This is a genomic window from Jeotgalicoccus aerolatus, assembly GCF_014635205.1.
Classification (GTDB): Bacteria; Bacillota; Bacilli; order Staphylococcales; family Salinicoccaceae; genus Jeotgalicoccus; species Jeotgalicoccus aerolatus.
In genome coordinates this window covers 1-57237 of sequence record NZ_BMCN01000004.1, presented here as the reverse complement: position 1 = coordinate 57237, position 57237 = coordinate 1, and the positions used below count along the sequence as shown (strand labels likewise).

The following is a 57237-nucleotide window of genomic DNA, read 5'->3' as shown; positions in this document are numbered from 1 at the left end:
TACAACGATAGCTGTAATCAGAAAGACAAAAAATATTGGCAATGACCATTTTTGTAATTTATCGAGCTGTTTAATTCCGAACCAGTTAAGTGGAATAACAAGAGATCCAAATACGACTATGAGCAGCCATACAGGAATAAAAGGGAAGAATTCATTTACTGCGTATACGAGGATCATACCTTCAAGTGCGCAGTACATAATAAAGTTAGAAGCATATATTAAAGACGTCAGTGATGCACCTATGTAGCCGAAGCCTCCGCCTCTGGACATTAAGTTTACGTTCATTCCAGACCTTGCGGAAAGGTAGACGATAACTGTCCCCATGACGCCTGCAACGATGATTGCGTATGCAGCTGATATCAATGCATTAATTGCACCGAATTGCAGTGCCATAACACTGCCGATTTGAAAATAGAATATTGCTGTTGCTATACCAAAAGTAATGTTGGTAATACTCAGCCAGCCCATTTTGCGTTCGTTATATGGGACTTTAGATAATGAGTGATCACTCTCGGTCGTTTCAATCTGTTGATCTGCTGTTTGCTCAGACCTCATAAATATCCTCTCCAATCTTATGAAATTTTATATTAAGACGACTTTTACACTATACACGATTATCACCCACAAATCAAATCCTTAGGTATATTTTTACACTATAAAGTCAACATAATATGTATATTAACAATTTTTATGAAAGTATACTTATCTATTTACTATGAAATTTTATTTCAAAATGCATAATATTAATGAAATAATGTGAAAAAATGCAAATGGGAAATAGATACGAAAACCCCTGCCTTCACTGATGTTTCCGGCAGGGATTTTCTAATGAAACTTATTAATATTCTGTACCTTCTGAATACGTATTCTGTGCATTCCATAATAAATATTCGTTTACACCATTATCTTTCAGTGCCTGAATTTGAGCTTCGACTTCTGCTGCACCGTAATTAAGATAATTTCCAGGACCTAAATACGACGCAGTAAAGTCCTGCAGCCACGGTCTCGATTTCGGCGGACTTTCCAGTGCTCCAAGCACTTCGTTTTCCACTTTCATATATTCATCTACCACGCCGTACGGTTCAGTGTCGGGCGTACTGAAATCAAAGGCCCCTGCCCCCCAGTGTGACGGGTATATCATCGACGAGATAACATCGACATTACTCGCAATTTGAGAAAAATTCTGTCCGATTCCAGGTGCCTCACGCTGAGTGGCCGCATAGCCAAAAACATCGACAGAAACGTCTACATCATAAGGTTCCAGCTGCTCATTGGCATAAGCAACAAAATCAGTGACTGCATTCACTCTCTGCTGGACTTCATCGGCTTCTGTATCCGCGTATTCACCGAAGTCATAAGTCAGCCCGGACGACAGTGTTTCAAATGATTCCGGGAACCGCACATAATCGAACTGAATTTCTTTAAAACCGAGTTTAGCAGCTTCGATTGCAATATCCACATTATAATCCCATACCTCTTTTAAGAATGGATTAACGAAACTCTCCCCGCTGCCGTTTTGCCATACCGTCCCATCGCTGTTCTGATACGATAGATCCGGTCGTTCCATGGCCAGCCTTGAATCTTTAAAGACGACAATTCTTGCAATCGGGTATATTTGATTGTCCTGAAGCGTCGTCATTAAATCTTCAGGGTTGATGTAATCATACATATAATTCTGTGCAATTTCATTATCGACATCAAGCGGCATCATAATGTCACCAATATCTTCTTTTACGTCGATGACCATCGAGTTTAAATCCGTATTATTTACGAGATCAATGAGCTCCTGCATACGTTCGCCGCCCGCAGTAAATCCGGTGACAAATATTCCTTTTACACCTTCTTCAGGGTAAGCAATGTCTACCCCGCTCTGATATTGGAATACAGGATCTGTATTTTTATCGACCGCGTATAAAGGCCCTTCATTTAAGTTTAAAGCAGCGCTTTCATTTTCTTTTGTCTCCTCTTTTGTGTCTGTTGTCTGCTCCTCTGCCGGTTCTTCTGACGATTCTTCTTTTGGGGCTTCTGCTGTTTCAGGTGTCCCCTCATTAAGCTCTGCCCGAATAGCAAAACCGAGCAGTATAAATAAAACCGCTAATATTCCGCCAGTCATAATTAAAAAGTTTCTCGTACTCATTCAGTCACCCCGCCTTCTGAACTGATCAGTGCTGGATCGATAAACGAATATCCCTTATCCTGAATGCCAGTGACGATATCCGGCAAAGCTTCAGCTGTCCAGCTGCGGTCATGCATTAACAGATTCGCTCCATCAGACAGCATTTCTGTGTTGACCATAATATCAGCCAGTGCTGAGCTTTCCTGATAGTCAGGTTCCCAGTCGAAGCCGTAAGTCCAGTTCATAACCGTCATATTTTCTTCTTCAGCAACTTTGATCGATGCTTCACTATTCACACCAAACGGTGCTCTGAAAAATCTCGGCCGTTCTCCGATTGCTTCTTCAATTAAATCACTTGTATCAGCAATTTCTAAGCGGACATCTTCCGGTGTAAGTTCCTGCATATTGAAATGATTATAAGTATGATTTCCGATTTCAAACCCCAGATCATGGATTTCTTTCAGCATACTTTGACCCTCTTCTGACTCGATAAACATCCCGTTAACGAAAAATATAGCAGGAACATCTAAATTCTTTAATGTCTTCGCCATATCCACCGCATTTTGATCTGGTGCATCATCGATAGTCAGGAGTACTGCCTTGGCATCAGTATGCTCATCCGCCGGTACAATACTCGATGTTTCACCGTCGACTATGTACGCCGTCTCCGCCTTGCTGTCTGCCCCGCTGTTTTCTGTATTAGTCTCTTCTAGAGACGCAGTTTCCCCATCCGTTTCTTCACCGAGTGCCTGCTTAACTGTATTGCCGTAACTTCGTATCTCTGCCAGCTGCTCGTTAATCTGAGCGTAATTCTGTGAAATCTGTTCATGCTGCTCATTTACGGCTGCGATACCTTCGGTCATCATAGTATAATCCGCACCGTCAGCTGCCAGTGACTCAAAAAATGAAATCTCGCTATTTTTAATGTCCTGATATCCGCTTCTGACTGCCTGCAGACTTTCAGCAAGTCCCGCCGAAGTGTCGGACAAATTAGTCAGCATTTCTTCGTTCAGCTCGCTGCTGTCATCTACATCATATGATTTAAAATCTTCTGCTGCAGATTTTAAATCCGTTTCTATTTCTTCCAGGCTGTTTGCCAGCTCAGTGCGTTCATTTAAATTATTGTAGAGTTCAGACTGGTCATTTTTAAAATTATCCAGCGACTCATCAGCAATCGATTCATTAAACAATCCGCTCTGTTCACTTTCAAAATCAATAAGATTTTGCAGCGTCTCTGTTAAGGCCGGTATCGTTTCTCTCTCAATCGTTTCTATATTAGACAACGTTTTATCTTCCGGGCTGCCGCAGGCACTTAAGACAGCTGCTGCGATGAACAGCAGCAGGCCTGTTATGTATTGACGCATCATTTATCACCCCATTATTTTAAAATCATTATAAAAAATAAAAAAAGAGTAACTCCATATTAATGGAATTACCCTATTAGTCATAAATAATGCATATTTTACAGTTTTTTCATTCCGTATCTGAATCGATGCTGACACTGCAGTAGACCCCTGCAATGAATAATATAAATACCGCCAGGTACACGATAAAATTATATTCCATCGGAATAATTTTTCCGACGCTGAACATCAGCAGTGTTGCGATTAAAAATAGTGTGATTGCTGCTTTTTTCATCTATTTGTCATCCTCTGTAATCCATACCGTTTTGTCCTCAAACGGCGTGCGTTTCGGCTCTGGATTTTTCTTCATATCCGATTCACCGATGAAGATCACACCTAAAATCTCTTCGTTATCAGTCAGCTTAAAGTACTCTTTAACTGGCTCTGCATAATATGCCGGTCCGCTTTTCCAAATGGCACCGAGCCCCATACCATGTGCTTCAAGGAGTATGTTTTGCACCGCAGCTGAAACTGCTGAGACATCTTCGATATAAATCGCTTTGTCATTATTTTCCTGCGGGCTGAGTGCAACCACAATGGCAGTCGGCGCAATCAGCGGTTTTGAACTCAGCTTGTTAATGCGTTTTTGCCCCGCTTCTGACTCCGGATCATCTACTCGGGTTTTCGCCCACTCTGCCAGCACTCTTGACAAGGGCATGCGCCCGTCACCCTGGAGTACAAAAAACTTCCAGGGTTCAGTGTGGTGATGGTTCGGCGCCATTACCGCCGCCTGCAGCAGCTGTTCCACGCTTTCCTTGCTGATCGGCGCCGTATCTTTAAATATTTTTATACTTCTTCTCGTTTGTATTGCGTCCGTAATATTCATTCTGTTTTCTCCTCTGCAGCCTTTGTCAAACGGTCTTCGATCCACTTGATCACCGTATTGAAAATCTCATTTTTCTTAGTAAATTCATTAAATATCTCATGCTCCAGTTTTGGATATATAATGAGTGCTTTATCGCTGGAAGAAATCTCATCGTGGAATTGCTCTGAATCTTTTGGTGATACGAGCCCGTCATTTTCTCCGTGAAGAATAAGTACCGGATCTTTAAAATCTCCCGCTTCAAGTTTTAAATATTCGATGCCTTTGTCCAGCGTTCTGATGAGACCGATTGAAATTTCTTTTTTGTTTAAAGCATCTTCAATGTAATGCTTCAGTACAATTTCAGTGCTGCATAGACCTTCGCCCATCTCGTTTTTAATATAATCATTGCTGTCGAGTCCTACCGGTACGTCTTTAAATAATTCATGGTTATAACGAGTTAAAGCACCCGAAGTGATATACCCGTCAATTTTTCTTGGATATTTCGTGCCGTATAAAGCAGCTGTGTAACCGCCCATGCTGTGGCCAATCACGAAAACTTGCTGTTCAGACAGCAGTTTTTTTGCATAGAGTACAATTGCATTTAAATCATCCGTAATTTCATCCACATCAGAATAAAACGTGTTCTCCCCTGAAGAATGTCCGTGGCCGCGCTGATCGTAGCGTATCACATTAAAACCGCTGCGAATTAACAGACCTGCGAAATCATCATAGCGTCCCAGATGCTCTGCGAGACCGTGCACCATAATCACCGTCGCCTTGGCAGTTTCAGGCTGTTCTGTCGTCTGCACTTTAGTATAAAGCAATGTTCCATCTTTAGACTCAATGTATTTTACAAATGACATACTTATCACTCCAATCTCTGTTACATGAAATTATAACCTTAATTACATGAAATTGCATATCTTAAAGGGTTAATATATCATTGAAAGAAATACATTTTATAAAGGTGCTTTATGTCTAAACAGAAAAAATATATACTCTCATTCGTCTGCGGTATTCTTTTATATCTCGTTATGTTTATCGCGTTAATTTACTTCAATTTTATTTACTATACGACTGGATTTTTTGCATTCGTTATTTTTGCTTTTGTCGCTTCTGTACTGTTCAGAACGCTCGCAAACAAGTTCGCCAAAGCAGACGACCGCCCAGATTTGTATTATATGATTTTTATCGGCAGCTTCGTTGTACCAACTTTAATTCACATGCTGTTCTTTATTTAAAGACGGTGAAAAACGCACTTAACTCATTTAGAGTTAAGTGCGTTTTCTCTCTTATACCAGTCAAATACTTTCCTGATCTTACGCTCTGACCTTTAACTGATTCGCAATCAGCTCTAGAACAATTGCGACTGCTAGTATAATTAAAGTAATGGCGCCGACTTCCTGCATATCGTAGTAGAAAGTGCTGGCCATGAATAATTCATAACCGATACCACCCGCGCCTGCTGCGGCCCCCATTGCAACTGCAACACCAAAGTTAATTTCAAAGCGCAGGAATGTCCATGAAATTAAGTAGCTTTTCGTCTGAGGCACGATAACCTGGAACAGTATATGAGTGTAACTCGCACCTGATGCTCTCAGCGCTTCGATTTTACCTTCATCTACTTCTTCAAATGCTTCAGAGTATGCTTTTACCAGATAAGCAATGGAATGGAAAATCATGCCGATAACTGCTGCAACTGCACCGAGTCCTGCTGCAATCGCAAAGATTAATACCCACAGCACTGTCGGTACTGCGCGCACAACGGTAATGAATGCTTTTATCGTGTTGCTGATCCACGGTTTTGATAAGTTAACCGCCGTACCGAATGCTAAGAACAGTGAAATCACTGCACCTAAAATCGTTGCCAGAAATGCAAGAGACAGTGTAATCGCTACTTGCCATAGCGCACTCGACCACGTTGTATTATTTAAGCTCGGAGATAAAAACATCTGTCCGAGATTATCAAAAGTCATTGGAATAGCCTGAGTTAAATCAAGCCCGGAGTAATCCATGATGAAGAAACCGATAACTGTGAATATTGCTGATCCGATCAGCAAGGCTTTTAATATTCTTTGCCCTCTATTCGGTTTAGAGACTTTAATGCCGCCATTTTTATTACGTTCAACGATTGCCGTCATTATAAAATCTCCCTTCTGATGATGTTTGAAATTGCTTCAATCACAAGGACTGCGATGACGATTGACAATGTAATCAGTGACACCATTTCATAGTTCAGCTGCTTATAGTAAAGATCGAATAAGTAACCGATACCTGTTCCTGTCAGAAGCCCGACTAAGGTCGCACTGCGGATATTCGTTTCAATCATGAAGAGAATCCAGCTGAACATCTGGGGCATGCTGCCAGGCAAGACTGCTTTAAAAATAGTATGCCAGTAAGTTGCGCCCGTTGCTCTTAGAGCCTCGACTGAGTCTTCACTGCCTTCGTCGATTGTTTCGACAAATGCTCTGACTAAAAACCCAAAAGAGCCGAAGAATAGTGCTAAAAATCCTGTCATAGAGTTCGTTCCGAAACTGATAACTAAAATTAAAGCCCAGGCAACCACTGGAATATTACGTGAAATCGACGCGATTACTTTAGCAGCCAGCATTAAAGGCTTATTAATGTAAGTTAATTTAGACCCCATCAGTGCAAAGACAACGGCAAATACTGCTGCTGTCGTCGTCGACACGATTGAGATTAAAATTGTTTCCCATAACAGCCTTGCAACACTGCCTAAGTTAGCCAGGGTTGAGGCAGAAAACCACATATTGCTTGCCATCCATGAGGCAGCAGCAGGTATCGATAAGACACCCTCAATATGATTATATTCCGTGATGTAGCTCGCCAGCATGATTAACCCGACAATAACTACAACTGTCAAAAGCAAATAGAGGTTTTTCTTTTGAATAATATTAATTTCATTCGCCTGTATCGTATTAGTTTTGCTCATCTTTACTCACCTACTCCGTAATTAAGTCGTCAAAATCTGTACCGTAAATCGATTGGATGACTTCTTTATCAATTTCAGATGGATGGCCGTTATAAACAATCTGTCCGCTATTCAAGCCGATAATACGGTCGGAATAGTTTTTAGCAACATCTACCTGATGGAGGTTAACGATTACTGTAATGCCTTTTTCACTGCATATTTTTCTTAAGTGCTCCATGATGACTCTTGAAGAACTTGGATCCAGTGAAGCAATCGGTTCATCACATAAGATGATTTTAGGTTTTTGAACCAGTGCACGGGCAATACCGACACGCTGCTTTTGTCCGCCAGATAATTCATCACAGCGCTTGTAAATATGATCTTGAATACCGAGCTCAGTAATGATATCGAGTGCCTCTTCTTTTTCAGATTCTGTATACATAGAGAAAATGCCCTGCAGACTATTCTTGTAGCCTAATGTTCCGTGCATGACGTTTTCAAATACAGACAGACGGTCTACCAAATTATAGTGCTGGAAAATCATGCCGATGTTCGTTCTCATTTTTCTCAGCTCTTTGCCTTTAACGCCTGTAATATCTTTGTCATCAAACGTAATTTTACCCGAAGTCGGCTCTATCATGCGGTTTATCGAACGAAGTAACGTAGACTTACCTGCACCGGATGGACCGATAATAGACAATAATTCACCCTGTTTAATATTGAAGTTAATCCCTTTAAGGACCGACTTTCCTTTTGAATATTCCTTATTAAGATTTTCAATAGACATAATTACAGGCATTTGTTTAAGTTCTTTTTTCGATGCAGTATCAATCTCATTACCTGTAACTTCTAAATCTTCATCGAAAGAGATCAGAACTTCATCCGTCTCTTTCTTATTAAAATCTGTTCTGCTCTTTACAGTTTCTTTTGTTTTATGTTCCACCGCCATGGAATGTTGCCTCCTAATTAAAAAGAGGGGAAATCCCCTCTTAGTTGAATAAATTTTATATCGTTAGATGTCAGTTAGATTTTCAATTTAGTTGCCGCTGTTCAGTTCTCTAATTGGATTAAACCACTCATCTTCAACAATTACGAAACGCTCGTCTGCTGATTTAGTAAATAATCCGCCTTCTTCTGAATCTTCAGGAACGAATATTTTTTCATTATTAGCTACTTCGTCAGAAGCTAATAATTCCTGAATTTCGTTGAATGTTTCTTCACCTAAAGTGCTGACATTACCGATAAACGGCGCGTTCAGTACCGGTGTTGCAGAGATAATTCCGAATTGTTCTCCTGCAAGGTTAGAGAATGGATCTGCTGCACCTTCAGAAACTTCGTAAATTGCACCTGGTGTATTCTCTTCACCTTCAGCAAGCTCGACGTAGTTCTCAACACAAGTGTCACAGAATGCTGCAACATCCGCTCTGTCATTTATTAAGTTCACTGCAGAACCCTGGTGAGTGTTACCGAACATTACTTGTTCAAAGAAACGGCCGCTTTCAGCTAGGTCTTCTTCAGTTAAATCTGCATATTCTTCAGTTTCTGTAAATTTGTTTAAGATCGTTGATGTCGGTACTCTGAATCCTGAAGTTGATGATGTTGATACGAATGAGAAGTTTTTGCCTGGGAATTCGTCGATAGAGTACTCGCCTTCTCCAGTTTCGTACTGCTCCATGTTGTCGACTTTAGTTGCAAACCAGCTGTAGTATAAAGCATCTTCTTCAGTACCTGATGGACCTGAAGGGACAACTAATGGTTCTATATTATCGTTGCGTTCTTTCGCTTGTATGTATCCTTCTGCACCTGTGAATGCCAGGTCAGCATTATCATTGACAATACTTTCAATTGCAATTGCATAGTCTGTAGTTAATTCATGTTCTACTTCTCTGCCTGTTGCCTCTTCTAAAATGGCACCAATTTCCTCACGGGCATCAGCAAGTTCATTACCTGATTCGTTCGGGTACCAGACAAGGTTTAATGGCTCGTCGCTGTTTGCTGCTGTTTCAGAACCTTCTTCTGTCTGCGCCTCTTCTTCTCCCCCGCATGCTGCTAAAGCTAATACAAAAGCTGAACCAAGAAAAACATTAAATAACTTTTTCATTTTCAAACTCCTTCAGTTTTATTTACATGATTAATTAAAAATGATTCTCCTATGCAAGTAAATGCACTTTACATCTATTTAACACATGTTTATATTATCTAAATAATTTTGCCGTTTCTTTTAATAATTCACTGTCTATACCCATCTCAACGTCAGCACCAAAATCTCCGTGATAGTCCGATCCGCCTGTAATAAATAATCCATATTTTTCACACAATTCGTCTACTTTTTCATAGTCTTCCGGACCGTGATCCGGATGATATTTCTCCACCCCGTCGATCAATTCATAGCTGTCATCGATCAATTCATAGCTTTGAAGCTGGCCGGGATGAGCAATAACAGCCAAACCGTTATCCTGTCTAATCGCCTTCAGTGCTTCGGTGTAGTCGATATATTCAATGTCTCCGCTCGCCGGACCGTTATTTTTAAATAACGTTCTGTACTTAGTCGTATATTTAGGACATGTGTAATGATCATCGCAAATTGCATGCATAATGTGCTGCTTGTATATAACTCCAGCTGGACCGACAGTCTTTTTGACCGCCTCCATATCGACATCTATGCCGTAATCTTCTATCTTCTTGATTTGTTCCAAAGAGTGCTGATGACGTCTCGAAAGTAAAGGTTCTGTTAACTTTTTAATGTTTGGGGCATCTAAATCATAGTTGTAACCCAAAATGTGCACTTTTCTTTTGCGCTTAAAATCATAGGCTGAAATTTCTATCCCAGGAACCAGGTCGATTCCTGTTCGTCTTGCATATTGAAGCGCTTCATTATATGTCAAATTTGTGTCGTGATCGACGAAGCTTAACATTTTAACACCGCGTGCTTTAGCCAGATCCAGCACTTTATTTACACTATCTTTACCATCGGAAAAGTTGCTGTGTACATGCAGATCTATTTTGTTCATCATACGGCACGCTCCTCGAGCGATTTCGTGTTCATGTCATAGACTTTAGTACATAAGCCGTCCATAAATTCGAGGTCGTGAAAAATGCCGATTAATGTCGTACCGTTATCGATCAGCTTTGAAATGGTTTCTCTGACTTTCAGCTTGGATTTTTCATCGAGGGATGCTGTCGGTTCATCGAGCAGCAGCAGACGCGGATTTTTAACGACTGCACAGGCGATGTTTAAACGCAGCTTTTCACCGCCGCTGAACGTATTGGGATAGTTATGCCACAGTGCTTCAGGGATATCGAAGTGTCTGAGTGTTTCTTTCGCTTTAACGGCTGCAGTGTCTTTATCGATACCCATTTCGAGCATAGAGTTGATGACTAATTCAAGCGTCGTCGTCCGCGGCATCACTTTTAAAAATTGTGAGACATAACCGATTTCTTTAGTGCGCAGCTGAATCAGCGCCCTGTCAGTAATGCTGTGCAGATCAACATCACCAAAAGATTCTGAAGCGTACGTCACAGCACCTGTTGTCGGCTTATACGTCCCGTAAATACTTTTTAATATAGTTGATTTACCGCTGCCGCTTTCGCCGACAATGCCGAGAAATTCACCTTTTTTCACATCAAATGTAACACCGCTGACCGCTTCTCTCGTCTGGTTAAGGTGATGAATCGTAAACGATTTGCTAAAATCATTGATTTTAATCATAGTAATCCTCCTAATCTATTCGGTAGTGATACTGGCTGACAATTTTTCCGTTGACGATACATTCCGTAATCGTCGGATAATCATCAAAAATTCTAATCACGTTTAAATCCGCCTTTTTCCCAGGTGCTATTGAGCCGATTTCATCATCCATCTGAACAGCCTTAGCTGGATTAAGCGTGATGAGTTTGAAACCGTCCACCAGTGAATAATTTGCCTCTTTGTGTAATTTAAAAACAGAGTGCAGCATAGCTGGCGGATAATAATCACTGCATAGAATGGAGATACAGCCTTCCATAATGGCATCTTTGGCATTTAAGTTTCCTGAATGCGAACCGCCGAGCATTATATTTGGTGCACCGGCCAGTGTGTACATCCCTTTGCCGTGGGCATATTTTGCAACTTCCATTGTGATTGGAAACTCGCTGATGGTCGTTGCCAGTGTTTCATTAAAATCAATTTTGTCCGTTGCATCATCGTCATGTGACGCGACTGCAATCCCTTTAGACCTGGCCAGTTCCGACATTTCTTCCATTTCTGACACAGACAGTCTGTCCATTTCCTTTTTATTTTCTATCTGCTTATTGATTTCTTCGTCTGAAAGATCCTGATAGCCTTTCATCGTGTGACGGTATTTCTCAATATTGCGGTACTGTCCCTGACCTGGGGTATGGTCCATAAAACTGAGAAGATGCACACGGTCGTTTTTGATATGGTCTTTTATCGTGTCGACCATGCCGAGTGAATCCAGCTCAAAGCGCGCATGCAGACGGTGTCTGATTAAATGTTTCTCAGAGTGTGTCCGGTGAATGGCATGAATTAACTTGTTAACATTGTCAGGCTGTCTGACCGGCTTATGACCGAACAGATCCTGTTTGTAAATCGATAAAGAATGGAACATCGTCGTGATGCCGTGTGAACTTAAAATTCTTTCCGACTCTTTAATGCCGATGTTAAAATCCATTACTGTCGTTGGCCTCGGTGCGATAATTCCTTCAATATAATCGGAATGTATATCGATAAAACCTGCAGTCACATAACCGCCTTTTGCATCAATCACTCTGTCATGACCTTCGGTATCTGCTGCTGTCATCGGAATAATTCCCTTGATGATATCCCCTTCGACAACGACTGCATGGTCTTTTAAAATATCCGTTTCTGTTATGACGCTGCTATTTATAATGATCAAAACCTGTCACCTCTTATAAGATTGAGTAAACTAACTGCTGGGTGTATTTATGCTGCGGATCTTCTAAAATCTGATCAGTAATACCGTGCTCAATCACCCGTCCGTCAAGCATCACCATGGTCCGGTCACACAGCATGCGGATAATCGCAAGGTCATGAGAAACGACAATCATACTGACACCCATATCACGCTGAATTTCCTTTATCAGTTCGAGCACATCTGCCTGTACTGACAAATCCAATCCTGTTGTGACTTCATCCAGCAATAGTATCGGCGGATAATTCGAGAGGGCTTTAGCAATCTGTACACGCTGCTGCATACCGCCGGAGAAATTTTTCGGCGCCTCGTATTTGCGGCTGAGTGCAATATTTACTTTCTCAAGGAAATGATCTGCACGCTTAGTCATCTGACCGACATTACGGTTGCCGCTCGCAATCAGTTTTTCTGCAATATTTGTCACAGAGGAGAAGTCCATCTTCAGCCCCTGAATCGGATTTTGATATACCATGCCCAGCTGTTCGTTTCGAATTTGTCTTTTCTTTTGGCTGGATACGTTAAATACATTGCCGTCGACTGTATCGTCTTCATGTAAAATATACTCCCCGCCAGTGGCTTCCTGATCAAAATACAAAGTTTTCATCAATGTACTTTTACCGCTGCCGCTTTCACCGACGATGCCGAGAATTTCACCTTTGTACAGATCGAGCGAGGCATTTCTCACTGCGTATACTGTATGGCATTCAGGACACATATTTTTCTGAAGTTCAGCATCCGGGTTTTGACAGTAATCACAGCCGCTGCCGAATTTTTTTGAAAAATCTCTAAGCGACAGTACTACCTCATCATTGTTTGGCATTGTTTACTGCCCCCTCATTCATCTTCTCCAACATGTAACTTGTATCATTTGTCATGTAGTAAGTCTCTCCTGTTTCTTCATCCTGAAGCTCATCCATATAGACTCCGGTTAAGCCTGATTCACGGCACACCTTATCGTCGAATTGTTCCACTTCAAACGGATAGTCTTCAAAAGCGAGTGATTCTACTTTTGTATACGGCGGCACAGCGTGAATTTTCTTCTCGCGGCCTGCACCGAGTAAAATTAAGCCGTCATTATGATTCATCTTTGGATTATCAAACCGAGGTATTGGACTCGGCGCCATTACATAGCGGTCGTTGACCATGACTGGATAATCCGCATCATCGGTAATATGACCGTATTTCATAATCTGCTCAAATAATTTTATAAATGCACCGCTGTACTCTTTATCCCCGTGAAGCATTTTTGTTTTACGCTCGCTGGCTTCAACGACCCTGAGCGGTTCCGGCTGCGGCACTTGCAGCACTAAAATTTGGAATGGTTTTAAAGGGACTTCCGGAATTCTGTGTCTAGACTGAATCAGCGTCGCTTCTCCACTGTGAATCGTTTCCTCAACACCTGTTGTACTTTGAATTAAGTTGCGGATATTTACAGCATTAACCGATTCATCTGAACCCTGGTCGATTACTTTTAACACATCTTCCTGACCGACAAGTGATAATGTCAGCTGCAGTCCGCCGGTACCCCAGCCGCGTGCAATCGGCAGCTCACGTGATGCGAACGGCACCTGGTAGCCCGGGATAACGATTGCTTTTAAAGTTTTTCTGCGGATTTCTTTTTTTGAATGTTCATCTAAAAATGCAAAGTTCTGACTCACTGTTTTTCCCCCTTGCCTTGACGCATACGGTCAAGTTTTGATTGGAAGGTGACATAGTGCGGCAGTTTCAAGTGAGAGATAAATCCTGTCGATTCAACGGAATCAATGTGATATAGCACAAACTCGTCATCACTTGTCGCCACACCCGGTACCGGATGTTCCAGACTGTAATCCAGTACACTCATAGCAATGGCCTTCGTTTCATTTTGACCAAATACCAGACCGTAGCCGATTTTTATCATCAGGTCTTTTTCACCTGCATCAGTATCATCTTCATCAAGATCCGGCATAAATCCATCGATTTCTGTGACCTCGAAATCACCGATAAAATACTCGCCGTACCCATCATCAAGATCGACATGCACCGGCTGCTGACCCACCCGGCACTCACCGATATTCGGATGAGATGCGATACCGTAACCGCGAATTTCAGCGTAGCCAAGCGACGTTACTGCACCTGTTTGACCGCGCGTTAATGCCTGCAGTCTTTGACTTCTCGTACTTGGGTACTCGATTGCTTTTTTCGTAATATCGTCCGGTTCATTATTGTCTTCCGGTTCACGGACGAAGAGCCCTTCTTCTTCTAAATAATCAATCACTTTAGGCAATTTATTAAGTGCATAATTAAACTGCACTTCTTTGTAGTCGATTGAATCAGTCGGTCCCTCTGCCATTTTATTCAGTGAATCATCTAAAAGACGATGGGTAAAATCAGAAGTCGCACCGAGGATCTGGCCGCCCGGAATATCTTTAAAACTTGCAGATACACGGCGTTCTACGAACATTTCTCTCGTGTCTGTAATTGTTGAATAATATAATCTCGGCAAAGTCGAGCGATGCGCACGCATCAGGAAAACCGCTTCCTCCATATTGCCTTCCGCCTGCTTGATGGCCAGTGCTGCAGTGTCACGGTCGTAGAAACTCGCTTCACTCATAATCTGGTTAATCAGCTGGCGCATATTTGTTTTTATATTTTCAACATCGATGTCGGCACCTGTTTCAAGTCGCCTGTTCTTATATAAAAGTACTGAATTATTAATGGCATGCGCGCCGCCTTTAACTGCAACGTAACCCATTTACAGCACCTCCACTTTCGTCGTTCTTGGAATCACAATCAAGTTGTTATTTTTATCAGTCATCATTAAATCGATGCCGAGCGGAAATTCTTTGCATACTTCATTTCTATGATTGAACCATTCCTCTGCCAGTGATAATTGAATATCCGTCGTTTCCTTAATACCGGGACCGCTTAAACGATAAGTCCGACCTTTGCCGATACTTTCAATATCGATCATCAGTGTTGCCGACTTTTCCGGGGAAATCAATACGCCCTTCAACACATTTGTAAAATATTCTTTTTTAAGACCTTCCTCTTTTAAGACGATAAAATCTGACGCTGAAAAATCTTCATCAGCAATAGCTCCAGTCAAAACCTTTAGCTCTTTTTTCATCGTTTGATCGCCTGTATAAAACGTCACTTCGTTATCAAACAGTGTCATCGCAGCCAGTAAAGCTGCATTGCTGAAATCTGTATAATTTTTAACTTCTTCAGTAATCAATTCAACATGCCCGGGACGGCTCGTTGCATTGACGAGCTGGCGGTAGACCTGCTGAGTAGTATGTACGATTGTATTCACCGTGATCCTCCTAGTCGTTCATCATTTCGAAGCTGACTTTAGTTTGTAAAATCTTTTCCGTTTTTTCTGCGATATCATTTGCTTCAACATTTTTAAGCGTATTTAAAATTTCATTTAACTCCGTAGTGAACTGCTCCATTTTTATACTCAAATCGATAAAAGCCATCGCTTGTGATAGTTCATTATCTGAACCCTTCACAAGACCAGTACCTACCACTGAGCCATGTCTTATTTTAGTTTCAGTTATGAGCACTTCACCCATATAAAATAATGTGTTCTTCGCATGCTCTCTCGTTTTCACCATCACTAGACCTTCACTCGGTCCGCTGATTATGTCGAAATCCAGTTCTTCTTTATATTTGAGGAAAAAATCTATTGCCTCTTGTCTGCCGTATTTTGCAAAAACGCGTGTCCATAGCTTTCTGTCCATGTCACGACCTCCTTATGACCTAATCCTAACTTGTTGCCAAGTCAGGTGAGTTTAAGTATTGGTAAAGGAATGTAAATATTGGATTGATAAATGTTAAACATCCTGGATGAAGAGCTTTGCTTTATAATTATTCATTCACAACGAAAAATCGCCGCTGTCTTCCACAAGACACAAAAAAAGACCACAACTTAAAAGTTATGGCCCTAATTCTCATCAGACAGCTGATGTTTAAACAAATCGCTTCTATATAATATTTTAACTCGTTCCAGACAGTCACCCGTCTCCTTATCGTACGTATCTGTTTCAAATACTAATAATGGCACCAGTTCGCTGCAGTTTAAGATGTTCATTTCTTCTACTGTAGGAAACTGAGTCGATATGACACGGTCTTTACTGCTTAACTGCTTGTGTCCGGAATTTTTGAAATAGGTATAAACAGACTGCAGATTATTTTTATCGTTATAAATATTTGGAAACAGGTCTTCTCTTATATAGGAAATATGAATGGCACACGGCACATGATTAACGATTCTTAAGCGTGTCACTTTAAATATGTTGACACCTTCCGAAAGCTCGAGCGAAGATCTGTAATATTCACTTTCCTTTTCGCCCGCATAGTCTGCACAGATCACACGGCTTTCATACGGAATATTCTGTTCCTGCATTTTATCAGAAAAACTCGTCGTTCCCGTAACGACAAATTCTATTGTCGGGAGCGGTTCATTGACGAAACGGCCGACGCCTTGTTTGCCGTATACAATTCCCATTTTCTCAAGCTGCACCAAGGCATTTCTCGCCTCAATCCGCTTCGCATCATATGCGTCTGATAATTCATTTTCACTCGGCAGCTTATCGCCGGGCTGCAGTTTTCCGTCTAATATCATTTCGTGAACTTTAGATCTGATCAACGTTTCTTTTGATACTTCTATATTGTTTAAAGACATAATTAATACTCCTTATGACACGATAAATTTATTATACACGTCCGTTCAATTTCATACTAATCATAACAATAACCGAATGTTTTTATAGTTTTACACCATATTTCAATCGAAATATGAACTTAATTCAAAAAAACTCTTGATAAGTTCGTGATTTCTGTTAATATAAATACATTCATAATCTTTCATACTAAAGGAGCTTTCGGAATGGACTTGTTAAAAAACAAAATTTTATCAGAAGGTGTTGTACTTTCGGATAACGTATTAAAGGTAGATAAATTTTTAAATCACCAGATTGATCCCGAGCTGATGGTAGAAATCGGCAAAGAATTTTACAACAGATTTAAAGACTCAGAAATCACTAAAATTCTGACACTTGAATCATCAGGCATTGCCCCTGCTGTCATGACAGCTTTGAATTTTAATGTCCAAGCCATTTTTGCCAGAAAAAGAAAATCCCTGACATTCACTGATGATCTTTTATCTGCACAAGTCTTTTCATACACTAAACAAGAAACGAATATGATTAGTGTGTCGAACCAGTTCATCCAGCCCGGCGATAATATTTTAATTATCGATGACTTTCTAGCTAACGGCGAAGCTGCCGGTGCGCTGATTAATATAGTTGAACAAGCTGGTGCCAACGTTTCAGGTGTAGGCATCGTTATTGAAAAATCATTCCAGAGCGGTGCATCTATTCTTAAAGACAAAAATTATCGTGTTGAGTCTTTAGCACGCATCTCATCTTTAGCGGATCATAAAGTAACATTCGCAGGTGACACAAAATAATGGCACAGCAATCGAACGTTAAAGACTTTTCACTCGGGCTGCAGCACGTACTGGCTATGTATGCAGGTGCAGTCATCGTTCCGCTGATTGTCGGCAACGCTATCGGCCTGACACCCGCACAGCTGACATATTTAATTTCTATCGATATTATGATGTGCGGCATCGCAACAATTCTTCAGGTCTGGAAGAATAAATTCTCCGGCATCGGTTTACCCGTCGTGCTCGGATGTACGTTTACCGCCGTCGGTCCGATCATTAACATAGCAAACACTTACAGCATTCAATCCGTTTACGGCTCTATTTTAGTATCCGGTCTAATCGTAGTTCTCATCGCATCATTTTTCAGTAAGCTGATTCGCTTTTTCCCGCCTGTTGTAACGGGCAGTGTCGTCACTACGATTGGCTTAACTTTAATTCCTGTTGCGATCAATGATCTCGCAGGGGGCCAGGGGGCTGAAGATTTTGGTTCAGCTGTCAATTTATTTTTAGGTTTTATAACACTAATTATTATTTTACTTATTTTAAAATTTGCTAAAGGTTTCTTTGGCTCCATTGCGATATTGTCGGGTATTATTCTCGGTACTGTTATCGGCGCCTTTTTCGGACGTGTTGATCTGACACCAGTTGCTGAAGCATCATGGCTCCATCTACCGCAAGTATTTTACTTCGGTACACCGGAGTTCCATCTGCTGCCGATATTAACCATGACACTTGTCGCTCTGGTCAGCCTTGTTGAATCGACAGGCGTCTATTTTGCACTTGGGGATATTACAGAGAAGAAAATTAACGGCCATGATTTAAAACGCGGCTACCGCGCTGAAGGGATGGCTATTATTTTAGGCGGTCTCGTGAATGCTTTTCCTTATACGACATTTTCTCAAAATGTCGGTTTGATTCAAATATCAGGTGTCCGCAGAAATAAAATTATTTATATTGCAGGTGTCATGTTAATCATTTTAGGTCTTGCACCTAAAATTGGGGCGGCGACACTTGCAATCCCCGGCTCTGTTCTCGGCGGTGCTATGCTTGCAATGTTCGGCATGGTAATTAGCGCCGGCATTAAAATGCTGTCGCATGTTGATTTGAACAAACAGGAAAACATGGTAATTGTCGCTATTTCACTCGGCATGGGTCTGGCTGTTACAGTCGTTCCCGACTTGTTTGCAGTGCTGCCGGAAAATCTATCTGTCATTACATCAAGCGGTATTGTTATGGGCAGCCTTACAGCTATAGTACTGAACGCAGTATTTAACTTTAAATCGATTATCAATCCAAGAAATACATGACGAAGTAACAGCGGAGACAGTATTGTGTCCGCTGTATTATTTTATCCAGTGACTGATGGTTGCCATTTATCTTCTACTTGTAATAAGATTATTACAAGTAAATAATTTAAGGAGTGTATCTTCTATGAAAGAAATGAACGTGGAAAGTTTTAACTTGGATCATACGAAAGTCGCTGCACCTTATATTCGCCTCGCTGGAACGAGCGAAGGTCAGCACGGTGACGTAATTTATAAATATGATATCCGTTTTTGCCAGCCTAACAAGGAACATATGGATATGCCGGCGCTGCATTCAATCGAACATTTAATGGCTGAAAACATTAGAAACCACCACGACCGCGTTGTTGATTTAAGTCCGATGGGCTGCCAGACCGGTTTTTATTTATCAGTACTGAATGATGACGATAAATCAGGCATTGAAGATGTTATGGAAAAAACACTGAACGATGTGCTGGAAGCGACAGAAGTTCCTGCCTGCAACGAAGTCCAATGCGGATGGGCAGCGAGCCACAGTTTAGAAGGCGCTAAAGAAATTGCACGTCAAATGCTTGAAGGCCGTGACTCATGGAGTACAGTCTTCGCATAAGCTTTAAAAGACCGCTTACGAGCGGTCTTTTTTTGTTCTTATTTTAGACACAGAAAGACGTACCAGGCAGTGTTTTATCATCATTTCAATTTACATCATCACCCTTCACGCGTAAAATAAACTGGATAATATAAATATGAAAGAGGTTTTTTGAAATGATTATGCCGGTATGGCTGATGTGGCTTATTCCGCCCGCAGTATTCATGGTAATACCATTAAAAATGCTGATCGACTGGTTTGCGATATACTTACCGCTCGATAAAAAATATAACCGCAAGGAATTGACTGTTAAAACGTCATGGAAAATCTGGCTGACAGATATTGGACTGCATCTTGCAGCCGTTGCGATTCTATACGCATCGCTGTATATTGATCCATTATTCAGAAGCAACCCTGCTTCTTTCGATGAAGTGAAAGAAATCAGTAACGGTACACCGGACTGGATCGTCGCATTTTTCGAAGGTCTGATTGCCAATCCATTCGACAGTATTTACAGTATGATTTTCATTTTAATTGTATTTATCGTTATTATTTTAATTCAATTTAAATTAACTCAAAAAATCTACATCAAATGCGGTCTTGACCCTAAACAGGTTGCTAAATCCAGCATTATTTCAACCTTACTAATGGCACCGTGGATTATTATTATCCCGACATCATTATTTTCATCAATTATTTAACATAAAAAGATCACTGCCGTTGATTCACGGCAGTGATCTTTTTAAAATTTATCTGCGCATTCTAGTTTCTACTTCTTCTATCGTCGGCATTGCTGTCTGAGCACCAAATTTTTCCACACTGATTGATGCAGCCACATTGGCGAAGTTACAGCTGTCTTCTAAATTTTCACCTCGGGCGATGCGGCTGACGAAAGCACCGTTAAAACAATCCCCAGCGCCGGTTGTATCTACCACTTCGGCCTTCATCGTCGGAACATCAACACGGTAAGCATCAACTGAATAGTAGCAGCCCTTGCTGCCGCTCGTGACGACAAACTTATCGACGTGATCTTTTAAAATCTCAGGGTGTGCCTCAGCCAGCTGGGTCAGTTCAATCTGGTTCGGTGTAATGTATGTACTGTAGTTAATAATGTTATCCGTCAGCTTTCTAGCCGGTGCCGGATTAACAACTAAATCAACATTGTGCTCTCCGCACACTTGAGCGACGTGATCCACAGTTTCAATTGGAATTTCAAGCTGTGTCACAACAACGTCGCTGTCTATAATTGCCTGACGGTGTTTATCGATAACGTCTTCAGTAACATTAGCGTTTGCACCCGGCACAACGATAATCGTATTATCCATAGGGTTCACGGTAATCATAGCAATTCCGCTTTCTACGTCATCAATCATTTCAATATGCCCGACGTTGACCCCTTCATTTTTTAAGTTCTCAATCATTTCCTTACCAAATGCATCGTTGCCAACTCTGCCGATAAACGTCACATCACAGCCGAGTCTTGCGGCAGCGACTGCCTGGTTTGCACCTTTGCCGCCGCACAGCGTCGTAAATTTTTCACCGGTCAATGTCTCGCCGATTGCCGGGTGACGTTCTGCTGTAACGACTAAATCCATATTTAAACTGCCTACAATAGTTACTTTAGGCTGATTCATGTGTTCTACCTCCAAGAATTACTATAAACTGCTCAGTTTCTCAAGCAGTATATTTTGAAATGCTGTTAAATCAATATCGTTAAGCAGAGTAACGTTTCGTCCCGCTTCAGGTGCTGTTTTACGCAGATCGCACACTGTCATTCCTCTATTAATGTCATCCGTGCAGTCAACGTCGACACTGACTTGGATCCCTTTAAAAATTTCAGGATTCGTAACGTAAATTACTGCAACCGCATCGTGAATATGCACAAGGTCGCTGTTAATATATGCCGGTGAATCGAAATAGAACTTCAGCATATCACCGAATGCCTTCTGCACTTCGTTCTGACTGGTAAACATTGCTTCAACCTGATTGCGGTCGAGGCCGCTCTTATGCGTCACATCAAGCCCGCACATAACGATTGGCAGGTCTGAATCGAAAACTATTTTCGCAGCTTCCGGATCACCCCAAATATTGAATTCAGCAGTCGGTGTTCTGTTGCCGAAAGTTCCGCCGCCCATCAATACAATTTCTTTAATCCGCGTATTCACTTCCGGGTACACTTTTAATAACAGTGCGATATTCGTCAGCGGGCCGACCGGCACAAGCGTCATCTTTTCATCTTCAGGCAGATTCATAATCGCATCTCTTATCAATTGAAATGTATTCCCTTTTTCCGCCTGTTTTCCAGTTTTTGGAAGTACGGTATTACCGAGGCCAGTTTCGCCGTGGACATGTCCTGCATCTTCTTTCGCTCGTGTTAATGGTCCTTCAGCACCGCGTACGACAGGCACATCCAGCTTTAAAAAACTGCTGAGCGCCAATGCATTATTTGTGACGCGTTCAATCGTCTGATTGCCTGCTACCGTGGAAATACCGTGAATGTGAAGTGCGTCCTGACTCGCTGCCGCTGCTGCCAGTGCAATTGCATCATCGATACCGGGATCGCAGTCGATCCATACGTTTATTTTACTCATTATCGCTGCCTCCGCTGTATGATTTTAAAATCTCCTCAAACAGACTCCAAAATGCCTCCTGGTCTACGCCCAGTGCAACATTTGTATTCGGTTCTCTGCCTGTCACTGATAAAGTATCAACAACAGTCATACCATATGAATATTCACCTTTTGTTTCAATCGTTACATTTAAATATTCCGTTTTAAACAGTTCAGGTTTTAACAAGTACATCGTTGTACACGCATCATGAATTGGGCCGCCGTTAAAGCCGAAATGATTTTTATACGTTTCACCGAAGAAAATGAGCAGTTCTTTAACAAATTCTGCTATTTTGTTATCAATATTTCCAACACGTTGAATGATATCCTGTGTCGCAATGACCTGGTGAGTGACATCAAGACCGAACATCGTCACCGGCACACCGCTCTCATAGACTACTTTTGCAGCTTCAGCGTCCACAAATATATTAAATTCAGCGGCCGGTGTCCAATTGCCGAAAGTACCGCCGCCCATCAGTACAATTTCATCTATATTTTCTATAATTCTCGGTTCTTTAATTAAAGCCATCGCAATATTTGTCAGCGGACCTGTCGGTACTAAAGTAACCGCCTCATCCGACTGCATCACCTGATCGATAATAAAATCGACGGCATGACCATCGAGTGCTGAAATTTCTGGATCTTTTAATACCGGACCATCCATGCCTGTTTCACCGTGGATTTCGGGAGCAATTTCACTCTTTTTCACTAACGGCCGTCTGGCACCCTGTACTACAGGTACATCGAGGTCCAGGAGTTCACTGATTTTAAGAGCATTCACCGTGTTTTTTTCTACTTCAACATTGCCTGCAACTGTCGTTATGCCAAGAATTTTTAAGTCGCTGACATCCGATGCAGCAATAATAATAGATATCGCATCATCATGTCCCGGGTCACAGTCTAAAATTACATTTCTCATTAAAAAACACTCCACTTCTTCCTTGTTAAATTAATTATCTCATGCACCGCTTAATTTTTATAGTAATAAACGACCAGCTGAGTTCTGTCTCTCAAATCCAGCTTAGTCAGCATTTGCGATATATAATTTCTTACCGTGCCTTCACTTAAATATAGTTTTTCAGAAATTTCCTTGTTGTTACAGCCTTCAGATACCAGCTTAATGATGTCCTGTTCTCTCGCTGTCAGATCACTCAAATCCTTATGGGCTGATGCTGCAGACATGTTCTTCACAATATTGCTGTCAAATACCATATTTCCTGACAAAACCGCTTCAATTGCCGGTATAATCCCCGACAGATTATCTTTTAGCAGGTAGCCTTTACAGCCGATATTTAACGCTTCATGGATATATTCATCGTCTTTAAATGTCGTAATTAATAATATTTTTGCTTCAGGGTGTTTATCGAGTATTGCTTTACTTGCCTGCAGCCCCGTCATGCCGCTCATTCTAATATCGGTCATTAAAAGATCTGGCCGATGCTGCTGATACAGCTGAACCGCATCAGCCCCGCCTGTTCCTGTTGCTGCGACTTCGTAATCCGAGTTTTCAACAATTGTCGTCAGTGCGGTCACTACTAAAGGATCATCATCCACGATGACTATCTTCATCTCGTTCAGCCTCCTTATAAAATATAGTATGAACGACAAAACCGTCTGCTGTAAAAGTGGTCAGCACGCCGCCGTACTTTTGGACGATTTCTCTCATCGACTGCAATCCCATACCTGTATTATAACTATCCGAAACCTTGCCGTTATCTTTAACCGTCAAAGTTAAAAACTTAGGATGTTCCTTAATAACGACTTTAAAAGCTGTGGCATTTGAGTGCTTCCTAATGTTAGTCAGCGCCTCTCTGACAATAGACAGCATATCTATTTTCTGTTCGTGAGTCATAGTGAGCTTTACGTCATATATGAATTCTTTACTATACTGTTCCATCTCGATTAAATAGCTGTCAATTCTCGCCTCTAAATCAATCGATGAATCGTACAGATTATGAATGCTGTGCCGGATATCATTCATGCCGTCTTTTAATCTTCCCTGCAGCTGTTTTAAAGACTGCTGCAGTTTATCTTGATCTTTGACGTACTGCAGCGATTCAATCAGCAGGATGCTGCTCGACAGTGAATGCCCGAGTGCATCGTGCATGTCGCGCGCAATACGGTTCCGTTCATTCAGACCGGCCATGTATATATCTTTCTCATGTGTTTTCATAATTTCATTACGCTGAGCTTTCAAGCGGAGATTGTCCTCTGTCAGCTGGTCACGCATGCGCTGAGTCAGTTCTTTTTCTCTATATAATTTAACCGACAGGCTCATGATGTAAAGAATGATCAGACTGAGTATAAGCAATTCCCATTCTTTAAAAAGCAGTATGGGGATCAGTGTCAGCAGACCCATTCTCCCATATTTTCCGTACACGGCATAAGCCAGCAGCGGAAAGAAATACAGATAAGAGATATCGATAAGTAAAAGTCCCAGCAATACTGTCAATACGATAAAAACCACGTACTTTTTCTTAAATGCATCAATCGAAAACAGTGCGATAAACGATATCAATATTACCGTGACATTAGCAGTCTCCACTGACATGAAATAATAAAGCGTCAGCACTGTAAATATCAGCAATTTCTCGTATATCTTCGACATTGTTTCACCTCATCATATGACAATTGTCACTGCAGCTCGTGACGCCGGACACTAACCGGCCACTTATTTATAGTATAAACTTAAATTAACAAATTTAGTACAGGAGGCAATAATATGATTGAAATGGACAAGGTAGTCAAACGGTACAAAGACGTTATTGCACTCGATCACTTCTCTTTCCTGGCCGGCCAAAATGAAATTATCGGCCTTTTAGGACCGAATGGCTGCGGCAAGACAACAGCCATTAATTGTATGCTGTCGCTCTTAAAGTTCGATCAGGGCACAATTAATATTTTCGGCGAGCCCGTTAATCCGAATAATAACAAAACGAAGCGCCGAATCGGCATCGTACCGCAGGAACTCGCTATATTCGAAAAATTAAATGTCGTTGAGAACATCGATTTTTACTGCGGTCTGTATGTCAATGACAGAAGAAAAAGAAAGCAGCTCGTCGATGAAGCCATCGATTTTGTCGGCCTTGAAAAATACAGAAAATTTGTTCCAAAACAACTGAGCGGCGGTTTAAAACGCAGACTGAACATCGCCTGCGGTATTGCACACAAACCGGATATACTCTTTCTGGACGAACCGACAGTAGCGGTTGACGCCCAGAGCAGAAATTTTATTCTAGAAGGCGTTAAAAAAATGAAAGCCGAAGGGACTACTGTGATTTACACTACTCATTATTTAGAAGAAGCTGAGGATTTATGCGACTCTTTCGTTATTATGGATAATGGGCGCAATATTGCACAAGGCACACTCGATGATCTGCAGAAATCAATTTCTACAACTGAGAGCATCACAGTAAAATTTATTGCTGAGGACAGTACGCTCGTCAATCGCTTAAAAGAAATACCGCACGTCAACCAGGTCATTAAAACAAAAGATAAATATAATATCCAATTCGAAAAAAATCATAATAATCTTTCGAATCTCATTCGTTTTATCGATGAAAACTCACTCACTTACTCAGAAATTAAAAGTGAACAGCCGTCATTGAGCAATATCTTCCTGGAATTGACAGGCAAGGAGCTGAGGGACTGATGAACTTTTTACGACTCATCTATTACTTACTTGTAATTAACTTTAAAGATTTTGGATTTATTTTTTGGACAATCGGCTATCCGCTCGTACTCGTCACTATATTTATGGCGACGACATCCAATCTCGCCGGTGATGATCTAGAAGAAATTAAAGTGGGGGCAACCGAAGACAGTGAGTACTTCGAAGCGCTTAAACAAGTCGAATTTATAACAGTAAATGAAATGACGGTCAGCGAAGCACGGACGAGTCTGTCTGAAGAAAATATTACAGGCTACATTAATAAAGACGGTACTTTAATCGTTGAAGAGAACGGCTTTGAAGCATCGATTTTAGAATCTGTTATCAATCAGATTCAACAGACGTATACGCTCGGTATTCCACCTGAAAACTTTAACTTTGACGTTGATTTTATCGAAACAAATGAAATGGAAACCGAACCTCAAGTGGTGATGTACTACTCCACTGTCGCGATGATTTCTCTCTATACGGTCTTTACGAGCATGGAGTTAATTTCATCAATGCGTCCCAATCTTAGTACTATGGGCGCCCGGTTTTCAGCGAGTCCCTTTAGCAAAACGAAATATATACTGGCGAGCTCCATCGCCGGACTATTTCTCGGACTGCTGTCAAATGGCCTCGTCATCGGCTATTTAATGATATTTAATGACTCAGTGCTGTTTAATCATCTGCCGGCAACTCTCGGTATAATCGTTGCCGGAAATATTGCCGGCCTTGGCCTCGGCTTTATAATCGGGCTGACACCGCGTGTAAACATCAATGTTAAATCCATCGTTCCTGTGGTTTTCATCGTCGGCCTGGCATTTCTCGCCGGACTGATGGGTCCCGGTGTGAGAACTGTTGTAAACCGCGAACTGCCGTTTATTAATCAGCTCAACCCGCTCGCACATGTGACAGATACGATTTATCGTGTGAATTTAATGGATAACTTCGATAGTTACTGGACGACAATCGCATTCTTAATCGGTATAACAGTCGTCAGTTTCTTCATCACTTTAATTGCATTAAGGAGGAAACAATATGACCATATTTAAAATAATACTCCTCCATTTCTGGAAATTTAAATGGCTAATTCTTCCGCTCGCACTTATCTTTTTCGTCATCGCAGCCTTGTTCAGCACTTTGGGCGGTTCGGATACATTTGAAAGCGAAACACTCGGGATTACAGTTGTCGATGCGTCGGAATCAGAAACATCAGCTGCACTGATTGAATATTTGAGCAGTAAACATGAAGTTGAAGTCATTGATGAACTCGATCGCACGTATTTAGAAGAAAAGGTATTTTTGATGGAAATTCACGGTGCGGTAATTATTGACAGCAATTTTGAGAATCAGGTAAAAACCGGAGAACCGGCAGTTGAAATTATTAGCGACGAACGCGCAGCAGCTTCCATACAGCTGGACAGCGAAATATCTAAATTTTTAATGTTTGCAAATGCACAATTTAATGCTGCAGGAAGTCTTAACGCGGACACCTTGCAGACTGCACTGACTGATACTGTCGATGTAGAGCTTAACGGTAAGGGGACAAGTGCTGTTGAAGAAAACTATACCAATGCAGCAAGCTACTCCAATTTCGCTGCCTACTGGCTGATGCTGTTTATCATGCTGACAGTCGGCAACCTGATGTCCGAATTTAACAAACCGGAATTGCAAAAACGAATGATTTCTGCACCAGTATCCTCAACATCCAGTGCCCTGCAGATTCTCGGTGCTCAGATATTAGTCGGTATTTTCTCTGTACTGATTATGTTCTTCGGCTTAGTCGCTCTGTACTACGACCGTTTAGAAGGCATGCCGCTTGCACATATTTTGCTGGCACTTATTCTGATTATGGCGTTCACACTGGCTATGCAGTATGCCATCAATGCGCTGACGACCAATCGTTTTATCGTGAACGGCTTGACCAACTTAATCACACTTGGCCTTGCTTTCTTATCGGGAATTTTTATTCCGATAGAACTATTCGGAAGCACGGCACAGCATATCGCAGAGTTCCTGCCGCTGTATCACTACACGCAAATATATGCTGCATCAGATATCAGCTGGAGCGAGTCTGCCTTGTCGATCTCTATACTGCTCTTGTATACACTCGCCTTCCTGATTATCGGAATTATTTTTAATAATCAGCGTAAAAGTACACAATTGTAACGAACAGTAATATACTGAAACTCAATATGTTACTGAAGGGAGGGAATAGTTCAGTGATAAAAACTAAAACAATTTCCGCCATGACAGAAAAAGGACTCGATAAAAAAATCTCAGAATTCCTTTACGAAAACCAGTATATAGAAGTCAGCGATATTCATTTCAATGTCGGCAGCGTCTTTGCCGTATTAATTGTTTACAAAGATAAGTAAAAAAAGATGGTTAAGGGGAACCCCTTAACCATCTTTTTGCTGTTAATTATCTTTAAATATTTCATCGATATATTCCACGTCTTCAGGGTCCAGCTCAATATCCGCAGCCCGCATGTTCGCTTTAATCTGCTCCCCTTTTTTCGCACCTGGAATAATTACATCGAGAGACGGTCTTGTTAAATAAAATGCCAAGACGATCTGTGCGACATCTTCATCGTATTTCTTAGCAAGCTCTTTCAGCTTATCTACTTTTTGCAAGTTATCTTTAAACTGATCTTCCTGATAAAATGGAAGATTGCTTCTTAAATCTTCAAATTTTGTATTCTCATCATATTTACCTGCAAGCAATCCCGCTGCCAGCGGGAAAAATGGAATAAAGGTAATATTATTTTCTTTAGCGTATTCCATAATCTCTTTTTCAGCTTCACGGTTTAATAAGTTATATTGATTTTGAATCACATCGACGTGATTCTCTTTATTTGCTTCTTTCAGCTGTTCCAGTGAAAAGTTTGAGACGCCAATCGCTTTAATTTTACCCTGCTCTTTTAATTTGTAAAGGGCTGCGACCGCTTCATCTTTCGGTGTCTCTTCATCCGGGAAATGAATATAAAATAAATCGATATAGTCTGTCTGCAATCTTTGAAGTGCATCTTCTACTGCTTGGCTTAAAAACTCTGGAGAATTATCCATTACAGTATCTCCATTATCAAGTTCTATGTGTGCAGCTTTTGTAGCAATGACGACATCTTCTCTTTTATATTCTTTTAAAACTTGACCAATCAATTCTTCAGAACGTTTCGGTCCATATATATATGCTGTATCCAGCAAGTTTACACCGCTGTCCAGCGCGTCTCTTACAGTTTGTTTACCTTCTTCTTCATCGACGTCACCATATAAATTATAACCGCCGACAAAGTTTGTTCCAAGGGCTATCGGATGTACTTTAATTCCTGATTTACCTAATTCAGCTAATTGTGTCAACTGGCATACCTCCTATATTTATATACCACTGTCTCTTTCCTTTTACTGCATATGTTAAACATTATCTCAGATACTGATTTGGCCTTGCAGTAAAACGTTTTTTTTAGGATACTATAAAAGAGTGGAAAACTATTTAGGGAGTGTTTTTAATGAATCAGGAGCAACTTGATAAAGTAAAACAAGGCAATGGTTTTATTGCTGCGCTGGATCAGAGCGGCGGCAGCACGCCAAAAGCTTTAAAAGCGTATGGTGTCAATGAAGATCAATATTCTAACGAAGATGAAATGTTCGACCTGGTACATGAAATGCGTACGCGCATCGTTACTTCACCTTCATTCACTTCTGATAAAGTCCTCGGCGCGATTCTTTTCGAACAAACGATGGACCGCGAAGTGGAAGGTCAGTACACAGGCGACTACCTTGCTGACAAAGGCGTCGTTCCTTTCTTAAAAGTCGATAAAGGACTTGCAGACGAAGAAAACGGCGTACAGCTGATGAAGCCGATTCCGGGTCTTGATGAATTATTGGCACGTGCAAACGAACGTAATATTTTTGGTACGAAAATGCGCTCTAATATTTTATCAGCAAACAAAGAAGGCATTACAGCAGTTGTTGAACAGCAGTTTGAAGTCGGCAAACAGATTATTGCTGCAGGACTTGTTCCAATTATCGAACCTGAGGTCAGCATCAATGCCGGTGATAAGGAAGACATTGAAGCACTGTTAAGAGATGCGATTTTAGAAGAGTTAAACGGTCTGGCAGAAAGTGAACTTGTAATGCTTAAACTGACGATCCCGACTGTACCAGACTTATACAAAGAACTGGTAGACCACCCGAATGTTATTCGTGTCGTAGCACTTTCAGGCGGATATTCGAGAACTGAAGCAAACAATTTATTAAAAGAAAATCACGGCATTATCGCAAGCTTCTCGCGCGCTTTATCGAGTGATTTAAATGCAGGCCAGTCCGATGAAGAATTTGATGCTAAACTTGCTGAAGCCATCGATTCAATTTACGATGCATCAGTCAACAAAAAATAATAAATACTAAAAAGACAATGGCATGCCATTGTCTTTTTTTAATAAGGGGTAATGAATATGAAAGCACTGATTAATATCGATTATACTTACGACTTTGTCGCTGCAGACGGAAAACTGACTGCCGGTGAACCTGCACAAAAATTGCATGACTACATTGTCAGCACGACGCGCGAATTTATCGTTAATGGGGATTACACGATATTTGCGATCGATGCACATGAAGAAAATGATCCGTATCATCCTGAGACAAAATTGTTTGTACCGCATAATATTATCGGCTCAAAAGGACGCGATTTATACGGCGAACTTGAAGCACTGTATCAGGAAAACAAAGAACAGGATCACATCTATTACACAGATAAAACGCGCTACTCCGCTTTTGTTGGAACAGATGTTGAACACCGCTTGCGTGCCCGCGGCATTACTGAAATTCACCTGGTTGGTGTCTGTACCGACATTTGTATTCTTCATACCGCCATCGATGCCTATAACAAAGGATTTGACATTGTCATTCACGAGCAAGGCGTATCGAGTTTTAATCTAAAAGCACACGACGTCGCCCTGGCGCACTTTAAAAACTCTCTGGGTGCCAAGGTGATATGATTTTTAAATAACTATTCAATTTGCGGTCCGATGACATAAAATCATCGGACCGTATTTTAATATTAAAATGTCGATAAACCGGTAAATTCCTGAACTCTGTACATTATCGTTTTAATTAACGATGCTTCTGCTTCTTCTTCATAGTCGAGCGTATACTCAGCCCCCTCGTTCGTCCATAGGCGCTCATAATATGCTGTCACTTCCTGAGCAAAGTCACTGTCCCTCGGTGCGGTCACCATCATATTGGTTTCCAGATTATAATTATCGAGATTGCGTCTTGTAAAGTTTGCAGAGCCCCCATTGAATATAAGTGATTCCTCAGTTTCCAGTGTAATAAATTTGGCATGATACTGTTCTCCGCTCGATTTGTACCATCTGATATTCGGCGGATTATTATGCTTCATCAGCTCATCTGCGACCGGCCGGTTTGGCACACCATTTTTCTCATTGCCGAATGCATCCTGATTAATATCTAAAATGATATTCAGTTCAACACCCCGGTCGAGTGCTTCTTTAAAGGCTTTAATTATATCTCTGTCGGATAAATAAAATAAACCGACATTTAAAGTCTCTTTTGCCTTAGCTTGATCAACCATCTTAAGAATATTATCCTTGATTCTTTCTTCAGTAATCAGTTTTACAGCATACTGACCTTCTGGTGTATCTGCTTGATCCTGGAGTTTATCGGAAAAATCACTAAACATCCGAGTATTTCCTCCGCTGAAATTAACAATTGCACGTTCTGATTCTAAGAGGTCATGCAGTATATCGCCGCTGAATTGCACAGCGATATTTGAGTGATGAGCACTGGCATCATGAGGATTAGCGGATGTCACCAGTCCATTTTTTTCATTGATAATCAATTTTCTATGATTGGCTTTAAAATTCAGCAGTTCTAAATATGAGCGGATATTAACTTCAGGGCCAGCCGGCCTTAAAGCATTTTTAAGCCACTGGTCTTCTGAATTGCCAAACCACTGAAAATACGATCTGTAAAAACCGGAATACAGCGGATTTGAATCCCTCAGTTTCGACAAATCTGTAAAGACGACTTCTATACCGGCATCCATAAGCGCTTGAATATGCGGAGGAGTGTATGTCCCGTAAAATGTATTGATGCCATCTGAAATGAAGACAATTTCGAGCTCTGGATTTTCTTCTTTTTTAGCAGTCAATTTATCTGTTAAGCTTTGTGACAGCTCCGGAAATTCCAGCGTTTCATGATTATAATCATCGTTAAATAAAAACATATCGAGAACGAGAAATTCCTCAGCCTCATCAATCACCTTATAAATCTCCTCAAAGATTTCCTGCTCTTGTGTCGTGTTTTCATTTTCTGTATATGTAAGGTCGTATAAAAATTCAGCATGATCCGTCTGATATTCTTCAGATTCATAGGCAACATTGTCAGGAACCGGTATAAAATACCTTACACCCGCAACAATTAAGGGTATAAGTATTAGTGCACCGATAATTATGAAGAATAAATAGCGTTTTTTCATTATCCACCTCTGTGATAAATAGTATTATTTTACACTTATGGCCATTCTATCAAAGAAACATTGTGAAAGTGATAAGATATTTAAGCTTTAGATGGTATAATATAACTTACGAATTTTAAGGAGTGGAATGTGTGAAGATTAATGTATTGTACGAAGATAACCATTTACTCATTGTCGATAAGCCGGTAAACATCCCTGTCCAGGAAGACAGTTCAGAAGATAAAGACTTATTAACTATGTTAAAGGAATATATTAAAGAGAAATACAACAAACCAGGGGCTGTGTATTTAGGCCTGGTGCATCGCCTGGATCGCCCTGTCGGCGGCGCTGTTGTGTTTGCTAAAACCTCTAAAGCAGCATCGAGATTATCCAATGAAGTGAGACTTCATAATTTTGAACGCCAGTATCACGCTGTTGTTGAAAATTATTTAGATCAGAAAAAAGGGACTTTAACGAATCATTTGTTCAAGGATCAAAAGAAAAATATTTCCAAAGTGGTTCATAAAAATCACCGCGGTTCAAAAATGGCCAAACTGGATTACGAAACAGTCGATGAAAAAAATAACTTTTCATTGGTTAAAGTGAAACTTCATACCGGACGTTCTCACCAGATTCGTGTTCAATTATCTCATTTTGGCCACCCGCTGTTCGGTGATCAGAAATATAATAAGAATGCTAAAGTCGGTCAGCAGATTGCACTTTACTCAACTTATTTAAAAATTAAACATCCTACGAAAAATGAGTACGTTGAAGTACACTGCAAGCCGCCGGAGACATTCCCGTGGAGTGATTTTAATGTGTTTAATTAATTTCAATATCGGATCGCATGAAAAATATAAACTGATCATCGCAGCCAACCGGGATGAGTTTTACTCACGGCCAGCCGCACCGCTGCATTTTTGGGACGACTATAAAAACATTTTAGGCGGCCGCGATTTAAAAGCAAAAGGTACTTGGCTTGCTGTGTCTAAATCAGGTAAAATAGGTGCATTGACTAATATTCGCACACCTCAGGAGATGACAGCAGAAGCGAAAAAATCCCGTGGAGAGCTCGTGGTGAATTATCTGCTCAGCGACCAGCAGCCAAAAGACTATTTAACTGCTTTAAAAGAACATGCCGATGATTATGCAGGATTTAATTTACTCGCCGGCACGCCGGACGAATTATTTTATATGAATAATTACGACAGCACAATCTCACGTATTGCTGAAGGCACACACGGTTTGTCAAATGAGCGTCTGGATACACCATGGCCAAAAGTCGTGGTCGGCAAAGAAAAATTAGACGGAATATTAACTGATTCAGAGATCGATGTTGATTTATTATTTAATCTGCTCCGCATCGATACACAAGCTGCAGATGACATTGTTCAGCAGACAGGTGTAGATTTTGAGCTTGAAAAGAAATTATCGCCGCTCTTTATCGATATTCCTGATTTTGATTATGGTACGAGATGTTCCACAGTTGTGCTTGTTGACTATCAGAATAATATGACACTCATCGAAAGAACATTTAAAAATGGTCTTCAAACTGGTGAAGTAACTGAAACAATATCAGTCAAAAATTAAATAAAACAGGTTCGCAAACTCCCTGTCAAAAAAACTAAGGAGATTTACAATTATGAATATCAGAAACATGGCGATTAATGCTGTCTTAGCTGCGATTTATGTCGTACTGACTGTGATTAACCCAATCGGCACAGGCGCAATTCAGTTCAGAATCAGCGAGATACTTTGTGTCATTCCATTTTTTAACCGGAAATACATACCGGGCATGATTCTCGGAGTCGGTATTGCAAATATGTTTTCCAGCTTAGGTATTATCGATGTTGTTGTCGGCGTAACGATCTCGGCAATCGCTTATTCCTTAAGCTACTTTATAAAAAATGTTTGGCTAAATGCGCTGCAATACAGTGTATTTGCAGGCCTTTTCGTAGCGCTGGCCTTGTATTTAGTACTTGGACTGCCCTACTGGTTCAGTGCTGCAACTGTCGGATTATCAACATTAGTCATGACCTTTATCGGCACATTTATATTTAAAAAATTCGGCCATAGAATATTGCCGGAATAAGAAATACGCCGTCATTTTTCAGTGGCGGCGTATTTTAATGTTCAATTATTTAGTTTCAGGCAGTGTGCCTTCAGCATTGCCTGCAATTGCGTCTATTTGAATTAATGCATCTTCCTGCAGTGCTGCAACCCCGACGACTCTTCTTGCTGGCGTCCCTTCAGGGAAGAATTCTGCGTAAACTTCGTTGACGGCTTCCATGTCAGCCAAATCTTTAACAAAGATATTTACTTTAACCATATCTTCCATTACGTGATCAACACTTTCGATTACCGCTTTAATGTTAGTTAAAGCCTGTTTAGTTTGTGCCTGAATGCCGCCTTCAACTAATTTTCCAGTTGACGGATCAATTGGCAGCTGTGCTGACAGGTGGTTGTAGTGCGAGAATGCAACCGTTTGTGTTGATAAGTTGTCCACTGGTGCATTTTTAGTATTATTCGCTTTAATCACAATGTTATGTCTGTCTTCAATAGCCTGTGGCGGCGTACCGTCACCATGAGATACGGCTGCTTCGATTTGTACAGAAGCACCCATTTCCAAGTCCGCTGCCTGAACGATAGTGCGTGCCGGCACATAGCCAACTGTTCTTGCTATAGAAGAATCCGGGAAGAATGTTGAGTAAACTTCGTTAACCGCTTCAACATCAGCAAGATTTTTAACAAAGATGTTTACTTTAACAACGTCATCCATTGGAACATCGATGCTGTTTAAAATGGCTTTAATATTTTTTAAGCTTTGTGCAGTTTCAGCTTTAATACCGCCAGTGACGACTCTGCCTGTCACAGGGTCAATTGGCAGCTGTGCTGAAATATTATTGTAATGTGAAAATGCAACAGTCTGTGAAGACAAAACATTAGATGGTGCATTTGAAGTGTGGTTCGTTAATTTGATTAAATTCCCAGCCTGAGGTGCATTCGGAATCGTCCCGACACCGTGTGAAACCAGTGCCTCCACTTGGACTTTAGCACCCATCGGTAAAGCATTGACCGCAACATTCGTACGTGCCGGTACATACGTTTTGAAGAATGTACTGAATACTTCATTTACAGCATCGATATCTTGAATATCTGTAACAAAAACAGTAATTCTTACAACATCACTCATGACGTGGTCGAAATTTTTAAGCACCGCTTCGATATTTTTAAAACTTTGCTCTGCCTGTGCTTTAACACCGCCTTCTACTAATTGACCAGTTGAAGGGTCGATTGGCAGCTGTGCTGATAAATTGCTGTAGTGTGAAAACGCTGCTGACTGTGAAGATTCGTCAAACTTCGGTGCCTGGTCCGTATTAGTTGGTGCGACTGCATTATAATCACTCATAAATAATATACTCCTTATAGTTGCATTTGATTGAAATACATAATTAGTAGATTTTTATCTCTCTGCTGCTATTAAAAACATTGGAAAGCAGAGTTCTTATAAAATATGCCACTATCAATTTATACATTCCGTTTCCTACTCTACAGCAGTAACAAATAAATAAAATTGTCATATAATACATTTTTACAAGTTCACTTTATTGTTTTCTACAGTTATAAAAAAATAAAAAGGTCTTTCTTAGGATAATCACCTTAAGAAAGACCTGATTTGCTACATATTAAATTTACATCATACCCGGCATTCCGCCGCCCATGCCACCCATATCAGGGGCATTATTTTCTTCCGGAATATCCGCAACAACCGCTTCAGTTGTTAAGAACATTGCCGCTACTGAGCCTGCATTTTGCAGTGCTGAACGCGTGACTTTCGTCGGGTCTACAATACCTGCATCAATCATATTTACCCATTCGTCAGTTGCCGCGTTATAGCCGACACCTGCTTCCTGATTCTTAAGCTGAGATACAATGACTGCACCTTCAAGTCCTGCGTTTTCAACAATTTGACGGAGCGGTGCTTCCAGCGCTTTAAGAACAATATTGATACCCGTTCTTACATCACCTTCTGCTTCCAATTCAGCCACTTTTGAATACACTTCAACTAAAGCTGTACCGCCGCCTGCTACAATACCTTCTTCTACTGCAGCGCGTGTTGAGTTCAACGCGTCTTCAATGCGGAGTTTACGTTCTTTCATTTCTGTTTCAGTGGCAGCGCCTACTTTAATCACTGCTACACCGCCTGCAAGTTTAGCTAAACGCTCCTGCAGTTTTTCTTTGTCAAAGCTTGAACTTGTTTCTTCAATTTGTGCTTTAATCTGGTTAACTCGACCAGAGATGACTTCTTTGTCTCCAGCACCTTCAACGATAGTCGTATCATCTTTTGATACGTGAACTTTACCTGCATTACCTAGTAAATCTAATGTTGCATCTTTTAATTCCAGACCCAGTTCATCAGTAATTACCTGGCCGCCTGTCAGTGTTGCAATATCTTCAAGCATTGCTTTTCTGCGGTCGCCAAAGCCTGGTGCTTTAACTGCGATTACATTAAATGTCCCGCGTATTTTGTTTAAGACCAGGTTAGTCATCGCGTCACCGTCAACGTCATCTGCAATAATTAAAATTGGACGTGACTGCTGAACAATTTGTTCCAGTAAAGGCACTAAGTCCTGGATGCTGGAGATTTTTTTATCAGTGATTAAAATATAAGGATTGTCGAGCTCTGCAATCATTTTTTCAGAGTCCGTCACCATATAAGGCGATAAATAACCGCGGTCAAACTGCATCCCTTCAACAACTTCCAGTTCAGTCTTAAAGCCGCGTGATTCTTCAATTGTTATTACACCATCATTGCCGACTTTTTCCATTGCTTCAGAAATATACTCACCAATTTCAGGATCATTTGCAGATATGGCACCAACCTGTGCGATGGATTCTTTATCCTGTACAGGTTTTGATACTTCCTGCAGTGCTTCAACTGCGCGTTCTACAGCGCGTCCGATTCCCGTACGGATCCCGACAGGATTTGCACCGCTTGTAACGTTTTTAAGTCCTTCCTGAATCATTGCCTGAGCAAGTACAGTCGCAGTTGTCGTACCATCACCGGCGATTTCATTCGTCTGGTTAGCTACTTCTGCAACGAGTTTTGCTCCCATGTTTTCATACTTGTCTTCTAATTCGATTTCTTTTGCGATTGTGACACCATCATTTGTAATTAATGGTGATGAATATGCTTTATCTAAAACGACGTTACGTCCTTTTGGTCCCAGTGTTACTTTAACAGCATTAGCTAATTTATCTACACCAGCCAGCATTGACTGACGTGCGTCTTCTGAAAATTTTATTTCTTTAGCCATTATATTGCCTCCCAAAGTGAATGTTATATCTAGTTTTTATTATTCAATTACTGCTAAAAGCTCTGATTCAGAGAGAATTAAATAGTCATTATCTCCATGCTGTACTTCTGTCCCTGCAAATTTTGCATAGACTACTCTGTCGCCTTCTTTAACTTCAAGCGCCACTTGTGTACCATTTTCAAGCGTGCGGCCTGATCCGACAGCAACTACAGTACCTTCCTGCGGTTTTTCTTTGGCAGAATCAGTCAGAATGATGCCGCTTTTTGTTGTTTCTTCTTTTTCTGAGATATCTACAACTACACGATTTCCAATAGGTTTTAACACGGAAATGCCCTCCTTATTAATCTTAAAATTATATAAAATTAATCTTGTGATTTGGCACTCGTCTTCTATGAGTGCTAACAATAATTATAATAATCAAACTTGGTTAAAAATGCAAGAGAAAAGACTGTATTACTTTTGAGTTTAAACTTTTTAATGTAAGATAAAACTATTCAGCAATTGGAGGTTTAAACGTGAGACGCGTATACAGTATATTAATTATTTTAACATTTTTAGCAGTTCAATTTGCCCTCCTCCCTATCGGCTTAATATTTACCGCAATAGATCCGTCACTCGGACCGGGAGAACTCATTGAAAAACTGATACCTTATCAGGTGATTACATTTGGACTTGGTGCTGTCATCGTTATTCTTATCGGTAATATTCATAAGAATAAAAACAGAATCGAACTGGGTTCAAAAACAGATGGTTTACTCACTACAGTATGGATTATCGGCGGTGTCGTCCTGGCGTACCTGTCACAAATTATTGCCGGGGTCATCAATATTTACGTATTTAATAATCCCGTAGAGAGTCAAAATACAACAGAAATCGTCGATATGATTTTCAACTCTCCGTGGATGATTCTAGTCGTCGTATTATTTGGCCCGATTATTGAAGAATATGTATTTAGAAGAGCAATATTCGGAGAGATCTATGAGATGATTCCGATAAACAGCACCGCACAGAAAGTGCTCGCATTTTTAGCTGCAGGACTTGTCAGCGGATTGATATTCGCTGTTGCCCATGCTGACTTTACTCATATTCTGATATATTTATCGATGTCATATGTCTTCAGCTTTTTATATGTCATCACCGGCCGTCTCTTAGTACCGATTTTCGTTCACGTAATTATGAACGGAATCGTCGTGCTGCTGCAGACCGTGTTCGCTGACTTTTTACAAGAAGCTGAAGAAATTCAAAATCAGCTGAATGCAATTATTTCTATTTTTATGTAAAACTTTTAAGCTGGGCTGCCTTTTATAAGGAGCTCAGCTTTTTTGTGTTTATTTGAGGTACGGCCGCTTCTCATTAACAACGGGAATTCACCGCTGTCTTCCAACCGTTCCACTCCAGATAATACCAGTAAAAAAGCCTGAGAATCCGGTTTTTAACCAAGATTCTCAAGCTCGTATACTTATTTACTTTTTAGAATCCGCGTCCTGCGCCGCCTCCGCCGCCGGAACCGCCGCCGAAGCCACCAAATCCGCCTCCGCCGAATCCGCCTCCGGAGTTTCCACCGCCGCCAAAGCCGCCGCCCGGCGGGAAGAACACAACGGGTCCGCCGCTTCTTCTCCGTCTGCCGCCTGATCCGCCAGAACCGCCGGAGCCACCGCCGCCGCCGGAAACCATCTTATAAATGACATACAATACTATCATAAATGTAGCTAAGCGAATGATAACTCCGAAAATGTTCTCGGCTTGGCCACTCGATGTTTCTTCTGCTGGTTCTTCACGTGTGAATTCACCATCTTCATAACCGTAAGCGTTCAATGATTCATCATATATTGCCGAATACAGATTTACCAGTGCTGTTTCATATTCACCGGCAACCAAATCGTCATAAGCTACATCATCGATAATCCGTCCGATCTTCGCATCGTTCAAATAGCCTTCTACACCGTAGCCGACCTGAACTTCGATACCGCGGTTATTAAATTCGTTATCATTATCCAGATTTAAGAAAATCACAATACCGTTATCTTTTTCAGCTTTACCGACACCATATTCTCTCAATGCCCGTAAAGCGAAATCCTGACGGTGTTCCTGTCCTGTCGAATCCATCGTCATCAGGAGCAGCTCAGCACCCGTACCTTCTTCAAGATGTGTACCCATCTCATTCATTTCAGTGATTGAACTTTCACTGAGTACACCGGCATTATCCTGCACAAAATAATGGCTCTCATTGAGTGCCGGCAAGTTTACTCTTGCTTCTGCCGGTGTGCTGCAAATTAATATAAGTAGCAGGGCACCGATAAAAGCAAAGAACTTTTTCATTATTCTCCACCGTCAGTATCGTCTTGGTTCGTATTAAAATCTACTTCCGGTACATCTTGTGCAGATTCATCCGCTTCGAAATAAGGTTTTTCATCAAAATTAAATATTCCTGCAATGATGTTCCCCGGGAATGTTCTCGTATTTCTATTGTAATCTTGTACTGCTGTATTATAATCCTGACGTGCTACTGCAATGCGGTTTTCAGCACCTGCCAGTTCGTCTCTCAAACCGGTAAATTGTTCACTTGCTTGTAAATCAGGATAATTTTCTGAGATTGCCAGCAAGCGGGATAAAGCACTCGTCATTTCATTATTTGCTTCAGCCATTTCTTCGACATCGCCGCTCGCTCCTGCCAGTCGTGAACGTGCATCAGCAATTTCAGTAAATATTTCTTCTTCATGTGATGCATAGCCCTGTACTGTACTGACCAGGTTCGGGATTAAATCTCCCCGTCTTTGAAGCTGCGTTTCAATTTGTGATTCTTTCTGATTAACTTCTTCATCAAGGTTAACCAGGCTGTTGTATCTCGGCACAATCATAATTAGAACGATAACGATGATTGCAACAAGTACACCAATAGGTATAAGAAATTTCTTCATTCCATTTTCCTCTTTTCATTAAGTATTCAAAGCATGCATAAGGCATTAATATCCATTACCCCATTTTCAGCATTTTATCACTCTAAACGATACCATATTTGTAACAGGGTGTTTAAGCATTATGCTAAAATCGTTTTAAGACGACTAAGGGGGAAATTATTTATGGTAACAAAGTTCGAAGATTTTAAATATGAACGTCCAGATTTAGATCAGTTCGAAAAAACAGTAGACGCACTGCTCAAAGAATTTGACGCAGCTGATTCTGCGGACGCTCAAGTTGCTGTTATCGATAAGCTGAATACTGAGTTTGACCATCTGGATACGATGGCCACATTAGCATCTATCCGTTCATCTATCGATACGCGAGATAAATTCTACGACAAAGAGCGCGACTATTTCGATGAACACGATCCGTCATTTACAGAAATCACAAACAGATACCGTAAGGCAATCACGACGAGCAAATTCCGGGAAGATCTTGAAGCCCGCTTTGGCTCACAGCTTTTTGCACTCTCGGATAATGCTTTAAAAGCATATGATCCTTCGGTTAAATCTCTGCTTCAAAAAGAAAATAAACTGTCTACTCAATACGATAAGCTGCTTGCCTCTGCTGAAATTGAATTTGACGGCAAAAAATTAAATTTATCGGAATTTGCACCGTATACGCAAAATCCCGATCGTCAAATAAGAAAAGATGCAGCACTTGCTGTTCAAGGTTTCATGGGGGATAACCTTGAAGAAATCGATAATATTTATGACGCACTCGTTAAAACAAGAAATGAAATCGCCGTTACACTCGGCTACAAAGATTTCGTCGAACTCGGTTATATTCGCATGAACCGTATTGATTATGACCGCAAGATGGTTGAGAAATTCAGAAAACAGGTTGAAGATTACGTCGTGCCTATCGTATCTGAATTAAAAAAACGTCAGGCTCAGCGGATCGGTCTCGATTCTCTTAAGAGCTACGACAGCAATTTCGAATTTATAACGGGTAATGCTTCACCGCAAGGCAAAACTAAAGATATTATGAAAAATGGTGCGGCCATGTATAAAGAACTGTCGCCTGAAACAGATGAGTTCTACACTTTCATGACTGAACGCAATCTGTTCGATGTCGAAGCTAAAAAAGGGAAAGAAGGCGGCGGCTACTGTACGATGATTGCAGATTATAAAGCGCCGTTTATCTTCTCGAACTTTAACGGCACCCAGGGCGACGTCGAAGTACTGACACACGAAGCTGGTCATGCTTTTCAAACATATATGTCCCGTCATCTGACTGTGCCTGAATATTCATTCCCGACTTTGGAATCTGCAGAAATTCACTCGATGAGCATGGAATTCTTTACTTATCCATGGATGGAAATGTTCTTTAAAGAGGATACTGATAAATTCAAATTCTCACATATGGCAGGCTCTATTTCGTTCTTGCCTTATGGAGTTGCAGTGGACGAATTCCAGCATGTTGTCTATGAAAACCCTGAACTGACGCCTGAAGAAAGACGCCAGGAATGGAAGAAAATCGAACAGAAATATTTACCGCATACAGATTATGACGGAATAGAACCATTAGAAAGCGGCGCATTTTGGCACCGCCAGGGTCATATATTCGGTGCACCATTCTACTATATTGACTACACGCTCGCTCAAGTCTGCGCACTGCAGTTCTGGAAACGCGCCAAAGAAGATTTCCAGGGTGCATGGAAAGATTATCTGGCCTTATGTAAGGTCGGCGGATCATTACCGTTCAACGCTTTAGTAGAACTGGCAAATCTGAAATCACCATTCAAAGAAGATTCTCTAAAAAACGTCATCGATGAAGTTCATAATTATTTAAACTCAATCGACGATAAAAAATTGTAATACAAAAAAACACGCCTGATAGACTAACCTAACTATTTGAGACAGTATAAAACACCTTCGAGATGGTACTCGGAGGTGTTTTTGCATGGGCAAAAACGTATATTCAAGTGATGTGAAATGGGCGGTAGTGAAAGCAAAAATAGCGGGTGAATTAACGACTCAAGAGATTATGGAGAAATACGGCATCTAGAACAAGTCCCAGATTTCCACATGGGTCAGGTGGTATCGACAGGGGGAACTCTATCGATTGGACCAGCCAATCGGCAAACAATACACCTACGGTGAAACGGTCATTATTGCGCCGGACCGGCTCAAGCGTAATTTTCAGTCTGCCGAACCCAATCAGAAATGGGTCACAGACATCACTTACATCCAATATGGACGGACTGTGAAATATCTATCGACGATCATGGACCTTTACAACAACGAAATCGTCGCCGCCAAATTGTATGATCATCAGCAGACTCCATTGGTGCTGGATACCTTGAAAGAGGCACTGAAGCGTCGTGCATACCCTGAAGGTGTCATCATTCATTCTGATCAGGGCAGTGTCTACACCTCGTATGCCTACTAGGCATATGTCACGGAAAATAATCTGGTCAGCAGTATGTCCAGGAGAGGTAATTGTTGGGACAATGCGGTCATTGAATCGTTCCATTCCAATCTGAAATCTGAAGGATTCATATACACAAGATACAACTCACTCAGTAATGGGGAGACGATTTCGCGTGTCAATCAATATTTGAAGTATTATAACGAGGAAAGAATACAAGAAAAATTAGGCTACCTCTCTCCAATTGATTTTGGAGTGAAGATAGCCTAATGAAGGTGTTTTATCTCTGTCTCATTTCACTATGTCAGTCTACTGATGGCGTGTTTTTTTATTTGTCTAAACGTTTAATAATTTCATCTGTTACTTCTGTCATCTTATATTTACCGCCGAGATCCGGTGTCATGAAACCATCGGCTGTGACCGCTTCAATGACTTTCAATAAGTGTTCTGCGATATTCGCTTCACCGTTAAATTCAAGCAGCATTTTTGCTGTCCAGATTTGTCCAATCGGATTGGCAATCCCTTTACCGACAATATCCGGTGCTGAACCGTGGACGGGTTCAAACATAGAAGGATACTTACCGTTTAAGTTTAAGTTAGCAGAAGGTGCGATACCGATACTCCCCATAATTGCGGCACCCACGTCTGATAGAATATCTCCAAACAAGTTAGAACCGACAACTACATCCAGTTCATGCGGATGAGTGATAAAATACGCAGCCAAAGCATCGATATGTTTCGATTCAGATTTAATATTCGGATGTTTTGATGCAATTTCATCAAAAATCTCATCCCAGAACGGCATCGCATGGAAAATCCCGTTAGATTTCGTCGCACTGGTCACGAGACCTTTACGTTTAGATGCTAAATCAAAAGCAATATTCATGGCCTGTTTGGTCGCACGTTTTGAAAACACATTATTTTGTATCGCAATTTCGTTATCATCGTGGAAAATACGTCCGCCGATGGAGCTGTACTCTCCTTCACTATTCTCTCTGACAACGATAATATCGAAATCTTTAGGATTAGACAGCTTTGAATTAATGCCCTTCAGCAGTTTTGCAGGACGAATATTAATCTCCTGCTGGAACTCTTGCCGGATTTTTAAGAGTAAGCCCCACAATGAAATATGATCAGGCACTTTAGATGCATCACCGACGGCACCTAAAAATACGCTGTCGAACTGACTGAGCCGGTCCATACCGTCTTCAGGCATCATTGCACCGTGTTTTAAATAATAGTCACAGCTGTATGGAAACTCCTCAAATTTAAACTGTAATCCCCCATGAACCTGTGCCACTTTTTCCAGAACGCGAATCGCTTCCGGCATAATTTCCTTGCCGACGCCGTCCCCAGGAATCGATGCGATATTTAATGTTTTCATTCCTTCACCCCGATGTTTATGTATGTAATTTCAGAATATTGAATAATACTGATAAAAATATTATACCATTGAAAATAAAAACCCGGACACTTTTGTGTCCGGTCTCATTTTATAGATATCACTCTATCAGTTATCTGTTTTTGTTTTCTTGCTCTTGATTAGCAATGCTCCACCAAATACTGTTAACAGTCCGGCAAGGGCATAGTTTGGATGACTTGTCTCTCCGGTATTCGGCAGTTCTTCGCCATCATAAGTGTTTGTTTTTTCTGATTTAACCTGTTCTTGTAATTCAAGTTTCTGTGCTTCTGTTAGATTTTTCTCTTCAATAATCTTAGATGACATCACACGTGATACTCTTTGATCTAATGTAGAAATGTCATTTTGAAGGTTTTCTTCTTTAAATGTTATTCCTTCCAGAATATCACCGTAATCATAGCGGTATAATTTCTTAGGTCCATTTCCAGCAGTACTGTGATTGGCTTCAGTGTTGGCCTCATCTTTTTGAGTTCCCTCTGTATCTGTGCTGCCGGAATTTTCCGGAGCGGTATTTTCAACAGGTTCCTCTGTTGATTCTGCAGGAACTTCTTCTGCCGGTACATTATTATTATCACCGTCACCTGAATTTTGCTCAACCTCAGTGTTCGGCTGTTCCGATGGTTCTGTTTCAGCCGGTTCTTCAGGTTCAACTGGTTCTAACGGTTCGATGGGTTCAGTTGGAAGTTCTGGCGTTTCGAAATTATTATCCTGATTTTCAGATGATTCACCGCTGTCAGGTTCTGAAGGCACATTCTCTTCTGTTTGTGTCTCATCTTCCTGCTCCGGTATTTCCGCTTCAGGAGTCTCTTCTTCTCCTTCAGTATAATCTCCGGTGTTGCTGTCATCAGTGTTCCCAGTTTCTTCGGGCACTTCTGCCGGTATGTTGTCACTTTCACTATCTTCAGCTGCTCCGGTTTCTTCCGGCTCTTCTCCCGGTTCTGCCGGCTGAAGAATTGGTGAGTCTGATCCATCATTAGTGCCACTGCTGTCATCTACTGTTTCTTCAGCATTGTCAGCACTCTCTGCATTAGTCTCTATATCATTTTCATTATTTATACTCGGAGGTATTTCTAACGATTCTTCTACAGGTTCTTCATTTGTTACTTCTTCATTTACATCAGTATTTTCTTCTGTAACTGTATCTTGTGCTGTTTGACCGCTGTTTTCTGTCTCAGCCGGACCAACCGCAGTTTCAGCTTCCATACTCTCATCTATCTCTTCGTCAGCATAAGCAATGTTAGGGATTAGTACAGTCGACAGCAGCAATACTGATGCCAGTTTCATTTTTTTCATTTTTGCTTTTCGCATTGTTTCCCCTCCACGCATCCTGAAATAAACTGTACATTTTTTCGGAATTTCCGTAATAATGTACAGTTAATTATAGTTGATGCCTGAAAGCATTTCTATACAATATCAAAGTTGTTACAGAACCTTAATATTCGCGTATTATTATGTAATTTTACTAGTGCGTCATGTCATATGTGTTAATAATTGTTTCATACGCACTTGATCCGAGTTCTTTACACACATAGAAAAACATCACATCGCAAATGATCAGCTGCGCAATTCTGCTCGTCATATTCATATACTGAATGTTCGTTTCTTCCTCAGTAATCTCAATGGCAATATCAGAATTCCGCTTAGCAACTGAAGAATGATTTTGCGTTAAAATGATAGTCAGCACACCTAATTTTTTAGCCAGTTTTACAATTTCAATAACTTCCTGTGTCTTACCCGATAAAGTAATGACAAACAGAACATCATTTGGTTTTGCATTTGTCAGTCGTGTCATACATAAGTACTTATCAGCAGTGAAAAAGGCATTGATATTGACGCGATGCAGTTTTTGCTCCATATCATGTCCGACATTTGCAGAGTCTCCGACACCGAATATAAATGTATTATCCGCCTTTACCATGTGCTGTGCCGCTTCCTGCATGCGTTTGCGATTGACTATTTTTTCAGTGTTATATAAAGCCTGTATCGTATTTTTAAAGACTTTATCAAAAATATCGGCGTGTGTATCTTCTTCCAGCTCGATTACGCGTGAAATCTTCTCCTGTTCGAGCGTATGTAATTCTTTAGCCAGTTCTACTTTTAATTCTTTAATACCCTGCAGACCGATTCTCTTTGCAAACCGCACAATTGCAGCATCACTCGTCGATGAGTGTTTCGCTATTTCTTTTACAGGCATATTAATCACTTTATTAGGGTTTTCCAGCATAAAGCTTGCAATACGCTGTTCTACCGGCGTCATATATTCCAATCGTTTATTGATCTGACTCAGCACTGAAAACATAATTGACCACCTCTTTTTACTGTGTATTGACACTTTTTTTGACTATTATGGTGTAATTGTATCACTTTTAACAATATATTGTTACAGTTTATTATTCGTTTTTTTAAAACTATCTAATTTTTCTCTATATTTATCAACTGCTTAAAACTCCAGCGGATACTGAGTCAGCTGAACACGGCAGTCTCCGAACTCAGTAACCATTTCCAGGCCTTTAGCTTGGTCGCTTGGAAATATTCTCGCTGTCATCGTATATTTTCCATCGTTAATAAATACTTCGATACTCGACTGATCCATATAAATCCTTAAATCTTTAAGCTCTTCTTCCAGTTGAATGCTCCGTGTTGTTCCGTCAACATTCAAAATTTCTTCACCGCTGAATGTTCTATCCAGTGTCAGCAGTCTGTCATCACTGTTATAAATTAATTTCGTTTCATGACGTGTATTTTTACGCATATAGATGTGCAGCACTGTCGCATTGTTTTCCAATATATCAACTATCAGCTCATAGACTTCACCGTAAAAGTCAGTCAATTTCGTTGGATATTCTTTAAAATAGCCTTCTGCTGTAATCGCTTCTCCCCGCATCTTTTCTAAATTAGGGTGCGGCAGCTGTCTGATTCTATCTCCATCTATAGTTAAAATGCGCGGAATAGTCATGGCGTTCACCGTCTGATCTAAAGCCGACGGATAAGCACTCTCTTCAGCTGCCATCCAGCCGATCATTACTCTGTTGCCATCTTCATCAAGTGCTGTCGCCGGACGATAAAAATCAAAACCACCGTCAAATTCATAAAATTCATCGTGAATAAAATAGTTGTCGCACCTTTCAAAATCACCAACCATATAGCCGGACTGATATATATTCCAAAAATGGGTATCAAATTTATCTAGTCCCCGCGCATTAAAAATAAGAACAGAATCCATATCGAGATCGAAAAATTCCGGCTGTTCCCACAAATAGCCGAACACTTTGTAACCCGTATCCAGTTCACCATCAAATCTTAATTCATCGATTGACGGTCCGCGGAACACTACAATTCTCCCAAATTCTTCTTTGTTCATCGTCCCTGCAAACATGACTACTTCTCTGTCTCGAACAGTCACATATGGATTACGGAAAAATTCTATATAGTCACTCGACAAACCGCGTACTAACGGCGCCGGATATTTTTGCACTTTACCATCCGTATTCATAAAGCCGCCAAGTTGAAATGTCTCATAAAGATTATTTTTCAAGCGTTCACCTGTGTAAAAATAACTGACTTCATTAAACACTTTAGACAAACTGCCGCCGTATATGTTATCTGAATCATACAAAGCACCCGGTCTGATTTTCACACCTTCATGGCGAAATGTGACCAGGTCTTTAGATGTCGCATGGTATATGTATTTACTGTCTGGTGTTTCGGTCAAACTGCTGTCAGGTGACCATTCGTAAAATAGATGGTAAATACCATTAACATAGTTAAACCCTGTCGGTGCACCTAAAAATCCAAAGGGAGGCTGAACATGATATGCTTGCTTCCACTTCGAATCATTGGCTGTCTGCATTAGGTCTTCTTTTTCTGCACGCGAAATTTCTTCAAGTTTTTTTGTCATATATGTCCAGTTCCTCCTGTATTATTTAATGTCTTCTTCAAGCTGCTCCTGTTCTGCTTTTAAATATCTGCGGTAGCCGATCTTCGAAATATAGATACTCACTTCGTATAAAATAATCATCGGTACAGTAAGCAGAATATGCGTCATGATATCCGGCGGTGCAATTAAAGCAGCAACGACGAACATGATAAAGTATGCATATTTTCTATTTTTACGCAGGAACATCGGTGTAATGATTCCCAGCTGCGTTAAGAACAGTACCAGCACCGGCATTTGGAAAATAAAACCGAATGGCAGTATTGTTCTAAACAGGAAGCCGAAATACTGATTAATACCAATGGTCGTTTCTATGCCCATCTCAACGGACAAATCAAAAGTAAAACGAATGACATACGGTACGACAATAAAGTAGCTGAATGCTAAACCAGCAAGCATCAGCAGCATAACAACCGGTATGTACAGCAGAGTCACCCGGCGCTCTTTTTCATATAAGCCCGGTGATATAAATGACCACAGCTGATATAAAATGACCGGTAATATAATTATAAATGCTACGGCAACAATGACGATTAAGTATATCTTAAGCGGATCTGTCACTTGGAAAGCATGCATCTGTACATTTTCTGTCCACGGTGCGTTCTGCATTTGATAGATTAATGGTTTAGCCAGAAAAAAGCCGCCAAATAAAGCTGCGACAAAAAAATACATGACTGTTAATAAACGTTTTCTCAGTTCTTCAAAATGCTCGGTAAACTCTCTTGCCTCATCTGGCATTTAAATCATCCTTTAAAAAAAGGCGGCTTTCGCCACCCTTTGATTATGCTTCTGATTCAATTTTTTTTGGTTCTTCTTGTTTAGCTTCGCCTTCAGATTTTTTGCTGACTTTATCATCATCGTCATCATCATCTGCAAGACCTTTAGTTGCATCTTTAAATTCTTTCAAAGTAGAACCGACTGCTTTACCAAATTGCGGAAGTTTTTTAGGTCCGAAAATGATAAGCGCCACTACTGCAATAACAATTAGACTCACTGGAGTAACTGCCATTAATGTATTTGGTAAAAGAACTTCTATCATGAATACCCCTCCTATTTATTTTTCATTTGGAAAAACAACGCTTGCAGTTCTACGCCGAGATCAATACTATGCACAGTCACGTCAGAACCGGTATGAAGCCGGATAGGTGTAAAATTAAGAATGCCTTTAATTCCTGCTTTTTCCAAGCGTTCTGCTGATTGCTGCCCTGCCTCCATCGGCACGGTCATAATAGCGACTTCAACATTTTCCTGCTCTATGATAGTCTCTAAATCATTTATATGAAAAATCTTTGTGCCGTTAATTGAATTTCCAATAAGTGATTCATTGCTGTCAAAAGCCCCAACTATATTCATTTTATCATGAATGTTCGCAAATTTGTAGTTCAATAACGCTCTTCCGAGATTACCTGCGCCGAGAAGAATGACGTTTTTTACGTTGTTCCCCTGGATGTATTCTAAGAAAAATTTCAAAAGGCTTCCGACGTTATATCCGTACCCTTTTCTACCCAATTCTCCAAAATAAGAAAAGTCTCTGCGAATCGTCGCCGAGTCAATGTCTAATGCTTCACTAATTTCTTTCGAGGAAACTCTATCATTGCCATTATTCTCTTCTTGTTTGAAGTAACGGTAATAAAGCGGTAGACGTTTCATAGTTGCATTAGGGATTTTTTTCTTGTTAGACATTCCCTTTCACCTCTATATTTCTAGTCGTTCCATTATAACATAATATATATCCATAGACATCGGTTTATCTGGTCGAATTTTGACGATTTATCGTGTAAACTTAAAGATGAAATGAGGTAAAAAAATATGATACTTTTACAATTGGGAAATGTCTCAAAGGCATACGGAACAAGTACAATATTTGAACATCTGGATCTCGAAGTTAAATCCGGCGAAACGCTCGGTATTGTCGGGAAAAATGGTGCCGGAAAAAGTACACTGATGAAGATAATGGCTGATGAACTGACATACGACAGCGGTACGATTAGCATGCCTAAAAATGTCACGCTCGGCTACCTTGCCCAGCAGATGACACTTGAGTCAGAAGAGACGGTCAGAGATGAGATGCAAAAACCGTTTGCTCATATACTTAAAATGAATGAAGATATGGCAGTCATTGCACAATGGCTGGCGGAACACGAACACACTCATTCTGACTACGATGAGAAGCTTAAACGCTATGAAAATATTCAGCTCAATTTTGAGCACAATGACGGCTATACAATCGATGCTCAAATTAAAAGTGTCCTGACCGGCCTGCAATTTACAGAAGACGATTTGGAGCGCCGGGTTGAAGAATTTTCCGGCGGTCAGAAAACACGGCTTGCTCTGGGTAAAATGCTGCTGACAAAACCAGATCTGCTGCTGCTCGATGAACCGACCAACCACCTGGATATGGCAACTGTAGAATGGCTGGAACAGTATTTGACCAGCTATGCCGGGGCCGTCGTTATTATTAGTCACGACAGATACTTTTTAGACCGTACAGTCGATAAAATTTATGAAATCGAACTGCACCGCGGCACTTTGTATCACACCAACTATACGAATTACGTTAAAGAAAAAGAAAAGACTTATCGCCTTAAAATGAAACAATACGAACGGGAACAAAGTGAAGTTAAAAGACTCGAGACATTTATCGATAAAAATATTACACGGGCATCGACTTCCGGCATGGCTAAAGACCGCCGTAAGAAACTGGAAATGATGGACCGTATGGATAAGCCGTTTATCGACCGCTCCAGTGCGGACTTTCATTTTACTATTAAACGAGAAAGCGGCAACGATGTTCTCAGGCTGAAAGATTTGTCCATCGGCTACGAGCAGCATGCGCTGAGGGAAGGCTTATCGTTCAATGTTGACAAAGGAGAACGTCTGGCAATACTCGGACCAAACGGTATAGGCAAGTCAACATTAGCAAAGACGATTGCGAAAAAGATTCCTGCACTTGCCGGCAATATTCAATATGGCACCAATGTGACGATTGGATATTACGATCAAAAACAGGCTGAATTTACATCGCAAAATAATGTGCTGGAAGAACTCTGGAAAGAATATCCGGAAATGAAAGAAAGCGACGTCAGAAAAATACTCGGCCGTTTCCTCTTTACTCAGGATGAAGTGATGAAACAGGTCAATTCATTAAGCGGCGGAGAAAAAGCGAGAATTCAGCTGGCTAAGCTGATGCTTGAAGAAAATAACCTGCTTATACTCGATGAACCTACCAACCACCTGGATATTGACAGTAAAGAAGTACTTGAAACTGCTCTGGAAAATTTCCCTGGCACGATTATCGTCGTGTCGCATGACCGTTACTTTATCGATAAAATTGCGACACGTGTAATGGAAATCGAGCCTCATAAAATTATGATGGTTGACGGAGATTACAGTTATTTTCTTCATAAGAAAAAAGAAGCTGAGTTCATGGAGGCGCCCGCAGAAGAAGCTGTGCAAAAAATTGACAATACTTCTGACTATGAAGCTCAAAAACAAAGACGGAATGAATTAAAACGCGTTAAAAAACAAAGTGAAAAACTTGAGCAGGAAATTCAGAACCTTGAAGAAGAACTTGCGATGATAGAAGATAAACTCGTTGCGCCTGAAGTATTTAATGATTATGAAAAAGCTCAAGAATTGAATGAAAGACTACAGGAAATCAATCAAAATCTCGAAGAGCAAATGGCCGAATGGGCAAAAGCTGAAGAGATATTAGCGGATCTTTAAGACTGTTTACAAAATATTTACATCACGTTCGTCTGTAATTGTAATATTTCACATAAAAGTTATACACATTTAAAATGCGATGAACAGCGGCTTTTCTATGACTTTTCCACAGTTATTCGAGTTTTCAACATAGTTATACACAAAATACTGCACAGTTATGAATAAGTTATGCACAATCTTTCCACAAATTGTGGATAAAACATACGTTCTATCTTGACAGTTTCTATTGCACGTCAAACGTAATATTAACTGAATGTCTGTTCGGTCATTGATGCGAACAAACTAATATATTAAACGTCTGCTGAAAAATAAAACATGCCCTCTCCGGAAAATATTCCGCTGAGGGCATGTTTTATTATTCACCGCTGATCATCCACGAGACACCAAATGGATCTTTAAAACTGGCAAAGTATTCCGTCCATTCTGTTGGTCCTTCTTCCATATCAGCGACACATCCTGCTTCGATTGCTTTACGGTAAAATTGCTTTACAGTGTCATAATCTTCCTGATTGCTAGTATTAAACACGAAAGTAACATTAGCACCGGAGTTATCAATCTCTTTCTTTTCCCAAGTTGTACTGACCATAAATTTTTGTCCGAGTACTTCAAATTCAGCGTTCATGATGAAAGATTCCGCATCTTCCTGTGACATCCCCATTTCTTCCAGTCCATCTTCAAACATTGGATCAGACGCAAGTACTTTTGAAGTAATCACCGCGTCAAAATTTTCTTCGTAAAAATCCAGCGCCTCATTTGCGTTAGGGAAATTAAAATATTGAATTGCTTCAACCATTGAATCACTCCCGTAAATATATTTAAGCTCTTACTATATACCCAAATTAAGATGCATTACGTAATGTCAATCAGATTTTTTTCAAATATAGTATACACGCGGTCCGCGGTCCGGCTGATAAACTGCCGGTCATGCGAAGTGAGGATGATGGTGCCCTGATATGCCCTTATAAACTTTTCCAGCGCTTCTATTGTCATTAAATCGATAAAGTTCGTCGGTTCATCGAGAATAATTACATTGGAAGGTTTGACAAACATTAATGCAAGCGATAGCCTCGTCGCTTCTCCGCCGCTCAGCTGATTCACCGGTTTCATTACTTCACTTGGACTAAAACCTAGACTGACGAGCATGCTTCTGACAATCGATTCGTTTAGTTCTGTATGACGCATTAAAAACTGCATGACCTGTTCCGTGCCAAACATTTTATAATCCATTTGCTTATACTGTTCGATTACAACTTTAGGAGAAATATCAAAGTTGCCGCTCCCCTGAACAATATCCGAAAGTAAACTCGACTTACCGCTGCCGTTATTTCCGGTAATTGCTATTGTTTTTCCAAGCGGGAATTGAAAACTGACCTTATCCAAAAGAATATTTCCGCCGCGCTCTACTGTGACATCTCTTCCCATGATCGGAAACTTATTGTGGAGTTCCATCGCTTTAGATACCGGGAACTCTATGTCAGCCTGCTGGTCTGGCCGTTTAGCATCTGCCAGCTGATTTAAACGGCTTTCCATTGCTTTTGCTGTTTTATGTGCCTGTTTTTGCACAGTATCCTTCTGCTTGGAGCTCGATAAGCGGTCGGGTTTAATATCCTGACTTTTTTGGCCTTTAGACATTTTATCAGCCTTAGACGCCTGTTTTTCTATTGCTTTGTTCAAACGTTCTTTTTCTTTTATTGTATTTTCGTATTGACGTTCCTGTTCCAGTTTTTCTTGTTCTTTAGCCTCTTCATATGCTTTATAATTTCCTGCATATTCTTTAATCCGTCCGTCAGATACTTCCCAGACTTTAGTCGCCAGACTGTTAATAAAATACCTGTCATGACTGACAAAAATCAAGGTGCCATAATAATATTCAAGTTCCTGAATTAAAAAATCTATACTTTGCTGATCAAGATGCGTCGTCGGTTCATCGAGCAGCAGACCCATTTTGTAGTCCGACAAGGTCTGAACAATTCTGTATTTCGTTTCTTCACCGCCGCTCAAATTATTATTTCCCGGAATATTCATTCTGCTGAGCATTTCAAAATCTAACGATTCGCTTATCTCTGTTTTTGGATCTCCAATCTGACTCAAATAATTAAAATCAGTTTCCCTTTGAACTTCACCAGTATAACCTTCGAATACACCGGCAATAATTTTCAGCAAGGTGGATTTACCTGAACCGTTGCGCCCGACAATTGCAATTCTGTCATTCATATATGCCGACATTTGTTCGATATCAAAAATATGTTTATTACCAAAACTGACTGATATATCTTCTAATTTTACTGTTAATTCATTCATTATAATTTGCACTCCTTATGAGCCTGCAAACTATATTTTTATACACAAAAAAGAGACAGTCCTGTGCTGTCTCAAACGTAATAATATTTCTTAAAAAAGGATATACTCATCCCGTGTATTAATATAGTTTGAACAAGACTTTTGAATTTTTATTAAATTATTGATTCAAAAGTATGTTCCAAATACGCGGTATCATGTATGCCCCTCCTTAAATAATTTATATTCATTATAGCATAACGTATAGTGAAAATATACCCTTCTAAATTAGTTAAAAGGCATATTCCTCTATATCTATAAAGTTTCTGCCATTCAGTTTTAAATCAGCTAAATGATTTTTCTTATATAGATGATATGCTGCTGCCCCGATCATTGCTGCATTATCCGTACAGAATTTTAATTCCGGTATTTGAAGATTTATATTTTCTTCTTCGCATAATATTTTAAATCTGCGCCGGATTTCACTGTTGCCTGCTACACCGCCGGCGATAATCAAATGATTTACATCATATTGTTTTAGAGCCTGTAGTGTTTTAGCTGTCAGAACATCAGTAACGCTCGCCTGGAAGCTCGCTGCAACATCATTCTTATTAATTTCCTCACCTTTTTGTCTGTAATTATGAAGTTTATTAATGACAGCTGATTTTAAGCCGGAGAAGCTGAAATCAAATGTCTTTTCTTTCATTAAACCTCTCGGAAAATTAAATGTATCCTGTCCTGTCTGTGCCAATTTATCTATATGAGGTCCGCCCGGATAAGGCAGGTCAATCACTCTCGCCACTTTATCGAATGCTTCACCTACAGCATCATCTCTCGTTTCACCGATAATTTCAAATGACATATGATCTTTCATATATATTAATTCAGTATGTCCGCCTGAAATTACAAGTGAGATTAATGGAAATTCCAATGGTTTTTCCAGCTGCGCAGCATATATATGTCCGGCGATGTGATGGACTGGTATCAGCGGTAAATCATGCACAAAAGCAAATGTTTTTGCTGCATTAATACCAATAAGCAGAGCCCCGATTAAACCCGGGCCTTCTGTTACAGCGACTGCTGTCAGTTCTGAAGGTTTGAGTTCAGCTTCTTTTAAAGCCTGGTCTATGACGTATGTGATGGCCTCCACGTGGTGCCTTGATGCCACTTCAGGTACTACACCGCCAAAGCGTTTGTGACTGTCTATTTGGCTTACTACGACATTCGATAAAATCTCATGCCCATTTCGAATTACGCTGGCTGCAGTTTCGTCACAGCTCGTCTCTACAGCGAGTATTGTTATATTGTTAGTCATTAAGATTCACCCACATCACGTGTGCATCAAGCCCTTCTCCATAATAGTTTTTACGGACACCGCCGTATTTAAAGCCGTTATGCTCGTATAAACGCATCGCCGGTGTATTGTCTACTCTTACTTCAAGAGATATCACATCAGCCTGAGGTTTGACAAAATCTTTAATATGCTGGATCAGTATATGACTGTAACCCTTGCCGCGCATTTTTCTGCTCACAGCAACAGTCGTGATCTGACATTGATCAACGACAAGCCAAATACCCGTATACCCAATAATCTCACCGTCTAATTCCATAACAAAATAATGGGCAAATTTATTCATTACGAGCTCTCTCGTATATGCTTCCATCGTCCATGTAGTATTTTTAAATGCTTCAACTTCTATTTCATATACTGCACTTAAATCCTCAATTTCCATTTCTCTGATTACTGGTTGTCCTGCCAATTCCGTTCAGCCTCCGAGATGCGTAAATAATCAGGTATAAACTGATCGGCATCTTCAAGTTTTAATGCTTGTTCAAAACGCTCCACTTGCGAAATACGCGGAGATATTTCTGTATATTTATCAATATCAATCGATACTTTTTCTTCGTCATTCAATAAAAACTCAGCCTCTTTAGCTGATTGTAGAAATGTTTTAAACTCAACATACAAAGGTGCTGTTAATTCAGTATAATGACCTTTTTCAATATTATACAAGGCACCGTACACATAACCCCGTCTCGCATCAATAAGCGGAGCAGTCTTTCCTTCAGTTCCTTTAGATACCGCAAGCACAAATAATGATGATACAGAGTACAGCGGTATATCCAACTGCTTAGAAAGCATTTTTGCCACTGTCACACCAATTCTTACACCTGTATATGAACCGGGTCCTCTGGCAGCAATAATCCTGTCTATATCTGTTTTCTTAACCGCTGCAATAGCCAGCACCTTCTCGATATAATCTACCAGGGTTTCCGAATGTGTTTTTTTATAGTTTGTATTAATCTCTGCAAGCATTTTACCATTGCGGTTTACCGCAACTGACAGTGCCTGGTTACTCGTATCAAGCAGTAAACTGATCATATACTACCTCCGCAATTTTAATATTTTCTTCCCCGCTTGCTTCAATTTCAACAAGGCGCTCACTTTCATCAAGGTATTTTATATTAATGTTAATCACTTCGTCAGGTAAAAATTCAGCTATGAATTGCGGCCATTCTACAAGCGCAATATCAGTATCGTTAAAGTATTCATCAAAACCTAAATCTTCATCAGAATCTTCAAGACGATAACAGTCCATATGATGCAATTTAATATTAGCATTATAAGATTTTATAATATTAAACGTCGGTGAAGTCATATGCCTTTTCACACCTAAATATTTACCTAAAAACTGAGAAAAAGTCGTCTTGCCGCTTCCAAGATCTCCTGAAAGCAGAATAACGGTACCACCCGTTATTACTTTAGATAAAGTTTCAGCAAGCCTTTCTGTATCATGAAGTGAATTTAATTTTAAAGTATGCATGCTGATACTCCTTCAATAAATAATATACTTAATCTATTATAATACAAAAAAAGAGACCTCGAAAGGTCTCAATGCGGCTCATCGCATCCATATATTGAATATGTTAGCCTGGCAGCGTCCTACTCTTGCGGGACGTCAGTCCAACTACCATCGGCGCTGGAGAGCT

At 40.5% G+C, this 57237-nt stretch carries 61 protein-coding genes, 1 pseudogene and 1 riboswitch (1 of these 63 only partly in view); of the genes and pseudogenes, 18 read left to right on the top strand and 44 right to left on the bottom strand.

Annotated elements, in window-relative coordinates:
- The 6 genes from IEU81_RS10075 to IEU81_RS10050 form a co-directional block, all read right to left on the bottom strand.
- Positions 1 to 555: the beginning of a purine-cytosine permease family protein gene (locus IEU81_RS10075; protein WP_186090878.1), read on the bottom strand. It extends 852 nt beyond the left edge of the window; only the first 555 of its 1407 coding nucleotides appear in the window; it begins with the start codon at positions 553 to 555; the stop codon falls past the left edge of the window.
- Between the two features lie 283 nt (positions 556 to 838).
- Positions 839 to 2137 (bottom strand): putative glycoside hydrolase, encoded by a 1299-nt coding sequence (locus tag IEU81_RS10070; RefSeq protein ID WP_231957233.1) that lies wholly within the window; start codon positions 2135 to 2137, stop codon positions 839 to 841.
- Entirely contained in the window at positions 2134 to 3483 is a 1350-nt protein-coding gene (locus IEU81_RS11025; protein WP_231957232.1) for a polysaccharide deacetylase family protein, read from the bottom strand. The genes IEU81_RS10070 and IEU81_RS11025 overlap by 4 nt, the downstream gene beginning before the upstream one ends.
- A 106-nt stretch (positions 3484 to 3589) precedes the next feature.
- Positions 3590 to 3754, bottom strand: a complete 165-nt coding sequence (locus IEU81_RS10060) for a hypothetical protein (RefSeq protein ID WP_176760592.1) — start codon at positions 3752 to 3754, stop codon at positions 3590 to 3592.
- Entirely contained in the window at positions 3755 to 4345 is a 591-nt protein-coding gene (locus IEU81_RS10055; RefSeq protein WP_092596593.1) for a nitroreductase family protein, read from the bottom strand.
- A complete protein-coding gene (locus IEU81_RS10050; protein WP_186090877.1) occupies positions 4342 to 5187 on the bottom strand; it encodes an alpha/beta hydrolase in 846 nt (281 codons plus the stop codon). Before IEU81_RS10050 ends, IEU81_RS10055 begins: the two co-directional genes overlap by 4 nt.
- Before the next feature lie 111 nt (positions 5188 to 5298).
- Here IEU81_RS10050 and IEU81_RS10045 point away from each other — a divergent pair, with 111 nt between their 5' ends.
- Positions 5299 to 5565 carry a hypothetical protein gene (locus tag IEU81_RS10045; RefSeq protein WP_186090875.1) on the top strand — a complete coding sequence of 89 codons (267 nt, stop codon included), beginning with the start codon at positions 5299 to 5301 and terminating at the stop codon, positions 5563 to 5565.
- 78 nt (positions 5566 to 5643) lie between these two features.
- Here the strand turns inward: IEU81_RS10045 and IEU81_RS10040 are convergent, their stop codons facing one another.
- The 13 genes from IEU81_RS10040 to IEU81_RS09980 form a co-directional block, all read right to left on the bottom strand.
- Complete coding sequence (locus IEU81_RS10040; protein ID WP_186090874.1) at positions 5644 to 6465, bottom strand: PhnE/PtxC family ABC transporter permease; 822 nt, start codon at positions 6463 to 6465, stop codon at positions 5644 to 5646.
- Entirely contained in the window at positions 6465 to 7277 is an 813-nt protein-coding gene (locus tag IEU81_RS10035) for a PhnE/PtxC family ABC transporter permease (protein ID WP_186090872.1), read from the bottom strand. Before IEU81_RS10035 ends, IEU81_RS10040 begins: the two co-directional genes overlap by 1 nt.
- 10 nt (positions 7278 to 7287) lie before the next feature.
- Positions 7288 to 8055: a phosphonate ABC transporter ATP-binding protein gene (phnC, locus tag IEU81_RS10030; RefSeq protein WP_186091031.1), complete on the bottom strand. Its 768-nt coding sequence runs from the start codon at positions 8053 to 8055 to the stop codon at positions 7288 to 7290.
- A gap of 237 nt (positions 8056 to 8292) precedes the next feature.
- A complete protein-coding gene (locus IEU81_RS10025) occupies positions 8293 to 9357 on the bottom strand; it encodes a PhnD/SsuA/transferrin family substrate-binding protein (RefSeq protein WP_186090871.1) in 1065 nt (354 codons plus the stop codon).
- Between the two features lie 94 nt (positions 9358 to 9451).
- Positions 9452 to 10270: a PHP domain-containing protein gene (locus IEU81_RS10020; protein ID WP_231957231.1), complete on the bottom strand. Its 819-nt coding sequence runs from the start codon at positions 10268 to 10270 to the stop codon at positions 9452 to 9454.
- Positions 10267 to 10971, bottom strand: coding sequence for a phosphonate C-P lyase system protein PhnL (locus IEU81_RS10015; protein ID WP_208454712.1), 705 nt, complete (start codon positions 10969 to 10971; stop codon positions 10267 to 10269). The genes IEU81_RS10020 and IEU81_RS10015 overlap by 4 nt, the downstream gene beginning before the upstream one ends.
- A gap of 4 nt (positions 10972 to 10975) precedes the next feature.
- A complete protein-coding gene (gene phnM / locus IEU81_RS10010) occupies positions 10976 to 12151 on the bottom strand; it encodes a phosphonate metabolism protein PhnM (protein WP_186090867.1) in 1176 nt (391 codons plus the stop codon).
- A 13-nt stretch (positions 12152 to 12164) separates the two neighbouring features.
- The gene (locus IEU81_RS10005; RefSeq protein ID WP_092596619.1) at positions 12165 to 13007 is read right to left on the bottom strand and encodes an ATP-binding cassette domain-containing protein; all 843 of its coding nucleotides are present in this window, start codon (positions 13005 to 13007) and stop codon (positions 12165 to 12167) included.
- Positions 12994 to 13845 (bottom strand): alpha-D-ribose 1-methylphosphonate 5-phosphate C-P-lyase PhnJ, encoded by an 852-nt coding sequence (locus tag IEU81_RS10000; protein WP_186090866.1) that lies wholly within the window; start codon positions 13843 to 13845, stop codon positions 12994 to 12996. The genes IEU81_RS10005 and IEU81_RS10000 overlap by 14 nt, the downstream gene beginning before the upstream one ends.
- Positions 13842 to 14921 (bottom strand): carbon-phosphorus lyase complex subunit PhnI, encoded by a 1080-nt coding sequence (locus tag IEU81_RS09995; protein ID WP_186090864.1) that lies wholly within the window; start codon positions 14919 to 14921, stop codon positions 13842 to 13844. Before IEU81_RS09995 ends, IEU81_RS10000 begins: the two co-directional genes overlap by 4 nt.
- The gene (gene phnH / locus IEU81_RS09990) at positions 14922 to 15482 is read right to left on the bottom strand and encodes a phosphonate C-P lyase system protein PhnH (RefSeq protein WP_186090863.1); all 561 of its coding nucleotides are present in this window, start codon (positions 15480 to 15482) and stop codon (positions 14922 to 14924) included.
- Positions 15483 to 15492: 10 nt separating this feature from the next.
- Positions 15493 to 15912 (bottom strand): phosphonate C-P lyase system protein PhnG, encoded by a 420-nt coding sequence (locus IEU81_RS09985; protein WP_186090861.1) that lies wholly within the window; start codon positions 15910 to 15912, stop codon positions 15493 to 15495.
- A gap of 203 nt (positions 15913 to 16115) precedes the next feature.
- Complete coding sequence (locus tag IEU81_RS09980) at positions 16116 to 16856, bottom strand: GntR family transcriptional regulator (protein WP_186090859.1); 741 nt, start codon at positions 16854 to 16856, stop codon at positions 16116 to 16118.
- 204 nt (positions 16857 to 17060) lie between these two features.
- Here IEU81_RS09980 and IEU81_RS09975 point away from each other — a divergent pair, with 204 nt between their 5' ends.
- From IEU81_RS09975 to IEU81_RS09960, 4 genes are all read left to right on the top strand, one after another.
- On the top strand, positions 17061 to 17642 hold the full coding sequence (locus IEU81_RS09975) for a xanthine phosphoribosyltransferase (protein WP_092596637.1): 582 nt from the start codon (positions 17061 to 17063) through the stop codon (positions 17640 to 17642).
- Positions 17642 to 18928: a nucleobase:cation symporter-2 family protein gene (locus IEU81_RS09970; RefSeq protein WP_092596640.1), complete on the top strand. Its 1287-nt coding sequence runs from the start codon at positions 17642 to 17644 to the stop codon at positions 18926 to 18928. The genes IEU81_RS09975 and IEU81_RS09970 overlap by 1 nt, the downstream gene beginning before the upstream one ends.
- A gap of 124 nt (positions 18929 to 19052) precedes the next feature.
- Positions 19053 to 19514: an S-ribosylhomocysteine lyase gene (locus IEU81_RS09965; RefSeq protein ID WP_092596643.1), complete on the top strand. Its 462-nt coding sequence runs from the start codon at positions 19053 to 19055 to the stop codon at positions 19512 to 19514.
- 155 nt (positions 19515 to 19669) lie between these two features.
- Positions 19670 to 20194, top strand: a complete 525-nt coding sequence (locus IEU81_RS09960) for a hypothetical protein (RefSeq protein ID WP_092596646.1) — start codon at positions 19670 to 19672, stop codon at positions 20192 to 20194.
- A 48-nt stretch (positions 20195 to 20242) separates the two neighbouring features.
- On the opposite strand, the gene rbsK is transcribed toward IEU81_RS09960, so the two are convergent.
- The 5 genes from rbsK to IEU81_RS09935 are packed head-to-tail and all read right to left on the bottom strand — an operon-like array spanning position 20243 to position 24710.
- On the bottom strand, positions 20243 to 21127 hold the full coding sequence (gene rbsK / locus IEU81_RS09955; protein ID WP_186090857.1) for a ribokinase: 885 nt from the start codon (positions 21125 to 21127) through the stop codon (positions 20243 to 20245).
- Between the two features lie 21 nt (positions 21128 to 21148).
- A complete protein-coding gene (locus IEU81_RS09950; RefSeq protein ID WP_186090855.1) occupies positions 21149 to 22084 on the bottom strand; it encodes a nucleoside hydrolase in 936 nt (311 codons plus the stop codon).
- Positions 22077 to 23021, bottom strand: a complete 945-nt coding sequence (locus tag IEU81_RS09945; RefSeq protein WP_186090854.1) for a nucleoside hydrolase — start codon at positions 23019 to 23021, stop codon at positions 22077 to 22079. Before IEU81_RS09945 ends, IEU81_RS09950 begins: the two co-directional genes overlap by 8 nt.
- A gap of 50 nt (positions 23022 to 23071) precedes the next feature.
- Positions 23072 to 23671 carry a response regulator transcription factor gene (locus IEU81_RS09940; RefSeq protein ID WP_092596658.1) on the bottom strand — a complete coding sequence of 200 codons (600 nt, stop codon included), beginning with the start codon at positions 23669 to 23671 and terminating at the stop codon, positions 23072 to 23074.
- On the bottom strand, positions 23649 to 24710 hold the full coding sequence (locus tag IEU81_RS09935) for a sensor histidine kinase (RefSeq protein ID WP_092596661.1): 1062 nt from the start codon (positions 24708 to 24710) through the stop codon (positions 23649 to 23651). The genes IEU81_RS09940 and IEU81_RS09935 overlap by 23 nt, the downstream gene beginning before the upstream one ends.
- Before the next feature lie 114 nt (positions 24711 to 24824).
- Here IEU81_RS09935 and IEU81_RS09930 point away from each other — a divergent pair, with 114 nt between their 5' ends.
- From IEU81_RS09930 to IEU81_RS09915, 4 genes are read left to right on the top strand one after another with little or no spacing between them, the layout of a single operon-like run.
- Positions 24825 to 25754, top strand: a complete 930-nt coding sequence (locus IEU81_RS09930) for an ABC transporter ATP-binding protein (RefSeq protein ID WP_186090852.1) — start codon at positions 24825 to 24827, stop codon at positions 25752 to 25754.
- The gene (locus IEU81_RS09925; RefSeq protein WP_186090850.1) at positions 25754 to 26806 is read left to right on the top strand and encodes an ABC transporter permease; all 1053 of its coding nucleotides are present in this window, start codon (positions 25754 to 25756) and stop codon (positions 26804 to 26806) included. Before IEU81_RS09930 ends, IEU81_RS09925 begins: the two co-directional genes overlap by 1 nt.
- Positions 26793 to 27923 carry an ABC transporter permease gene (locus IEU81_RS09920; protein WP_092596670.1) on the top strand — a complete coding sequence of 377 codons (1131 nt, stop codon included), beginning with the start codon at positions 26793 to 26795 and terminating at the stop codon, positions 27921 to 27923. Before IEU81_RS09925 ends, IEU81_RS09920 begins: the two co-directional genes overlap by 14 nt.
- 53 nt (positions 27924 to 27976) lie before the next feature.
- A complete protein-coding gene (locus IEU81_RS09915; protein ID WP_231957230.1) occupies positions 27977 to 28132 on the top strand; it encodes a hypothetical protein in 156 nt (51 codons plus the stop codon).
- A 42-nt stretch (positions 28133 to 28174) separates the two neighbouring features.
- Here IEU81_RS09915 and IEU81_RS09910 read toward each other — a convergent pair whose 3' ends face one another.
- The gene (locus IEU81_RS09910) at positions 28175 to 29113 is read right to left on the bottom strand and encodes an aldo/keto reductase (RefSeq protein ID WP_186090849.1); all 939 of its coding nucleotides are present in this window, start codon (positions 29111 to 29113) and stop codon (positions 28175 to 28177) included.
- 149 nt (positions 29114 to 29262) lie between these two features.
- On the opposite strand from IEU81_RS09910, the gene IEU81_RS09905 reads away from it, so the two are divergent.
- The gene (locus tag IEU81_RS09905; protein WP_092596676.1) at positions 29263 to 30153 is read left to right on the top strand and encodes a fructose bisphosphate aldolase; all 891 of its coding nucleotides are present in this window, start codon (positions 29263 to 29265) and stop codon (positions 30151 to 30153) included.
- 51 nt (positions 30154 to 30204) lie between these two features.
- Positions 30205 to 30756 (top strand): cysteine hydrolase family protein, encoded by a 552-nt coding sequence (locus IEU81_RS09900; protein ID WP_092596679.1) that lies wholly within the window; start codon positions 30205 to 30207, stop codon positions 30754 to 30756.
- A gap of 62 nt (positions 30757 to 30818) precedes the next feature.
- On the opposite strand, the gene IEU81_RS09895 is transcribed toward IEU81_RS09900, so the two are convergent.
- Positions 30819 to 32258 (bottom strand): phospholipase D family protein, encoded by a 1440-nt coding sequence (locus tag IEU81_RS09895; RefSeq protein WP_186090847.1) that lies wholly within the window; start codon positions 32256 to 32258, stop codon positions 30819 to 30821.
- A 131-nt stretch (positions 32259 to 32389) separates the two neighbouring features.
- Here IEU81_RS09895 and IEU81_RS09890 point away from each other — a divergent pair, with 131 nt between their 5' ends.
- The 3 genes from IEU81_RS09890 to IEU81_RS09880 all read left to right on the top strand — a co-directional run bounded on the left by IEU81_RS09890 (position 32390) and on the right by IEU81_RS09880 (position 34329).
- Positions 32390 to 33067 carry an RluA family pseudouridine synthase gene (locus IEU81_RS09890; RefSeq protein WP_186090845.1) on the top strand — a complete coding sequence of 226 codons (678 nt, stop codon included), beginning with the start codon at positions 32390 to 32392 and terminating at the stop codon, positions 33065 to 33067.
- Complete coding sequence (locus tag IEU81_RS09885) at positions 33054 to 33827, top strand: NRDE family protein (RefSeq protein ID WP_186090844.1); 774 nt, start codon at positions 33054 to 33056, stop codon at positions 33825 to 33827. The genes IEU81_RS09890 and IEU81_RS09885 overlap by 14 nt, the downstream gene beginning before the upstream one ends.
- A riboswitch (PreQ1 riboswitch) is annotated at positions 33828 to 33871 on the top strand.
- 8 nt (positions 33872 to 33879) lie between these two features.
- Positions 33880 to 34329 carry a QueT transporter family protein gene (locus IEU81_RS09880; protein ID WP_231957229.1) on the top strand — a complete coding sequence of 150 codons (450 nt, stop codon included), beginning with the start codon at positions 33880 to 33882 and terminating at the stop codon, positions 34327 to 34329.
- A gap of 45 nt (positions 34330 to 34374) precedes the next feature.
- Here the strand turns inward: IEU81_RS09880 and IEU81_RS09875 are convergent, their stop codons facing one another.
- The 3 genes from IEU81_RS09875 to groES form a co-directional block, all read right to left on the bottom strand.
- Positions 34375 to 35646: a RidA family protein gene (locus IEU81_RS09875; protein WP_186090842.1), complete on the bottom strand. Its 1272-nt coding sequence runs from the start codon at positions 35644 to 35646 to the stop codon at positions 34375 to 34377.
- A gap of 283 nt (positions 35647 to 35929) precedes the next feature.
- Positions 35930 to 37555 (bottom strand): chaperonin GroEL, encoded by a 1626-nt coding sequence (gene groL / locus IEU81_RS09870; protein ID WP_092596694.1) that lies wholly within the window; start codon positions 37553 to 37555, stop codon positions 35930 to 35932.
- Positions 37556 to 37594: 39 nt separating this feature from the next.
- Complete coding sequence (gene groES, locus IEU81_RS09865; protein ID WP_186090840.1) at positions 37595 to 37879, bottom strand: co-chaperone GroES; 285 nt, start codon at positions 37877 to 37879, stop codon at positions 37595 to 37597.
- Between the two features lie 191 nt (positions 37880 to 38070).
- Here groES and IEU81_RS09860 point away from each other — a divergent pair, with 191 nt between their 5' ends.
- Positions 38071 to 38835, top strand: a complete 765-nt coding sequence (locus tag IEU81_RS09860) for a CPBP family intramembrane glutamic endopeptidase (RefSeq protein WP_186090839.1) — start codon at positions 38071 to 38073, stop codon at positions 38833 to 38835.
- A 190-nt stretch (positions 38836 to 39025) separates the two neighbouring features.
- Here IEU81_RS09860 and IEU81_RS11070 read toward each other — a convergent pair whose 3' ends face one another.
- Together IEU81_RS11070 and IEU81_RS09850 are read right to left on the bottom strand one after the other, a co-directional pair.
- Positions 39026 to 39874, bottom strand: a complete 849-nt coding sequence (locus IEU81_RS11070) for a TPM domain-containing protein (protein ID WP_186090838.1) — start codon at positions 39872 to 39874, stop codon at positions 39026 to 39028.
- The gene (locus IEU81_RS09850) at positions 39874 to 40473 is read right to left on the bottom strand and encodes a LemA family protein (RefSeq protein WP_092596706.1); all 600 of its coding nucleotides are present in this window, start codon (positions 40471 to 40473) and stop codon (positions 39874 to 39876) included. The genes IEU81_RS11070 and IEU81_RS09850 overlap by 1 nt, the downstream gene beginning before the upstream one ends.
- A gap of 162 nt (positions 40474 to 40635) precedes the next feature.
- Here IEU81_RS09850 and IEU81_RS09845 point away from each other — a divergent pair, with 162 nt between their 5' ends.
- Both IEU81_RS09845 and IEU81_RS09840 read left to right on the top strand, forming a co-directional pair.
- The gene (locus tag IEU81_RS09845; protein WP_186090836.1) at positions 40636 to 42336 is read left to right on the top strand and encodes a M3 family oligoendopeptidase; all 1701 of its coding nucleotides are present in this window, start codon (positions 40636 to 40638) and stop codon (positions 42334 to 42336) included.
- Between the two features lie 85 nt (positions 42337 to 42421).
- Positions 42422 to 43159: pseudogene (locus IEU81_RS09840) on the top strand (IS3 family transposase).
- 58 nt (positions 43160 to 43217) lie between these two features.
- Here the strand turns inward: IEU81_RS09840 and IEU81_RS09835 are convergent.
- The 7 genes from IEU81_RS09835 to IEU81_RS09805 form a co-directional block, all read right to left on the bottom strand.
- Positions 43218 to 44273 (bottom strand): tartrate dehydrogenase, encoded by a 1056-nt coding sequence (locus IEU81_RS09835; RefSeq protein WP_092596712.1) that lies wholly within the window; start codon positions 44271 to 44273, stop codon positions 43218 to 43220.
- A gap of 126 nt (positions 44274 to 44399) precedes the next feature.
- On the bottom strand, positions 44400 to 45617 hold the full coding sequence (locus tag IEU81_RS09830) for an LPXTG cell wall anchor domain-containing protein (RefSeq protein ID WP_186090834.1): 1218 nt from the start codon (positions 45615 to 45617) through the stop codon (positions 44400 to 44402).
- 154 nt (positions 45618 to 45771) lie between these two features.
- Positions 45772 to 46608: a MurR/RpiR family transcriptional regulator gene (locus tag IEU81_RS09825; protein ID WP_186090833.1), complete on the bottom strand. Its 837-nt coding sequence runs from the start codon at positions 46606 to 46608 to the stop codon at positions 45772 to 45774.
- Between the two features lie 141 nt (positions 46609 to 46749).
- Positions 46750 to 48207: a glycoside hydrolase family 32 protein gene (locus IEU81_RS09820; RefSeq protein ID WP_092596721.1), complete on the bottom strand. Its 1458-nt coding sequence runs from the start codon at positions 48205 to 48207 to the stop codon at positions 46750 to 46752.
- A 21-nt stretch (positions 48208 to 48228) separates the two neighbouring features.
- Positions 48229 to 48981: a twin-arginine translocase subunit TatC gene (gene tatC / locus IEU81_RS09815; RefSeq protein WP_092596724.1), complete on the bottom strand. Its 753-nt coding sequence runs from the start codon at positions 48979 to 48981 to the stop codon at positions 48229 to 48231.
- A 43-nt stretch (positions 48982 to 49024) separates the two neighbouring features.
- Entirely contained in the window at positions 49025 to 49252 is a 228-nt protein-coding gene (locus IEU81_RS09810) for a twin-arginine translocase TatA/TatE family subunit (RefSeq protein ID WP_092596798.1), read from the bottom strand.
- 41 nt (positions 49253 to 49293) lie between these two features.
- Entirely contained in the window at positions 49294 to 49926 is a 633-nt protein-coding gene (locus IEU81_RS09805; RefSeq protein WP_092596727.1) for a redox-sensing transcriptional repressor Rex, read from the bottom strand.
- A 126-nt stretch (positions 49927 to 50052) separates the two neighbouring features.
- On the opposite strand from IEU81_RS09805, the gene IEU81_RS09800 reads away from it, so the two are divergent.
- A complete protein-coding gene (locus tag IEU81_RS09800) occupies positions 50053 to 51969 on the top strand; it encodes an ABC-F family ATP-binding cassette domain-containing protein (protein WP_186090831.1) in 1917 nt (638 codons plus the stop codon).
- Between the two features lie 355 nt (positions 51970 to 52324).
- Here the strand turns inward: IEU81_RS09800 and IEU81_RS09795 are convergent, their stop codons facing one another.
- The 6 genes from IEU81_RS09795 to tsaE all read right to left on the bottom strand — a co-directional run bounded on the left by IEU81_RS09795 (position 52325) and on the right by tsaE (position 57071).
- Complete coding sequence (locus IEU81_RS09795) at positions 52325 to 52762, bottom strand: VOC family protein (RefSeq protein ID WP_186090829.1); 438 nt, start codon at positions 52760 to 52762, stop codon at positions 52325 to 52327.
- A gap of 56 nt (positions 52763 to 52818) precedes the next feature.
- On the bottom strand, positions 52819 to 54270 hold the full coding sequence (gene abc-f, locus IEU81_RS09790) for a ribosomal protection-like ABC-F family protein (protein WP_186090827.1): 1452 nt from the start codon (positions 54268 to 54270) through the stop codon (positions 52819 to 52821).
- Positions 54271 to 54538: 268 nt separating this feature from the next.
- Complete coding sequence (gene tsaD / locus IEU81_RS09785) at positions 54539 to 55561, bottom strand: tRNA (adenosine(37)-N6)-threonylcarbamoyltransferase complex transferase subunit TsaD (protein WP_092596739.1); 1023 nt, start codon at positions 55559 to 55561, stop codon at positions 54539 to 54541.
- On the bottom strand, positions 55554 to 55979 hold the full coding sequence (gene rimI, locus IEU81_RS09780) for a ribosomal protein S18-alanine N-acetyltransferase (protein ID WP_186091027.1): 426 nt from the start codon (positions 55977 to 55979) through the stop codon (positions 55554 to 55556). Before rimI ends, tsaD begins: the two co-directional genes overlap by 8 nt.
- 8 nt (positions 55980 to 55987) lie before the next feature.
- Positions 55988 to 56629, bottom strand: a complete 642-nt coding sequence (gene tsaB, locus IEU81_RS09775) for a tRNA (adenosine(37)-N6)-threonylcarbamoyltransferase complex dimerization subunit type 1 TsaB (protein ID WP_092596742.1) — start codon at positions 56627 to 56629, stop codon at positions 55988 to 55990.
- Positions 56610 to 57071, bottom strand: coding sequence for a tRNA (adenosine(37)-N6)-threonylcarbamoyltransferase complex ATPase subunit type 1 TsaE (tsaE, locus tag IEU81_RS09770; protein WP_092596746.1), 462 nt, complete (start codon positions 57069 to 57071; stop codon positions 56610 to 56612). The genes tsaB and tsaE overlap by 20 nt, the downstream gene beginning before the upstream one ends.
- Positions 57072 to 57237: the final 166 nt, after the last annotated feature.

Excerpts from the sequence above, each read along its gene's own strand:
- IEU81_RS10070 (WP_231957233.1), bottom strand. The coding sequence starts at position 2,137 with ATGAGTACGAGAAACTTTTTAATTATGACTGGCGGAATATTAGCGGTT.
- IEU81_RS11025 (WP_231957232.1), bottom strand. The coding sequence starts at position 3,483 with ATGATGCGTCAATACATAACAGGCCTGCTGCTGTTCATCGCAGCAGCT.
- IEU81_RS10060 (WP_176760592.1), bottom strand. The coding sequence starts at position 3,754 with ATGAAAAAAGCAGCAATCACACTATTTTTAATCGCAACACTGCTGATG.
- IEU81_RS10055 (WP_092596593.1), bottom strand. The coding sequence starts at position 4,345 with ATGAATATTACGGACGCAATACAAACGAGAAGAAGTATAAAAATATTT.
- IEU81_RS10050 (WP_186090877.1), bottom strand. The coding sequence starts at position 5,187 with ATGTCATTTGTAAAATACATTGAGTCTAAAGATGGAACATTGCTTTAT.
- IEU81_RS10045 (WP_186090875.1), top strand. The coding sequence starts at position 5,299 with ATGTCTAAACAGAAAAAATATATACTCTCATTCGTCTGCGGTATTCTT.
- IEU81_RS10040 (WP_186090874.1), bottom strand. The coding sequence starts at position 6,465 with ATGACGGCAATCGTTGAACGTAATAAAAATGGCGGCATTAAAGTCTCT.
- IEU81_RS10035 (WP_186090872.1), bottom strand. The coding sequence starts at position 7,277 with ATGAGCAAAACTAATACGATACAGGCGAATGAAATTAATATTATTCAA.
- phnC (WP_186091031.1), bottom strand. The coding sequence starts at position 8,055 with ATGCCTGTAATTATGTCTATTGAAAATCTTAATAAGGAATATTCAAAA.
- IEU81_RS10025 (WP_186090871.1), bottom strand. The coding sequence starts at position 9,357 with ATGAAAAAGTTATTTAATGTTTTTCTTGGTTCAGCTTTTGTATTAGCT.
- IEU81_RS10020 (WP_231957231.1), bottom strand. The coding sequence starts at position 10,270 with ATGATGAACAAAATAGATCTGCATGTACACAGCAACTTTTCCGATGGT.
- IEU81_RS10005 (WP_092596619.1), bottom strand. The coding sequence starts at position 13,007 with ATGCCAAACAATGATGAGGTAGTACTGTCGCTTAGAGATTTTTCAAAA.
- IEU81_RS09995 (WP_186090864.1), bottom strand. The coding sequence starts at position 14,921 with ATGGGTTACGTTGCAGTTAAAGGCGGCGCGCATGCCATTAATAATTCA.
- IEU81_RS09985 (WP_186090861.1), bottom strand. The coding sequence starts at position 15,912 with ATGGACAGAAAGCTATGGACACGCGTTTTTGCAAAATACGGCAGACAA.
- IEU81_RS09980 (WP_186090859.1), bottom strand. The coding sequence starts at position 16,856 with ATGTCTTTAAACAATATAGAAGTATCAAAAGAAACGTTGATCAGATCT.
- IEU81_RS09975 (WP_092596637.1), top strand. The coding sequence starts at position 17,061 with ATGGACTTGTTAAAAAACAAAATTTTATCAGAAGGTGTTGTACTTTCG.
- IEU81_RS09970 (WP_092596640.1), top strand. The coding sequence starts at position 17,642 with ATGGCACAGCAATCGAACGTTAAAGACTTTTCACTCGGGCTGCAGCAC.
- IEU81_RS09965 (WP_092596643.1), top strand. The coding sequence starts at position 19,053 with ATGAAAGAAATGAACGTGGAAAGTTTTAACTTGGATCATACGAAAGTC.
- IEU81_RS09960 (WP_092596646.1), top strand. The coding sequence starts at position 19,670 with ATGATTATGCCGGTATGGCTGATGTGGCTTATTCCGCCCGCAGTATTC.
- rbsK (WP_186090857.1), bottom strand. The coding sequence starts at position 21,127 with ATGAATCAGCCTAAAGTAACTATTGTAGGCAGTTTAAATATGGATTTA.
- IEU81_RS09950 (WP_186090855.1), bottom strand. The coding sequence starts at position 22,084 with ATGAGTAAAATAAACGTATGGATCGACTGCGATCCCGGTATCGATGAT.
- IEU81_RS09945 (WP_186090854.1), bottom strand. The coding sequence starts at position 23,021 with ATGAGAAATGTAATTTTAGACTGTGACCCGGGACATGATGATGCGATA.
- IEU81_RS09940 (WP_092596658.1), bottom strand. The coding sequence starts at position 23,671 with ATGAAGATAGTCATCGTGGATGATGATCCTTTAGTAGTGACCGCACTG.
- IEU81_RS09935 (WP_092596661.1), bottom strand. The coding sequence starts at position 24,710 with ATGTCGAAGATATACGAGAAATTGCTGATATTTACAGTGCTGACGCTT.
- IEU81_RS09930 (WP_186090852.1), top strand. The coding sequence starts at position 24,825 with ATGATTGAAATGGACAAGGTAGTCAAACGGTACAAAGACGTTATTGCA.
- IEU81_RS09925 (WP_186090850.1), top strand. The coding sequence starts at position 25,754 with ATGAACTTTTTACGACTCATCTATTACTTACTTGTAATTAACTTTAAA.
- IEU81_RS09920 (WP_092596670.1), top strand. The coding sequence starts at position 26,793 with ATGACCATATTTAAAATAATACTCCTCCATTTCTGGAAATTTAAATGG.
- IEU81_RS09905 (WP_092596676.1), top strand. The coding sequence starts at position 29,263 with ATGAATCAGGAGCAACTTGATAAAGTAAAACAAGGCAATGGTTTTATT.
- IEU81_RS09900 (WP_092596679.1), top strand. The coding sequence starts at position 30,205 with ATGAATATGAAAGCACTGATTAATATCGATTATACTTACGACTTTGTC.
- IEU81_RS09895 (WP_186090847.1), bottom strand. The coding sequence starts at position 32,258 with ATGAAAAAACGCTATTTATTCTTCATAATTATCGGTGCACTAATACTT.
- IEU81_RS09885 (WP_186090844.1), top strand. The coding sequence starts at position 33,054 with ATGTGTTTAATTAATTTCAATATCGGATCGCATGAAAAATATAAACTG.
- IEU81_RS09880 (WP_231957229.1), top strand. The coding sequence starts at position 33,880 with ATGAATATCAGAAACATGGCGATTAATGCTGTCTTAGCTGCGATTTAT.
- IEU81_RS09875 (WP_186090842.1), bottom strand. The coding sequence starts at position 35,646 with ATGAGTGATTATAATGCAGTCGCACCAACTAATACGGACCAGGCACCG.
- groL (WP_092596694.1), bottom strand. The coding sequence starts at position 37,555 with ATGGCTAAAGAAATAAAATTTTCAGAAGACGCACGTCAGTCAATGCTG.
- IEU81_RS11070 (WP_186090838.1), bottom strand. The coding sequence starts at position 39,874 with ATGAAAAAGTTCTTTGCTTTTATCGGTGCCCTGCTACTTATATTAATT.
- IEU81_RS09850 (WP_092596706.1), bottom strand. The coding sequence starts at position 40,473 with ATGAAGAAATTTCTTATACCTATTGGTGTACTTGTTGCAATCATCGTT.
- IEU81_RS09845 (WP_186090836.1), top strand. The coding sequence starts at position 40,636 with ATGGTAACAAAGTTCGAAGATTTTAAATATGAACGTCCAGATTTAGAT.
- IEU81_RS09835 (WP_092596712.1), bottom strand. The coding sequence starts at position 44,273 with ATGAAAACATTAAATATCGCATCGATTCCTGGGGACGGCGTCGGCAAG.
- IEU81_RS09830 (WP_186090834.1), bottom strand. The coding sequence starts at position 45,617 with ATGCGAAAAGCAAAAATGAAAAAAATGAAACTGGCATCAGTATTGCTG.
- IEU81_RS09825 (WP_186090833.1), bottom strand. The coding sequence starts at position 46,608 with ATGTTTTCAGTGCTGAGTCAGATCAATAAACGATTGGAATATATGACG.
- IEU81_RS09820 (WP_092596721.1), bottom strand. The coding sequence starts at position 48,207 with ATGACAAAAAAACTTGAAGAAATTTCGCGTGCAGAAAAAGAAGACCTA.
- tatC (WP_092596724.1), bottom strand. The coding sequence starts at position 48,981 with ATGCCAGATGAGGCAAGAGAGTTTACCGAGCATTTTGAAGAACTGAGA.
- IEU81_RS09810 (WP_092596798.1), bottom strand. The coding sequence starts at position 49,252 with ATGGCAGTTACTCCAGTGAGTCTAATTGTTATTGCAGTAGTGGCGCTT.
- IEU81_RS09805 (WP_092596727.1), bottom strand. The coding sequence starts at position 49,926 with ATGTCTAACAAGAAAAAAATCCCTAATGCAACTATGAAACGTCTACCG.
- IEU81_RS09800 (WP_186090831.1), top strand. The coding sequence starts at position 50,053 with ATGATACTTTTACAATTGGGAAATGTCTCAAAGGCATACGGAACAAGT.
- IEU81_RS09795 (WP_186090829.1), bottom strand. The coding sequence starts at position 52,762 with ATGGTTGAAGCAATTCAATATTTTAATTTCCCTAACGCAAATGAGGCG.
- abc-f (WP_186090827.1), bottom strand. The coding sequence starts at position 54,270 with ATGAATGAATTAACAGTAAAATTAGAAGATATATCAGTCAGTTTTGGT.
- tsaD (WP_092596739.1), bottom strand. The coding sequence starts at position 55,561 with ATGACTAACAATATAACAATACTCGCTGTAGAGACGAGCTGTGACGAA.
- rimI (WP_186091027.1), bottom strand. The coding sequence starts at position 55,979 with ATGGAAATTGAGGATTTAAGTGCAGTATATGAAATAGAAGTTGAAGCA.
- tsaB (WP_092596742.1), bottom strand. The coding sequence starts at position 56,629 with ATGATCAGTTTACTGCTTGATACGAGTAACCAGGCACTGTCAGTTGCG.
- tsaE (WP_092596746.1), bottom strand. The coding sequence starts at position 57,071 with ATGCATACTTTAAAATTAAATTCACTTCATGATACAGAAAGGCTTGCT.